This window comes from Endomicrobiales bacterium (assembly GCA_023228045.1).
Classification (GTDB): Bacteria; Elusimicrobiota; Endomicrobiia; order Endomicrobiales; family JALOBY01; genus JALOBY01.
In genome coordinates this window covers 1-51,151 of record JALOBY010000010.1, presented here as the reverse complement: position 1 = coordinate 51,151, position 51,151 = coordinate 1, and the positions used below count along the sequence as shown (strand labels likewise).

Annotated in this window: 48 protein-coding genes, 1 tRNA gene and 1 pseudogene; 8 read left to right on the top strand and 42 right to left on the bottom strand. The window is 38.4% G+C overall.

Features of this window, described 5'->3' with window-relative positions; genetic code table 11:
* Nucleotides 1-44: 44 nt before the first annotated feature.
* From M0Q46_03530 to trxA, 32 genes and pseudogenes are all read right to left on the bottom strand, one after another.
* On the bottom strand, nt 45-1,589 hold the full coding sequence (locus tag M0Q46_03530; protein MCK9582680.1) for a hypothetical protein: 1,545 nt from the start codon (nt 1,587-1,589) through the stop codon (nt 45-47).
* A gap of 200 nt (nt 1,590-1,789) precedes the next feature.
* Nucleotides 1,790-3,304, bottom strand: coding sequence for a PorV/PorQ family protein (locus tag M0Q46_03525; protein MCK9582679.1), 1,515 nt, complete (start codon nt 3,302-3,304; stop codon nt 1,790-1,792).
* 129 nt (nt 3,305-3,433) lie between these two features.
* Nucleotides 3,434-8,404, bottom strand: a complete 4,971-nt coding sequence (locus M0Q46_03520) for a hypothetical protein (protein ID MCK9582678.1) — start codon at nt 8,402-8,404, stop codon at nt 3,434-3,436.
* Between the two features lie 129 nt (nt 8,405-8,533).
* On the bottom strand, nt 8,534-9,907 hold the full coding sequence (locus M0Q46_03515) for a formylglycine-generating enzyme family protein (protein ID MCK9582677.1): 1,374 nt from the start codon (nt 9,905-9,907) through the stop codon (nt 8,534-8,536).
* Nucleotides 9,908-10,082: 175 nt separating this feature from the next.
* Nucleotides 10,083-12,101 (bottom strand): hypothetical protein, encoded by a 2,019-nt coding sequence (locus M0Q46_03510; protein MCK9582676.1) that lies wholly within the window; start codon nt 12,099-12,101, stop codon nt 10,083-10,085.
* Nucleotides 12,102-12,112: 11 nt separating this feature from the next.
* Nucleotides 12,113-13,060, bottom strand: coding sequence for an ROK family protein (locus M0Q46_03505; protein MCK9582675.1), 948 nt, complete (start codon nt 13,058-13,060; stop codon nt 12,113-12,115).
* Nucleotides 13,061-13,063: 3 nt separating this feature from the next.
* Nucleotides 13,064-14,347 (bottom strand): bifunctional folylpolyglutamate synthase/dihydrofolate synthase, encoded by a 1,284-nt coding sequence (locus tag M0Q46_03500; GenBank protein MCK9582674.1) that lies wholly within the window; start codon nt 14,345-14,347, stop codon nt 13,064-13,066.
* 3 nt (nt 14,348-14,350) lie between these two features.
* Nucleotides 14,351-15,151: an acetyl-CoA carboxylase, carboxyltransferase subunit beta gene (gene accD, locus M0Q46_03495; GenBank protein ID MCK9582673.1), complete on the bottom strand. Its 801-nt coding sequence runs from the start codon at nt 15,149-15,151 to the stop codon at nt 14,351-14,353.
* A gap of 15 nt (nt 15,152-15,166) precedes the next feature.
* A complete protein-coding gene (trpA, locus tag M0Q46_03490; GenBank protein ID MCK9582672.1) occupies nt 15,167-15,967 on the bottom strand; it encodes a tryptophan synthase subunit alpha in 801 nt (266 codons plus the stop codon).
* The gene (gene trpB / locus M0Q46_03485) at nt 15,964-17,121 is read right to left on the bottom strand and encodes a tryptophan synthase subunit beta (GenBank protein ID MCK9582671.1); all 1,158 of its coding nucleotides are present in this window, start codon (nt 17,119-17,121) and stop codon (nt 15,964-15,966) included. The genes trpA and trpB overlap by 4 nt, the downstream gene beginning before the upstream one ends.
* A complete protein-coding gene (locus tag M0Q46_03480; protein MCK9582670.1) occupies nt 17,118-18,089 on the bottom strand; it encodes a KpsF/GutQ family sugar-phosphate isomerase in 972 nt (323 codons plus the stop codon). The genes trpB and M0Q46_03480 overlap by 4 nt, the downstream gene beginning before the upstream one ends.
* Nucleotides 18,086-18,718, bottom strand: a complete 633-nt coding sequence (locus tag M0Q46_03475; GenBank protein MCK9582669.1) for a phosphoribosylanthranilate isomerase — start codon at nt 18,716-18,718, stop codon at nt 18,086-18,088. Before M0Q46_03475 ends, M0Q46_03480 begins: the two co-directional genes overlap by 4 nt.
* Complete coding sequence (gene trpC / locus M0Q46_03470; protein ID MCK9582668.1) at nt 18,711-19,499, bottom strand: indole-3-glycerol phosphate synthase TrpC; 789 nt, start codon at nt 19,497-19,499, stop codon at nt 18,711-18,713. The genes M0Q46_03475 and trpC overlap by 8 nt, the downstream gene beginning before the upstream one ends.
* The gene (gene trpD, locus M0Q46_03465; GenBank protein ID MCK9582667.1) at nt 19,486-20,505 is read right to left on the bottom strand and encodes an anthranilate phosphoribosyltransferase; all 1,020 of its coding nucleotides are present in this window, start codon (nt 20,503-20,505) and stop codon (nt 19,486-19,488) included. The genes trpC and trpD overlap by 14 nt, the downstream gene beginning before the upstream one ends.
* On the bottom strand, nt 20,502-21,071 hold the full coding sequence (locus tag M0Q46_03460; GenBank protein MCK9582666.1) for an aminodeoxychorismate/anthranilate synthase component II: 570 nt from the start codon (nt 21,069-21,071) through the stop codon (nt 20,502-20,504). Before M0Q46_03460 ends, trpD begins: the two co-directional genes overlap by 4 nt.
* Complete coding sequence (gene trpE / locus M0Q46_03455) at nt 21,068-22,561, bottom strand: anthranilate synthase component I (protein ID MCK9582665.1); 1,494 nt, start codon at nt 22,559-22,561, stop codon at nt 21,068-21,070. The genes M0Q46_03460 and trpE overlap by 4 nt, the downstream gene beginning before the upstream one ends.
* A complete protein-coding gene (gene hisI, locus M0Q46_03450; protein MCK9582664.1) occupies nt 22,561-22,947 on the bottom strand; it encodes a phosphoribosyl-AMP cyclohydrolase in 387 nt (128 codons plus the stop codon). The genes trpE and hisI overlap by 1 nt, the downstream gene beginning before the upstream one ends.
* A gap of 17 nt (nt 22,948-22,964) precedes the next feature.
* Nucleotides 22,965-23,726 (bottom strand): imidazole glycerol phosphate synthase subunit HisF, encoded by a 762-nt coding sequence (gene hisF, locus M0Q46_03445; GenBank protein ID MCK9582663.1) that lies wholly within the window; start codon nt 23,724-23,726, stop codon nt 22,965-22,967.
* Nucleotides 23,727-24,452, bottom strand: coding sequence for a 1-(5-phosphoribosyl)-5-[(5-phosphoribosylamino)methylideneamino]imidazole-4-carboxamide isomerase (hisA, locus tag M0Q46_03440; GenBank protein ID MCK9582662.1), 726 nt, complete (start codon nt 24,450-24,452; stop codon nt 23,727-23,729).
* The gene (gene hisH, locus M0Q46_03435) at nt 24,443-25,093 is read right to left on the bottom strand and encodes an imidazole glycerol phosphate synthase subunit HisH (protein ID MCK9582661.1); all 651 of its coding nucleotides are present in this window, start codon (nt 25,091-25,093) and stop codon (nt 24,443-24,445) included. The genes hisA and hisH overlap by 10 nt, the downstream gene beginning before the upstream one ends.
* Nucleotides 25,090-25,674, bottom strand: a complete 585-nt coding sequence (gene hisB / locus M0Q46_03430; GenBank protein ID MCK9582660.1) for an imidazoleglycerol-phosphate dehydratase HisB — start codon at nt 25,672-25,674, stop codon at nt 25,090-25,092. The genes hisH and hisB overlap by 4 nt, the downstream gene beginning before the upstream one ends.
* A 115-nt stretch (nt 25,675-25,789) precedes the next feature.
* Nucleotides 25,790-25,993, bottom strand: a complete 204-nt coding sequence (locus tag M0Q46_03425; GenBank protein ID MCK9582659.1) for a hypothetical protein — start codon at nt 25,991-25,993, stop codon at nt 25,790-25,792.
* Nucleotides 25,993-27,168 (bottom strand): histidinol dehydrogenase, encoded by a 1,176-nt coding sequence (gene hisD, locus M0Q46_03420; GenBank protein ID MCK9582658.1) that lies wholly within the window; start codon nt 27,166-27,168, stop codon nt 25,993-25,995. Before hisD ends, M0Q46_03425 begins: the two co-directional genes overlap by 1 nt.
* A 35-nt stretch (nt 27,169-27,203) precedes the next feature.
* Nucleotides 27,204-28,457 (bottom strand): UDP-N-acetylglucosamine 1-carboxyvinyltransferase, encoded by a 1,254-nt coding sequence (murA, locus tag M0Q46_03415; protein MCK9582657.1) that lies wholly within the window; start codon nt 28,455-28,457, stop codon nt 27,204-27,206.
* Nucleotides 28,450-29,340: a peptide chain release factor N(5)-glutamine methyltransferase gene (gene prmC / locus M0Q46_03410; GenBank protein MCK9582656.1), complete on the bottom strand. Its 891-nt coding sequence runs from the start codon at nt 29,338-29,340 to the stop codon at nt 28,450-28,452. The genes murA and prmC overlap by 8 nt, the downstream gene beginning before the upstream one ends.
* Nucleotides 29,327-30,394, bottom strand: coding sequence for a peptide chain release factor 1 (gene prfA, locus M0Q46_03405; GenBank protein MCK9582655.1), 1,068 nt, complete (start codon nt 30,392-30,394; stop codon nt 29,327-29,329). Before prfA ends, prmC begins: the two co-directional genes overlap by 14 nt.
* 254 nt (nt 30,395-30,648) lie before the next feature.
* A pseudogene (gene rpmE, locus M0Q46_03400) lies at nt 30,649-30,837 on the bottom strand (50S ribosomal protein L31).
* Between the two features lie 266 nt (nt 30,838-31,103).
* Nucleotides 31,104-32,375 carry a transcription termination factor Rho gene (gene rho, locus M0Q46_03395; protein MCK9582654.1) on the bottom strand — a complete coding sequence of 424 codons (1,272 nt, stop codon included), beginning with the start codon at nt 32,373-32,375 and terminating at the stop codon, nt 31,104-31,106.
* Nucleotides 32,376-32,629: 254 nt separating this feature from the next.
* Nucleotides 32,630-33,268, bottom strand: coding sequence for a dephospho-CoA kinase (gene coaE / locus M0Q46_03390; protein ID MCK9582653.1), 639 nt, complete (start codon nt 33,266-33,268; stop codon nt 32,630-32,632).
* Nucleotides 33,252-35,885 (bottom strand): DNA polymerase I, encoded by a 2,634-nt coding sequence (gene polA, locus M0Q46_03385; protein ID MCK9582652.1) that lies wholly within the window; start codon nt 35,883-35,885, stop codon nt 33,252-33,254. The genes coaE and polA overlap by 17 nt, the downstream gene beginning before the upstream one ends.
* 36 nt (nt 35,886-35,921) lie before the next feature.
* The gene (trxB, locus tag M0Q46_03380; GenBank protein ID MCK9582651.1) at nt 35,922-36,902 is read right to left on the bottom strand and encodes a thioredoxin-disulfide reductase; all 981 of its coding nucleotides are present in this window, start codon (nt 36,900-36,902) and stop codon (nt 35,922-35,924) included.
* Complete coding sequence (gene trxA, locus M0Q46_03375) at nt 36,889-37,209, bottom strand: thioredoxin (GenBank protein MCK9582650.1); 321 nt, start codon at nt 37,207-37,209, stop codon at nt 36,889-36,891. Before trxA ends, trxB begins: the two co-directional genes overlap by 14 nt.
* Nucleotides 37,210-37,399: 190 nt before the next feature.
* On the opposite strand from trxA, the gene M0Q46_03370 reads away from it, so the two are divergent.
* Nucleotides 37,400-38,032 (top strand): DedA family protein, encoded by a 633-nt coding sequence (locus M0Q46_03370; protein MCK9582649.1) that lies wholly within the window; start codon nt 37,400-37,402, stop codon nt 38,030-38,032.
* Nucleotides 38,033-38,046: 14 nt separating this feature from the next.
* Here the strand turns inward: M0Q46_03370 and M0Q46_03365 are convergent, their stop codons facing one another.
* The 3 genes from M0Q46_03365 to M0Q46_03355 all read right to left on the bottom strand — a co-directional run bounded on the left by M0Q46_03365 (nt 38,047) and on the right by M0Q46_03355 (nt 40,195).
* The gene (locus tag M0Q46_03365; GenBank protein ID MCK9582648.1) at nt 38,047-39,060 is read right to left on the bottom strand and encodes an AI-2E family transporter; all 1,014 of its coding nucleotides are present in this window, start codon (nt 39,058-39,060) and stop codon (nt 38,047-38,049) included.
* A gap of 48 nt (nt 39,061-39,108) precedes the next feature.
* A complete protein-coding gene (locus tag M0Q46_03360; GenBank protein ID MCK9582647.1) occupies nt 39,109-39,597 on the bottom strand; it encodes a cyclic nucleotide-binding domain-containing protein in 489 nt (162 codons plus the stop codon).
* 64 nt (nt 39,598-39,661) lie between these two features.
* Nucleotides 39,662-40,195, bottom strand: a complete 534-nt coding sequence (locus tag M0Q46_03355) for a hypothetical protein (GenBank protein MCK9582646.1) — start codon at nt 40,193-40,195, stop codon at nt 39,662-39,664.
* Between the two features lie 98 nt (nt 40,196-40,293).
* Here M0Q46_03355 and aroE point away from each other — a divergent pair, with 98 nt between their 5' ends.
* The 7 genes from aroE (at nt 40,294) to M0Q46_03320 (ending at nt 45,249) form a co-directional block, all read left to right on the top strand.
* On the top strand, nt 40,294-41,124 hold the full coding sequence (gene aroE, locus M0Q46_03350; GenBank protein MCK9582645.1) for a shikimate dehydrogenase: 831 nt from the start codon (nt 40,294-40,296) through the stop codon (nt 41,122-41,124).
* Nucleotides 41,121-41,855, top strand: coding sequence for a hypothetical protein (locus tag M0Q46_03345; protein MCK9582644.1), 735 nt, complete (start codon nt 41,121-41,123; stop codon nt 41,853-41,855). Before aroE ends, M0Q46_03345 begins: the two co-directional genes overlap by 4 nt.
* Nucleotides 41,848-42,537: a 2-C-methyl-D-erythritol 4-phosphate cytidylyltransferase gene (ispD, locus tag M0Q46_03340; protein MCK9582643.1), complete on the top strand. Its 690-nt coding sequence runs from the start codon at nt 41,848-41,850 to the stop codon at nt 42,535-42,537. The genes M0Q46_03345 and ispD overlap by 8 nt, the downstream gene beginning before the upstream one ends.
* Nucleotides 42,537-43,022, top strand: a complete 486-nt coding sequence (gene ispF, locus M0Q46_03335; protein MCK9582642.1) for a 2-C-methyl-D-erythritol 2,4-cyclodiphosphate synthase — start codon at nt 42,537-42,539, stop codon at nt 43,020-43,022. The genes ispD and ispF overlap by 1 nt, the downstream gene beginning before the upstream one ends.
* A gap of 1 nt (nt 43,023) precedes the next feature.
* Complete coding sequence (cysS, locus tag M0Q46_03330) at nt 43,024-44,412, top strand: cysteine--tRNA ligase (GenBank protein MCK9582641.1); 1,389 nt, start codon at nt 43,024-43,026, stop codon at nt 44,410-44,412.
* Nucleotides 44,405-45,127 (top strand): 23S rRNA (guanosine(2251)-2'-O)-methyltransferase RlmB, encoded by a 723-nt coding sequence (gene rlmB / locus M0Q46_03325; GenBank protein ID MCK9582640.1) that lies wholly within the window; start codon nt 44,405-44,407, stop codon nt 45,125-45,127. The genes cysS and rlmB overlap by 8 nt, the downstream gene beginning before the upstream one ends.
* Before the next feature lie 49 nt (nt 45,128-45,176).
* Nucleotides 45,177-45,249 (top strand) — tRNA-Thr (locus tag M0Q46_03320).
* A gap of 184 nt (nt 45,250-45,433) precedes the next feature.
* On the opposite strand, the gene nadA is transcribed toward M0Q46_03320, so the two are convergent.
* The 7 genes from nadA to M0Q46_03285 form a co-directional block, all read right to left on the bottom strand.
* Complete coding sequence (gene nadA / locus M0Q46_03315) at nt 45,434-46,342, bottom strand: quinolinate synthase NadA (protein ID MCK9582639.1); 909 nt, start codon at nt 46,340-46,342, stop codon at nt 45,434-45,436.
* Between the two features lie 49 nt (nt 46,343-46,391).
* Entirely contained in the window at nt 46,392-46,904 is a 513-nt protein-coding gene (locus M0Q46_03310) for a ferritin family protein (GenBank protein MCK9582638.1), read from the bottom strand.
* 38 nt (nt 46,905-46,942) lie between these two features.
* A complete protein-coding gene (gene metW / locus M0Q46_03305; protein ID MCK9582637.1) occupies nt 46,943-47,578 on the bottom strand; it encodes a methionine biosynthesis protein MetW in 636 nt (211 codons plus the stop codon).
* An 11-nt stretch (nt 47,579-47,589) separates the two neighbouring features.
* Nucleotides 47,590-48,735 carry a homoserine O-acetyltransferase gene (locus tag M0Q46_03300; GenBank protein MCK9582636.1) on the bottom strand — a complete coding sequence of 382 codons (1,146 nt, stop codon included), beginning with the start codon at nt 48,733-48,735 and terminating at the stop codon, nt 47,590-47,592.
* 60 nt (nt 48,736-48,795) lie between these two features.
* A complete protein-coding gene (locus tag M0Q46_03295) occupies nt 48,796-49,245 on the bottom strand; it encodes an Rrf2 family transcriptional regulator (protein ID MCK9582635.1) in 450 nt (149 codons plus the stop codon).
* Between the two features lie 36 nt (nt 49,246-49,281).
* Nucleotides 49,282-50,205 (bottom strand): cysteine synthase A, encoded by a 924-nt coding sequence (gene cysK, locus M0Q46_03290; protein ID MCK9582634.1) that lies wholly within the window; start codon nt 50,203-50,205, stop codon nt 49,282-49,284.
* 209 nt (nt 50,206-50,414) lie between these two features.
* Nucleotides 50,415-51,151, bottom strand: a 737-nt coding sequence (locus M0Q46_03285) for a PLP-dependent transferase (protein ID MCK9582633.1), incomplete at its 5' end; no start/stop codon positions are given.

Sequence of the window (51,151 nt, the reverse complement as noted above, 5' to 3'; positions counted from 1 at the left end):
AACTGCTACGATATGGCAATGGCATCCTATAAAGCAACGCTAAGCTAAACTATATATGCTTCAACCTTTTTCGGCTTCCTGTGGGTAATGTATCCATCTTTAATTAGTTGTCGTGCTGTTCTCACTATAATTTGACGGGCTTCCTGAATCTGTTTCTCGGGCATCTTCTGTGACAATGACATAGATTCGTTTAACATATCCTGCGCGCCCTTTGTCTTGTTCGCCAGGAGTTGTGCTATCAAGTTAGTGCTCGCACCATGTAATGCTATCGCCAGCTGTTCGTTTGAAACCTTGCTCAACAACGTTCTTATATCCGCGTCTTCAAGATATGCAATGCTCTCAAATACAAAAAGGTTTTGTCTTAATTCTTCTGCCATATCGGGGTTCTTTACCGCAATATCTGACAATATTCTCTCTCTATCCTGATCGTTCGCTGTATCCAGCATTTCCGTCACCACATCTGAGCCGCCAATAACATAGTTTATTTTGTTCTTTACCTGCTGTTCCCACTCTTTCACACTGTCGGGATCTGCATCAAACACCTGCGTTAGCAAATTCGTTACTTCTGCCCGTTTCGCGGGTTCAAGACTCGCTAATACATACGCTGAGTTCTGCGGCGTTAGAAATGACAATGTTATCGCTATCTTCTGTGGATCTTCATCTTTTAAAAGGTAAGACAATCTATCAATATTCGCCTCGTTCACAAAATCAAACTGATCTTGTCCATTACGCTCTATTGGCGATGTCGCACCACTTATCATTTTCCGTCCCTGCCCAGACCCTTCTGCAAGCTCTGAATTAAAGGACAGACGCCCTTCTTCCATCTGTTCATGCCTTATTTTTTCATCCATTCTTATGTGAAACGCTTCTGCTATTTTCGAGAAATCCTTCAAGAACATACGCCCCAATCCAAAAAACAACAGCAGTGCTATAAACACCAACAACGCTGTGGTGACAAACTTCGCCACATCTATCAGAATTTCTGGATTTTTAAGCTGCTCCACAATCCCGGGCGGAAGAGGAAATGGCATTTTCTGCACCATTATTGAGTCGCCCCGAGCCATGTCCATCTCTAACACCTCCGTTACTATGTTAGGGATCGTTGTCAGGTCTTTTTCCGCTACTTTTGCGTCTACGATTACCGTCACTTTTATCTTCTTCAGCATCGTCTGCGGCAATTCAAGCTGCTGCTCCGTCGTATTTTCGTATTTGCTCGCCCCCATAGCAGCACCCGCTTGTCCGCCTTTTGTGGGAATACCTGGGAGGATAAAATTATTCGTACCTGATTCATTCCACCCAACCAATTTATTGCCTTTTGGGGAGCTTATATTATATATCTCTTTCACTTTTTGCGTCTGTACGGTATCAAGAAGGTACACATTGACATATGTTATCACTTTCCCCTTGCCAACGATATTTTCCACCACATCGTTCACTCGTTTCGCATACAACTGCTCCAGTTTTAATTTATCGTCAACACTGTATCCCTGCGCTTTCGGGCATAATATAACAATGGCAAATAGAAATAACATTGCTGCTTTTACTGCTATTTTCCATGTCCTCTTTTTTACCACTGCTCTTTGTATCATTGTCTTGCCCTTCCCTTATTCATTTATTAATGATATTTGATGCCTTTTGTGGCTATCAATTCACCACTATATCAAGCTAAAAACGCTAATGTTATAAATAAAATAAGTAAAATTTACACTGCTTATTCTTTTCTTTTTGCGCACTTTATTTTATTATCAGTGTCGACACTTCTTTGCCTGCTTTAAACAATTTGGAACCTCTATTTCTCTCCTGCCTGTTGTATAAATTGCTGAAGCTCAGTGTTATTCGGGTCCAGCTCAAGTGCTCTTCGCCACTCTATTATAGCTTTATCTTTTATGCCTACTGCATAATAGGTTGAGCCAAGGCGCATATGGGCAATAACATTGTCAGGTTCAAGTCTCAACACTTCTTGGCACTCTTTGGCCGCCAGATCGTATTTTCCGTCCTGAAAATAACTTATTGCGCGATGCAATTTCATCGCCACCTTCGTATCAGGTGAAAGATCCTCATCTGTTATCACTGCCCCTTCTTTCTTAAGTATCGCTTCTATAGCTTTGTATGTCTGATTGTCCGAGTTTATACTTATCGCCTGCTGAATATTTAACAACGCCTCTGTCAGCATATTGTTCATATAATCATACACTGCCTTGCACTCGTAATCTGCCGCTTTATTCTCGCTTTCTGATAGCTTAGAAGGTACATCGTTTAGCTCTGCCTGTTCCATTAAGGCTTTCATATTCTGGGATCTCTTGCTTGCGACTGGTTTGTCTTCAAAGCTCAGTACACTCTCATAGATACTTAATGCTTTATTAAACTTTCCATTTGATACCTGCTGATCGCCATGGAGCACTGCGTCAGCAATAATCTTTTCCCTCTCGTAAGTAATGTCTTTCCCAAATTTGAAAGTAAACGAAATGCGGTGCGACAATCCTAAATCCACACTATGTGCTAAGGCGTAATCAAGCCGGTAATTGTTCTTAAAAATATATCCTATACCGGTGCTCATCTCTTCGTAGTTCAGCCCTAAACGCAAAAACAGAGGATTTAATGATACTTCAAAACCACTGTACCACCGATCAGGAAACTGATAGTCAAAGGACGCAGTCAGCTTATCATTGAAAAACTTCTGCGCGTAACCAACCCTCAGATTCAACGGCAATTGATCATCGGTATTACTTGAAAAACCGAAGATATTGCCTACCTTCAACGCAAATGACTTTCTCGGATCAGGAAAGTATGTCGCTCCCAAATCAAGGCTCATTAAGGAACTTGAATACACACCCACATTACGAGTGAGGTAGTTAAAAGCAGTACCCACTGAGAACGAACGCGACAGGAACTGGCCGTAACCTAACTTTATTGCTGTATCGGAAACACTAAAGTTACCAGTAGGAATGTTATTCTCATCAGTCCCGACAAAACCGTCGTTACCTACTTTTATCAGGTTTACACCGAATGCTTTCCTAAAAGGAGTCGGATAGACATAGCTTAACGAGTCGTATCCTGTCCCTTCCCACAGCATATTGTGTGACATAGATATTTCCTGGCTGTTAAGCCGCGGCATGTTTGCAGGGTTCCAGTAAGAAGCTGATGAATCGTCCGCCGCTGCTGTAAAAGCCTTCCCCATTCCCAGAGCTCTTCCACCCATACCCCATTCAAATATCTCTCCGGGCTTGCCGCCAAGCGAATAGGCGGGAAGCTGAAGAAATATTAATAGAAACATAGATAATGATAACAACTTTTTAATGTTCATAATTTTATTCTTGCAATAGCAAAACTTGCTTTGCCATTATTTGGTTTTTGCGTCTTTCACGACAACGACGGCAGAGCAAGCTCTGCGACTACAACTTCAACATCATTTGGTTTTGCGTAATGTCAAAAATTAATGCACCACGCCAATTTTCACAACTACCTTATTGCCCGCGCAGTTTAAGTCAGAAGTCAGAATAGCAATGTAGCCGCCCATACTGACTTTGTCACCGTTTTTGTCAGTACTATCCCAGACAGCATCGTTGCTGCCCATCATTCCGCCGTTTGCTCCGCTTGAGTAATTCAGCTCATTGACAAAGTGACCGTACAAGTCATAAATTTTTATTTTTACATTAGAATCACTGTTAAGCGTATAGTTTATCGTAACCTTAGCATTCTTTGAATTAAAGGGATTAGGATATGCGGAGACCGCAGAGAAAACATCGCTGGAAACCATGCCCACAACTAGTCGGACAGGCGCAGTAAACTCCGACCATATATTAGCACCATTGAGTGCGCGTACACGGTAGAAATAGGTTCCATCCGACAGTCCGGTAAGCACATAACTTGTTTGCTGGTTCACCCCCGCTGCCTTCTTAGCTCCTGACTGGGAAGGTGCGGCCACCATAAGCGTAGAAACCGTTGTCCAAACAGGAGAAGTACCTACGCGTTGCTGCAGTTCATACCCAATTACTCCGGAGACGCCTGCCTGTGCCGCAGGCCATTGCACCATATAGGTTGTTCCATCTTTACTTATTGAAGGAGTACCGTTAAGTGTTGGTGATGAAAGGTCAACGGTTATACCAGTGTTTATGCCTATGTCACTCCAAAGATTGAAATTGCTTTTTGTTTTTACGGATATATAGTAAGTCGTCCCATCGTTCAGCGACAAGCCCTGTGCCAGTATTGTCTGATTGGTACCATTTGAAGTCCAGTTTTTTGCGTCCACTCCGCCGGGCGTTGATCCAATTGCATATTGACTGTCTGCAATCGTGCCACCAATCACTTGCGATTGCCAGGCTGCATTCATCTCCTGGAAATGGCTGGTAAAAGCGCTATCTGCGGTAACGATTGGCTTAGTGGGCGTCCTGATATCACGAACTATCGGCAAAGACGACGATAACGGCAGGTTTTGCGAAGATACAAAATCAGGGGCTGCCACCGAGAAACTGTTTGCATCTTTCAACTGTACTCCCAGTGATGCCCCTACAACCGCACCGGTATCAATGTCACAACTGATAATATAATACTGCGTTGTAGGGGTCAGTAACTGCGGCACAATATTAATTGTAGCGTCTCCTCCCAGAAAGGCCGCAGAGCCGAGAGACGAATTATCTTGAGCATCTATAATGCCATTATTATTCGTGTCACAATATATATTTACCGCTTTGACATTTAACTCATTTAATGTTCCCAGTTTTGTAACTTTAATAGTGCTCAAAACCGCGCTGTCATGATCAACACACAATCCAACTTTAAGCATGGATTCATTTACCCCACCCTGGTCTACTGTATCGCCGGCAAGATTCGTTGCGCCGGAAACCAGCAATGTGTCGGGCTGGTCACTTATCACGGGCTGCGTGCAAGACCACGGAAAGTTTGCTGGATCTATAATGTTAGGAGAGCCTACAATTACACTTGTCTGATCCGTCGCCCTGATTCCTATCATTGCCCCTACCGTTGCCGTCTGGCTGATATCTACCGCAATAAGATATTTCTTCGGCGTATTTGTTATGTGCTCAGGGGTAATCATCGGGATAGTCACCTGGCCGTTTGAGAAGGTTCTTTGGGCGCTTATCAACACAGTGGTGGTATCAACGCCTGGCCCATTGAACGAGCCGTCAGGGTTTACAACGCGGTATATTTTAATCGCGGAAATATCGGTATCGCTCCCGCCCATCGCCGTTGTCAACGACAATGTCAATGCCGACCATAGCACATCTAAATTATCTGAATTTAATGTCAATACTTCAAGTACTTTATTGGTATCCGTCTGCATCACAGACTCCAGCCCGGAATTCGTGGGAACTACTGTTACCGTATTAACTTCCGCATCAATAGCGGTTAATCCTGAATTTATCGGGAACCCCGATGAGCTTACCGTGTTTGGAAAATCAACTATGATACACCCCTCACTTGCAAGGTTACATCCAAATGTAGCGTTCTGAGTCGCGTTGTCATCAATATTCACCACAACAAAATATGTCTGCGGCGTTGTTGTCAATGTTTGCGGGGATGTTAAAGTAATATTTGCCGTTTTAAGCGCAAATTTATCGTCCGTTGTGTTAAGCAGCTCATCTTGAGCAGCATTGAACACACCACTTGATATTGAGTCCTTGTAAATTAGAATTCTACTAATATCACTGTTCTGGGCAGTACCAGACAGATTCAACCGTATACTCTGCCATACCGCCCAGTAGTTGTTTGAATTCATCACAAGCTTCATTACAGGCACAAGAGTCGCCCCTTGTTTTACTGACGCAGTGGATAAACTTGTCCCGCTTACGCTTATCACCACCGACGGCGGGTTAACTATTGTAGGCGAAGAGATGAACAACAACCCACCCAACACCGAGTTTGGCAAGTTCACCGTGAAAAAGTTCGTCTGTAACTGCATTTTGATAGAATTGGTCGGCATAGCGGTAGAGCTCACCGAAACCACTGCAAAATATGTACGTGTACTCGGAGTAATTGACTCTGGACTATTCAATGTAATATTCGCCGAGGTTTCACTAAAAATGTCAACTCCCGAACTTATAAGCGAGTCACTTCCATCATAATACCCGTTTGCATTCGCATCCCTAAATATCTTCACTGCAGTAATATCGCTGTCAGACAGAGTACCTGCGTTAGAGATTTGCACATTGCTCCAGAACACTGTTTTCATCGTGCTCCAAATATTCATTTTAACAATGCTTACATTTTGCACACCCTGGTTTACCGCGGCAGGACCGACAGCGGTTAGCTGTATCATCATCGTATCAGGATAAGCCCTAATAGTTGTATTCCCATGTATAGGGAAGTTCACTGGCGAAATATAATTCGGAGAAGAAACAGTCAAATAACTGGTAGTTCCCACGCTCAATGTTATACCCGCTACCTCGGCATTTGGATTAATATCCACTGTAACGTAATATGTCTGCGGCGTTCCCTGAATTATCGTCTGCGGTTGTGACAAAAGCACAGTAGCTTTTCCGTTTGAAAAGACATCGCTTCCCCCGCTGATTAGCGTACCATCGTTTGTAAATATCTTTATTGCGGAAATATCGCTATCAATCGCAGTGCCAAGCTGGTCAATTTTTATTCTGCTCCACACTATAGAGTTCTGGTTGGCCGTCAAGGTAAATTTTAACATTGTCACTGCGGCTGATCCCTGATACACCTCAGCAGGCGCAACACTGAACGGAGTAACCGTCAACATATTAATCATCGGGTTGATAGTTATGGTGCTGGTGTGGATAGGGAAATGCGTTGAAGATACAGAATTTAGCCCATCTACTGTAAAGAAATTTGATTCCGTGCATTCCATCCCGAATGTTACGCCCGTATGTGATGCCGGAGCTATGTCTGCCACAAGGAAATAGGTCTGCGGTGTTATCGTCTCGCTTTCGTTCATATTCAATAATACTGAACCGCTGGCAAAGGTGTCTGATGCTATCAGTACATCACTACTTGCATCATATAAATTGTCGCCGTCGTCGCGCCACATCGCAATAGATTTTATATCTCCAGAAAAACAGGTTGACTCAGCTGATTTGTTTATCTTGACACTTTTCAGTGTTACCGGCCCGAAATCGGTCGCTATCAATAACTTTTCCATCACTATATCGCTCTGCCCCTGATACACCGGCGGCAGGCTTGGAGTAAGATCAGTTGGCGTTATTGTCAAAATACGCGGCACGGAAAAGATCGTTGATGTAGAACTGACCGCCGGAATATTGTTTGTGCCCATCGGCAAACCTGACGCTATAGTAAAATAGTTGGCGCCTGCTATCTGTGCTCCGGCAGTATTACCCTCCACCGCACTTATGGGAACATCATAGGTTACATAATACATTTTCGTTGTACTGCTACTCACCGTTTGAGGCGTCACGCTGATCATTGCCTTGCTGCCGGGATTGCTCCCGATGAAGGCCGCAGAACCTATCATTACATCCTGCGGAGAGCCGTTAAACACACCGTTGCCATTATCAAGATATATCTTGGCATAGTTTATATCATCGTTCGTGCTTGTCCCAAGACGGTCCACCCGCACCTTATTCCATGTGGATGTCCCCGACGATGCTTTCATATCAAACCGTAGCATCGCCACATCGTTCTGCCCCTGCATCAGGTTCGCACTCCATCCAAGGTCAGTAACACCGGAAATATATGTACCATTGAACTGTATCGAGGGGCTAACTCCGGTAACCGATGGAGACACCGAATCTGTCGCGGTTAAATTAACTTTCTCTACTACAGCATCGTTAACTGTAAATGAATATACACCATTGTCACCCGAAACAAATGTATGAGATGAGGAGGGCATGGTCATACTACCTGTAGATGTAAAAACAGCAGTGCCGGTATAATTCGTTGCGATATTATTATACTGGTCACAGGCAGTTACATTTATTCCTTCAGCAACTAACACCGCGGCGGCGGCGTTGGGATTTACCGTGAAGTGATTTGTGGCGTTAGGAGAGATTGCTATCGCTGAAGGAAATGATACCCAACTGTAGCCAGAGATGGGCGTATTTACCGCAATGATACTGTTTCCGGCAACATAATCTGTATAATGTATATTGTTGCTTTGACTTTGACCTTGACTAATGTAGACGTCAGTCGGTTGGAATAAATAGTTGGACGAAGTTGAGCCAAGATTGATGGTTAAAGTTGCGGGGGCGAGTAAAGGATTGCCATCGCCATCAAAAAGTTGCACTACCATATTACTGGAACTCACACCCGCAGTAAGAGTATCGGGTACATTTATGAAGGCAAGATAGGGATTTTTCGCAGTGAAGGCACACACATCCCATCCGTCGCCCGGACCGCCGTCGTACGGCGCCGTCGCAAAAGAATTAACGGCCAGTAAAAGCAATGATAGAAAAACCAGTTTTTTCATAGTCGTTTTCACATTTGTTATTTACATCGTTGTCTTTTATCTATGTCGTGTACTATAATTACTAATATTGCTTCGCAGCCATTTTATGTCTTTCACGGCAACAGCGTAAAAATGTAAAAGCGCAAAAAGCTACGGTGTCCTCGCGGGACGAAACCCGACACTGGCGCCGCGACTCTCGTCCGCCCAGCCCGCGTTTGCGCGGTCTGACACTCGCATACGCGTGGGAGCATCGTCCCAAGCACCGCCACGAAGCCCGGCAGATGCGTATGATGGCCAAACAGGGACATCAGGGACGGTTGTTGTACCGTTGCCATTTGTAGGTGTTCCTATGCTTTGACAATTAATTATGTGTTCCCATACGTTGCCGCCTAAATCCGCTATTCCGTAAGGACTGGCGCCTGTTTGCGCTACTGTTCGAACTTGGGGCGCGCCGCTTATGTTTAATCCGCTTAAATAGTGTCCAACGGAGGTGGGGCCGTTACTTCCCGAGAACTGATCGCAGTTGGCATAATATAACCAACACTTCTCGGTGCCTCCACTCTTTGTGTCCACGAAGTTTACGCTTAGAGGATCGGTATTGCCCCAAAGGTAGATATTTGCATTGTTACGCCCTCTTCCTGCTCGCTCAAACTCCATTTCTGTCATCGGCCTAAGTCCGGACCAGCTGGCATACGCTGTGGCATCACTCCAACTAAGCCAATTACATCCCAGTGTATCTCTCTCACTTGCTATATAGTACCGGTCGCCTATTGGGCGCGAATTGTCCATTTGTACATAGTATCCGTATAAATTATATCGGACTGAATCATAATATGTCGTACCTGTTGTTCCATAGGGGTCAACCGCATTCAAAAAATCTACATACTGTTTCTGGCTTATTTCGTACTTGGCAAGATAAAACGCTCTGTATCCGTTGGGCCAGTCATTGGCACAGCCAGCGGGCACATCAGTGATTGATCCTACTGTCACCTGACTGCCACCTCCAAAATTATTGGTTGTGCTGTCTGCTATTGACCCAGCGTTATATAAAAATGTGCCGGTAGAAATATAAACCATCTCAATTCCCATGACTTTGAATTTAACACCACTGGAAGGGAAAGTGCCAATACCATCAGCCACAAAATTCCATTGCACTTTCACATAGTTGCTTTTCCATAAACTGTTGCTGCCATTTGAAAAAAGGAAAACACCCTTGTTGTCGGAAACACTCTGTATCGTAGTTGATGCACCGTCACCGGCGCTTGTGCCAGTAATAGTGCAATGGTTCCATGGACCTGAATCGCCATTGAGTGAGTATTTGACGAATATCCAGGCGCAGTCTTTCACCGGGTCGTTACTGTATATATATGTGTTCGTAGAAAAAGTATTTTCCTGAGAAACAGTAAAGGAAATCTCTGTAGAGCCAGCGTAAAAGTTAGAAACATTTCCGCTTGAAATCTTAAGATTATTGGCGGAAAGAGACGATGCCGTAAATAACAGTAGGATTATGAGTAGTTTTTTCATGATTTTTAGTGCCTAATTTTGATTGCGCTTAAAGTTCACGGCAACGCCGGTTTTTGTATTTTTTGTAAAGCGTGAATCTTTCTATTTACTTTGTTGTTGGAGTATAGTAAATATTTATAATAATTTCAACAGAATGTACAATCTCTTAACATATTGGACTTTTTTTGGTTAAGGTTTAGCGTTGCCAAGGATGTGTGTCTAAGTAGGCTTCTTTGTTAAATTGTGTCTGACGCACTTTGCCCGATACTTTTAGGTCCAAGTAAACAAAAAATTCCTCGGAAGTGGTATGTTTTTTGTATGTTAAACGCATATCCCAGCAATGCAAGTCGCGGTATAGTTGTACCGACTGATCACTTAACGCAACGTTTGAAAGGTAGTTATAACTGTACGCTCTTGCAGAATAGTCCAACTTCCACTTTGGACCTATCCATGTTCCAAAACCAAAGTTAAACCCAAGCTGGTCTGGATAAGCATTTTGATAAAACAAACCAAAGTTTGCGTATTTTACACTTGGGTCACCAATGTTAAATAAACCCTGAAGAAGCTTTACATCTATTGGAGCAATTGTTGTTTCTTCACGAAGATACAAATTATAAAAATTTGACGGAAACCATGTAATCTCGCTAACTACTGGAGTGAACCGATCAGTCCAAGTGTAAAATGGGCTTAAGCGAAATGTGCGAGCATCAAATGAAGTAGAATTACGGAGCGTTAAACGACGAGCAGGATACATTGTATTTGTATAGGAAATTAGATTTGATTCTATCCCGAAATCATTCGCGTTTTCATCTATAGCCGTGGAGTTTTGAATTGAGCGAAGCTTAAAGCTGTGAATTAAGTTCCAATCTACCCAAGAAGCAAGGCGATAACGAAGGTTTTCTGAAGTATAATAATGAGTTACAAATATATCTTCATCATCTGTTTTTGAAGTAGCATCTTGCCAATTTTGTGTTATTCCTATTCTTGGCGTTAGAGTTAATTTCCGATTAATTTTAAAATCTTTATAAATTGCTGCATCAAAAGAACCGCTTATCAGGTAAAAATCATCTGCTTTTGTGTATTGATTTTGTATAGCGCCGTTTAGCACGGTATAAAAAGGCATTTTACCTTTTACCGGATAGAGAGAATATGACAGCGACGGAGCAGTAATAATTGTTGGAGCATAATTCATCTTTGTTTGGTCGAAAGAATCGGAGCGGGCGACAAGAACCCTAAAGTTACCTGCGCTGTCTTGGCGGGTCAATGACAAATTAGAGTCAATATTACTGTTTATACTTTGCCAATTATCCAAAAAATACTGGCTATTAAAGCTTCTATCACTATAATAGTTTAACTGGGATTGCCCAGTCCAAAGCGGGCTTAATTTTTGCCAGTGTGTTGCTCTTGCGCTAAGGCGCTCTATATCGGTAGTTTGCTCGTAAATATGGTAAAGATACAACGAACCGTTCATTTTATTAGGAACATTATAAGTTAACTGACCACCCTTACCTGTGCCGCGCCTTGAATAATAATCAAGGTACAAATTTGAGTAAATATAATCACTTATTGGATAGCCATAAATTGCTCTTAAAAAAAACCCATCGGAGTTGTTGTAGCCCGGCTCAACATAAATTGTATGACGGTGTTTCCCAAGCCCAAATGGCACTAATGGAAAGTAAAATATAGGTATATTTTTCACCCTGTAAACAGCATTATAAATTAGAATATTTTTTTTAAGCGTGCCGTCAACACTTGTGGCACTTATGGTAAAGTCAGGATCGTCTTTATTGCAAGTTGTAAACTCACAATCGGTAAGTGAAAATTTATCTGCGCCTTTACGAGTAAAGTTTTGCGCCAAAAAATAAAACGGATCAAAATAACCAAAAGCCCCTTGCAATGAACCGGTTGAAGTTAATGTGTTGTATTCGGCCAAATCGGCAAAAACAACACTGCCACTATCGTAAAGAACCACATCGCCTACTGCTTTTGCAGTGTTGCTTGCAAAAAACAGTTCAATTTGATTGGCACTTATATTTTTGCCTTGCCACTCAATGGATGCAGATGTTTTAAGGAGAGCATACTTATTTTCAGAATCGTAAAATAAGTAATCGGCTTTTACTTTTGCTGGCGAAGAATGCGCATTTGAAGTGAAAATAAAAAAAAGACCTAATAGGCAAATAAAAACACTTAAAATATTTTTAACTTTATTACTCATCTATTTCCCATTTATTTATTTTGCTGTGTTGCAAGTAGAGCGGCGCCCACAACCCCTAGTTTTTGCGTGTACTTTGATATTATTATTTTGCATGTTTTTACCGGCGCTTTAAATGCCCTTTTCTTAACAGTTTCCTTTACCGGGTTTAAAATATAATTGCCCGCCTTGCTTAACCCGCCGGCAAGCACCACCATATCGGGGTTTATTGTATTTATAAGGCCAGCAAGCATTATTCCAAGTTTTTCGCCGTAGCTTTTCCAATAATCTATTGCAAGTTGGTCGCCAGAATTGGCGGCAAGCGTTATTATTTTAGGTGTTACACTACTAAAATCACCCTCAACAAGTTTACTTACGGTTTTATTATTATTTTTTCGCGCCAGCTCTGAAAACTCACTGCTAATGTATGGCGCCCCAAGGTATCTTTCAACACAGCCATGGTTGCCACAATTGCACAAGTGTCCACCCGGGTAGAGTGTAATGTGACCAATTTCACCGGCAGAACCGGTTGCGCCGGTAAAAAGTTTACCATCCAAAATAAAACCACCGCCAATACCTGTGCCGAGTGTAACACAGATAAGGTTGTTTACCTTACCTTTCGTTTCAAGACAGTAAGCACCGAGCGCGGCCGTGTTAGCATCGTTATCTATATAAACTGGGATATTTAGGTATTTTTTAAATTCTTTTGCCAAATGCATATTTTTCCACTTAAGGTTTGGAGAAAAGCGCACAAGCGCGTGTTTTTGATCTACATCGCCGGCAACACCAATACCCGCTGCAAGCACTTTATAACCACTCTTTATTTCGTTAAAATGAGCTATTATTTCTTTAACAACATTTTTATAATCTGACGGGTTTAAATTTGGGAATGAACTTTGGGCAACCACCAAACCCTTTTGAGTTGTGATGGCGAGTTTAACTCCTGTACCACCGAGATCTACACCTAAAAAATACTTAACCATCTTTTACTCCTTAGAAGTTTTTAATTTAAAATATTTGAAACAATCAGCAACTAAATAAAGTGAGCCCGTAACTACTATTACTTTGGAATCTTTTAAAATGCTCATTGCAGTTTTGAGTGTCGTTGCGGTAAAAATATTTTCTTTTGGCAAATGTTTTTGCCACTGCAAAGACAATTTATTTAAATCTAAACTTCTTGCGTTTTTGGCTCGCACAAGCACAACCTTATCGCAAAATACCGCCGCCTGCTTAATTATTTTATAAAAATCTTTATCAGCCATTACACCAAAAAGTAAAGCTGGCTTTGGCTTTGAGTAAGGCGTTATTTTAAGCATATCTGCAAAGCACTTCATAGCCTGCGGGTTATGCGCTCCATCAAAAATAAATGTCTTTTTATTTATTTCGCGCACATCAAAGCGGGCGGGCCATGTAACTGTTTTTGCACCAGCAAGCATAGCCGAACTCTTAACACTTAGCTCTTTTTGTGCCTCTATTGCACCCAAAGCGCAGGAACAATTTTTTGCCTGATATGTGCCAATTAGGTTAGTGACAACCTTAAATTTTCTTTCAACTCCGTTATAAAAAAACTCTGCAGACGCATTGCTGCCAAGAAAATTTTGAGTATAGTTTTTATAGCAAAAATCTTTTCCAAAAGCATAAAGTGTGGCATTGTTAGTTTTACACACAGCATATATAACTTTTAAAGCCGCCGGATTTTGCGTACCGCAAATAACAGGAACACTGTTTTTAATTATACCTGCTTTTTCATAAGCAATTTTCTTTATAGTGTTACCAAGTACTCCTTTATGTTCTAATGCAATCTCAGTAATGACACAAGCGAGCGGAGAATTTATAACATTGGTAGCATCAAAACGACCGCCAAGGCCAGTTTCAATTACAGCCACATCAACTTTATTATTTCTAAAATGCAAAAAAGCCAAAGCAGTTATAAATTCAAAAAATGTTAACTTTAAACTTTTCGCAAGGCGCAGGTTCTTGCGCGTTAGTTTTTCAAGCTCTGATGCTGTAATTGGAATGCCGTTTATATTTATTCTTTCCGATATATTAATCAAATGTGGTGATGTGTAAAGAGCTGTTTTATAACCTGAGTTTACCAATATATTCGCAATGACAGCCGCTGTTGAGCCCTTGCCGTTTGTACCTGCAATATGGAAACTTTTAAAAGTATTTTGCGGATTGTCTGCACGCTCTAAAAAGTTCTGAATTCTTTGCAGTCCAGGCTGCATTTTTGTGTACTCAGTTTTTTGCCAAGTATCAAGAATTCGCATAAATTATTTTTCAAAAAACTCTAAAATACTTACAAGTGTTGCTTTTAAATTTTTCCTTTCAGCTATTATATCAACCATTCCATGTTCCATTAAAAATTCTGAAAGTTGAAACCCATCTGGCAATTTTTGTCTGATGGTTTGCTCAATTACGCGAGGCCCTGCAAAACAAATTAGTGCTTTTGGCTCCGCAATTATTATATCGCCGAGCATTGCGAAAGATGCCGTAACACCACCTGTAGTTGGATCTGTAAGAATTGAAATATATGGAAGCTTTTTTTCGCTAAGCGTTGCCAGCGCTGCACTGGTTTTTGCCATTTGCATTAGTGAGATAATACCCTCTTGCATTCTTGCACCACCAGAAGCAGAAACTATTATAAGAGGAATTTTTTTCTTAATACAAACCTCTGCTGCCCGCGCAATTTTTTCCCCTACAACAGAGCCCATAGAACCGCCCATAAAATCAAAATTCATAACCGCAAGCACCACTTTGTGAGTGCCAATTGTGCCTTGCCCATAAACAATCGCCTCTGAGCCCTGCGCGCTTTGAGCTTTTTTAGCATAGTTTGGGAATTTTAGCGGGTCAGACGGTTTTAAATCGCTATCCAACTCTTTAAAAGATTTTTTATCACACAGCAAATCAATGCGTTCTTGCGGTGTTAGACGAAAATAGGCACCACACTTTGGACATACCTTTAAGTTTTCATCAAGTTCTTTTTGAAAAATAATCTGTTCACATTTTTTACATTTTGTCCAAAGCCCTGCTGGTATTTCTGTTTTAGTGGTTTGTGAGAATGTTCTTTTCATTTTTACCTCTGAAAGCTACTTAATGGCTTTCTTTATATTTTTTATTAAATTGCAAACACTATTAAGCCAAGTACTTTTGGGATACTTTTCTTTAATTATGTTTATTAAAGCTGATCCTACAATTACACCATCACAAAATGGAGCAAGCGCTTTTGCCGCTTTTGCGGAGCCAACCCCAAAACCTACATAACGAGCTTTATTTAAAATGGCGGCTTTTGTTTTTTTAAGATAGTCTGTAATATCAATTGAAAAGCCTTTCCTTGCTCCCGTTACCCCTGAAACAGAAACAACATAAACAAAACCAGTTGTTTTATTGGCAATTGCACTCATTCTTTTTGCTGGTGTGTTTGGGGCAACAAGCATTGACTGTGCAAGATTGTATTTTTTTAGAATTCCTTCCACGGCTTTATTTTCTTCTGGCACAATATCTGCAATTATAACTCCATCAACCCCCGCGGCAGAAATTGATGCAAAACTTTTTTTGGCCCCACCTGCTACAAAAGTATTCATGTATCCCATAAAAACTATTGGCACCTGAGTTTTAGCACGCGCTTTTTTTACAACTAAAAGTGCTTTTGCCAATGTTGCCCCATTTTTAAGCGCGTATTCTGAGGCATATTGAATTGTAGGGCCGTCGGCAACCGGGTCTGAAAATGGTATGCCAATTTCTATAATATCTGCGCCACAGTTAACTGATGCCAAAATTAACTTTTCTGTAGCATCCATATTTGGATATCCAGCTGTAAAAAAAACTATCAATGCCTTTTCTTTTGTTTGCTTTTGTTTTTCTATAAACTGTGCAAGACGGTTTTTCATTTATTTCTCCCAAGGACCGCAAGCACAGAATCAACATCTTTATCGCCACGACCTGAAAGGCAAACAACTATTATTTTATCTTTTGAAAGTTTTGGGGCAAGTTTTGGCAGATATGCAAACGCATGAGATGATTCAAGTGCTGGAATAATACCTTCATAAATTGCCAGCATTTTAAAGGCATTCAGTGCTTCAAAATCCGTTATTGGAAAGTATTGCGCTCTCCCGCTTTCCTTAAGGTAACTGTGCTCTGGACCAACCCCAGGATAATCTAATCCAGCAGAAATTGAGTGAGTACCAAGTATCTGGCCATATTTATCCTGTAAAACATATGTTTTCATTCCATGTAAATAGCCAACACTCCCTTTTGATAATGTTGCAGCCCCTGCGGCTTCTAAACCAATAAGTTTTACATTTTTATCTTTTATGAAATTATAAAATATTCCCATTGAGTTGCTTCCACCACCAACACAAGCAATCACATAATCCGGTAATTTTCCTTCAACTGCAAGAATTTGTTGTTTGGTCTCTTTTCCAATAATACTTTGGAAAGTGCGCACCATTAATGGATATGGATATGGACCCATTACTGAACCAATAACATAAAATGTGTTTGCAATATTTGTAACCCAGTCACGCATTGCCTCATTAATGGCATCTTTTAATGTTTTTGTGCCAGAAGTAACCGGAATTACCTTTGCCCCTAAAAGCTCCATTCTATAAACATTTAATGCCTGTCGCCGTATATCTTCTTCACCCATATAAACCACACACTCAAGGCCAAATATTGCAGCAGCTGTAGCCGTTGCAACACCATGCTGGCCTGCGCCGGTTTCTGCAATAACTCTTTTTTTACCTAACCTTTTTGCAAGCAAAACCTGCCCAAGTGTATTATTTATTTTATGTGAACCAGTATGGCAAAGATCTTCTCTTTTAATATATATTTTTGCACCGCCATACATTTGTGTAAGGCGCTTAGCAAAATAAAGCGGGGTTTGCCTGCCTGCATAGTTTTTAAGATACGAATTTAATTCTATTTTGAATGAACTATCTTTTAACGCGCTTTTTAGCGCACATTCTAACTCGGCAAGCGGAGCCATAAGTGTTTCAGGAACAAACTGTCCGCCAAATGAGCCAAAGTACTCTTTTTTGTTCATACAATGCCCTCTGAAAGCAGGTCTCTTTCATCTAATATACCAACCGGTTTGCCATTCTTATCTACTACAGGTATATTGTCAAATTTATGCGCTTTAAGTATTCTGGCCGCATCAACAGCAAGCATTTGTGGCGATATTGTTAATGGCTTTTTCGTCATAAACAAAGATATTTTTTTTGAAAGCAGTTGCTGGTCTTTTTGCAGGTTTCTGCGTAAATCGCCATCAGTGAAAAAACCAGCAAGCTTACCTTTTGCATCAACAATATTTGCAGCACCTACACGGGTTTTTGTCATAACAAAAAGAGCATCTTCAACTGTGCTTTGCGCTTTAACAAGTGGGTTATTTGCACCTTTATGCATTAAATCTGCAACCTTAAGAGTGAGTTTTTTGCCAATTCCGCCAAGCGGGTGAAACTTTGCCATGTTTTCAACTTTGAAGCCCTTCAACTTAGAAACACAAATGGCAATGGCATCGCCTAATGCAAGCATTGCTGTTGTAGATGATGTTGGAGCAATGTTTAAATGACAGGCCTCTTTTTTTACGCAGGAGTTTATTATAATATCGGCACTTTTCCACACCTGCGCTTTTGGCTTACCGGTCATAGCAACTATTTTTATGCCAAAACTTTTAATTATAGGTAAAACTTTTTTTATCTCATCGCTTTCCCCCGTATATGAAAGCATTAGCACCGCGTCTTGAGAGCTAAGCGTGCCTATATCGCCATGCAAACACTCAGCCGGATGTAAAAAAACCGACGGAGTGCCAAGGGAAGACATTGTTGCCACAATTTTTTTTGCAATAAGCCCAGATTTTCCAACACCCATAACAACAAGTTTTCCGGATACACCAAAAATTAAGCTAACAGCTTTTACAAACTCATTATCTATATGTTTAATTTGCTGCTTTAATGCGTCTGACTCTATTTTAATAACATTTTTCGCACTTAGAATTATTGCTTTAGTGTTCACTTTAGGCTCCTTACAGCTTTAACAAAAAGCTTCATTTTTTCAAAATCCTTTCTGCTTGGCAATCGTTCAACTCCAGACGCTACATCAACAGCAAACGGATGAACTTTTTCTATTGCTTGGGCCACATTTTCCGGCGTTAACCCGCCTGCGAGAAAAAAAGGTTTGCCAAATTCCTTCGCACCAAGTGCCAAATCCCAATTAAAGACTTCACCGGTTCCACCGGCAACACCTTCACTAAATGAATCGAAAAGAAAATAATCCGAACACTCTAAATATTTTTTTGCGTTATCAACTGTTTCTTTGGAGTTTACCCTAAAGGCTTTTATTACTTTCACACCTAATGCTTTTAGCTCTAAGCAATAATCTTGGTTTTCGGACCCGTGCAACTGTATAATTTCAAAACCAACTTTTTTTATTATTTTTTTTATATCAACCATTGGCTCATCCACAAACACTCCGACAGCAGTTGTAAATGGAGGCAAGGCATCAAATATTTTGCTTGCGTTTTGCAAAGAAACCTTGCGCGGGCTTTCCTTACAAAAATTGAGCCCAATGTAATCTGCCCCAAGCATTGAGGCAAGGCCGGCATCTTCACTATTTGTAATTCCGCATATTTTAATTTTAAGCAACTTTTTCCCCTAGAAGCTCTTTTAATTTATTACACGGGTTTTGGCTTTTAATTATAGTTTCACCTATAAGAAAAGCATTTACACCTGCAGAAATAAAACTGTTTATTTCATCAAAAGTTTTAATGCCGCTTTCTATAACAGTAATTTTGTTTTTTGGCATAACACTAAGCATTTTAAAACCTGTGTTTAAATCAACTTTAAGTGTTTCTAAACTGCGGTTATTTATGCCAATTATATTTGCACCGCATTCGCATGCAAGTTCCAATTCCGGTATTGTATGCACTTCAACAAGACACTCAAGCGAAATTTTTGAGGCAAAAGAAATTAAATTGAGAATTTCAGATTTATTTAATGCGGCAACTATTAAAAGCACTGTGTCCGCTCCGGCAAGTTTTGCCTCAACTAATTGATACTCATCTACAATAAAATCTTTTCTTAAAATTGGAACTGATGAATTTTGTTTTGCTATTTTAATATCGTCTAAACTACCTAAAAAATACTTTTCTTCTGTTAATACCGATATTGCCGCAGCACCACAGGACGAATATTCACGCGCAATTTTAGCTGGAACATAGTTTGAACACAAAATGCCGGCTAGCGGGCTTGCCTTTTTCATTTCAGCAATTATTCTAACACCCTCTTTAGAAAGTGATTTACCAAAACTGCCAAATTGCAGCTTAATTTCTTCTAATTGCGCAAAGAGTATTTTAAAAGGCACATTTTTTTTTGCCTCTATCAAAGAGCTTTTTTTGTACTTAATTACAGTTTCAAGAAAGTTCATTAGTAAGTTTCACAAGAGCTTCTAATTTTGCCTTTGCAGCGCCAGATTTTATGGCCTCAAAAGCAAGTTTTATACCATCAGAGATACTTGATAAATTTTTAGCAACATAGATACCAGCTCCTGCATTTATAACAACAGCATCAAGACAGGCATTTTTTTGGCCGTTTAAAACAGAGTTTGCAATTTTAGCGTTTACTTTTGCATCTCCGCCAACAAGCTCTTTTATTGAATGTTTTATCATACCGAAATCTTCGGGTTCTATTTCATACTTCTTTATTAATCCATCTGTAAGTTCACAAACAGAAGTTTTTGAAGTTACGGTTATTTCATCTAAACCATCTTTGCCGCATACCACAAGCGCTCTTTTTAAACCAAGATTGCGCAAAACACCAGTTATTTTTTCAAGTAAGCCCTCATTATATAAACCAACAAGCTGCGTATTTGCTATTGCTGGGTTTGTAAGCGGCCCTAACAGATTGAAAACCGTTCTTATGCCTATTTGCTTCCTTGGAGCAGCAGCGTACCTCATTGCAGGGTGAAAAGATGGCGCGAACATAAAACCAATTCCTATTTTTTCAATACATTTTTTAACTGAGTCGGCCGAAATATCTATTTTTACTCCAAGCTCCTGCAATATATCCGCACTGCCACATAAACTTGAAACAGAACGATTTCCATGTTTTGCAACCACCACTCCAGCCGCGCTTGCAGTAATTGCCGCGATTGTAGAAATATTAAAAGTATGCGCCCCGTCACCACCTGTGCCGCAAGTGTCCAACATAGTATCGTTTATATTAGGTGATATCTTTAGAGAAAACTGCCTCATTGCCTTTGAAAAACCTGTTATCTCATCAATTGTCTCTCCCTTCATACGCAAGGCAGTAATAAAGGCCGCTATCTGAGCTTCTGTAGCGTTACCTGACATTATTTGTGACATAACAGCAAATGCTTCGTCTTGTGTTAAGTTTGTAACAGCAACAATTTTTGCTAAGGCACTTTTAATCATTGAATGCCTTTTACAAAATTTTTAAGCAACTTTTTCCCTTCTTTGGTAAGAATTGATTCCGGGTGAAACTGTACCCCGTCCACCTGCATTTTTTTATGTCTTAAAGCCATTATCTCACCTTGACTAGTTTGCGCGCTAATTATAAGTTCACTGGGAAGAGATTTTTTTTCAACAATTAACGAATGGTATCTGGTTGCTTCAAATGGGTTTGGAAGGCTTTTAAAAATACCTTTAGAGTCGTGATGTATCTGAGAAGTTTTACCATGCATAAGGTTTTTTGCGCGAACAACTTTGCCGCCAAAGGCCTCACCAATACATTGATGACCTAAACAAACCCCAAGAATTGGAACCTTACCTGCAAAATATTTAATGACATCCAAAGATATACCGGCCTCAGATGGATTGCCTGGGCCCGGCGATATAAGTATTTTTGCCGGTTTTAGTTTTACAATTTCTTCAATTGAAATTTTGTCATTTCTGTAAACTAAAACTGTTTTCTCCCACGCATAAAGATACTGAACAATGTTGTATGTAAATGAATCGTAGTTATCTATTACCAAAATCATCGTATACCTTCTTCCGCTTTTTCTATTGCAACAATAAGCGCTCTGGCTTTGCGTTGTGACTCCAGGAACTCATTTTCCGGTATAGAATCTGCAACAATACCAGCTCCTGCCTGCACCATAGCAACTGAGTTTTTAACAACGACTGTACGAATTGTTATTGCCATATCCATATTACCGGAAAATGAAAAATAACCTATTGCGCCGGCATATGGCCCGCGGGCAGTCGGCTCAAGATCGTCAATAATTTGCATTGCACGCACCTTTGGCGCACCAGAAACTGTACCAGCAGGGAAACAAGCGTTAAAAAGATCAAAACTATCTAAACCCTCTTTCAACTGACCACTTACACTAGAAACTATATGCATTACATGAGAATACTTTTCTATTGTCATCAATGCGCCAACATTTACACTTGAACTCTTACATACTCTGCCAAGGTCATTTCTCCCTAAGTCAACAAGCATAATATGCTCTGCTCTCTCTTTGGGGTCACTAAGCAATTTTGCTGCAAGCATATTTTCTTCTTCCTCATTTTTACCGCGAATAGTTGTGCCCGCAATTGGACGAATTTCGCAAAGCGCGCCATCTTTTCTTACAAGTATTTCCGGCGAAGAACCAATAATTTCAAAGTCATTTAACTTTAAGTAATACATATATGGTGATGGATTAACAAGACGCAAAGCGCGATAAATATCAAACGGCTTTGCGCTTATTTGTTTTGAAAACCTTTGAGAAAGCACAACCTGAATTATATCGCCATTTTTTATATGTTCCTTCGCTTTCTTTACATTATCTTCAAACTGGGCTTTTGTAAGGTTTGATTTAACTTTACTATTTTTAACGCCTATATTTTTTTGTTCTGCTTGTGCCTTAAGCGGTAGTTTTAAAAGGGCAATAAGCTGCTCAATATCTTCAAGCGCGCTATCATAAACTTCTTTAACTTTTTTTGTAGAATCAATACTCGCGCAGGCAACAATTTTAACGCTATGGGTTAAATGGTCAAAAATAACCATCTTATCTGTTATAAGAAAAACACTATCTGGAAGGTTTAAATCATCATTTGGCTTGTTTGGCAACTCCTCTATAAAGCGCACCATATCGTAAGACGCATAACCTACCGCCCCACCCCAAAAAATAGGCAGTCCACTAATTTGCGCCGATTTGTAATTAGCCATAACTTCTTTTAACTTCTCCATCGGCCTTGTGCAAGGCACATAGTTTGGCTTACTGCCTGGTTTGTAAAGCGCAAAAGAAGCACCTTTGCTTTCAAAAATTAGTTTTGGTGAGCATGAAATAAAAGAATATCTGCCCCAACGCTCCCCACCCTCTACACTTTCTAATAAGTAGGCATACTTTTCGTTGCCGGAAAGTTTTAAAAAAGCAGAAACAGGTGTTTCAAGATCGGCAAATATTTCCGCATACACAGGAACTATATTGCTGGTTTTAGAAAGCTTTTGAAACTCAGTAAAATTTGGGAAGTATTGCTTCATTATTTTTTATATACTTTTTTTGGATCAAATATTTTTTTACCAACAGTTTTTGTTTTTCCGCCCTGTACTACTTTTGTGAAAAAACATGATCTATACCCAGTGTGGCAAGCCGCACCACCAATCTGGTCTACCTTTATTAAAATACAATCACCATCACAATCATAAAACATTTCTTTTACTTTTTGAATATTGCCCGACTCTTCGCCCTTAAGCCAATATTTCTGGCGGGAACGGCTCCAAAAGGTTGCTTTATTTGTTTTGACTGTACGCTTAATAGATTCAGCATTCATATAAGCGACCATCAAAACTTTTCCATCCTTGTAATCTTGCACAACCGTAGGTATCAGGCCATTTGCGTCAAATTTTAAATTCTTAATAAAGTTCATCTTTCCTCTTTTTTATTCTACTTTATCCTTACAACACAACCAGCGGCAGCAAGATGTTTTTTTACCTGCATAATTGAAAGTTCCCTGAAATGAAAAAGTGATGCCGCAAGCACAGCAGAAGCACCCGACTTACACGCTTTAAGAAAATGCTCACTATTTCCGGCACCACCAGAAGCAATAACCGGTATGCTAACAGCATTACTAACAGCACTAAGGAGCTTATTATCGTAACCATTTTTTGTACCGTCACGGTCCATACTTGTAAGCAATATCTCGCCAGCGCCTAACCTTTGCATCTTTTTTGCCCATTGCAAAACATCAAGCTTTGTTTTATTTCTTCCGCCGTGAGTATAAACGGTCCAGCCGCCACGAATGTTTCGTTTGGCATCTATTGCGACAACAATACACTGACTGCCAAAAGCTTTACTTGCTAAACGCACAAGCTCGGGGTTATGCACGGCAGCTGTATTTATAGAAACTTTGTCAGCACCTGCGTTAAGCAATGCGCGAATATCTTCAACTTTTCTTACGCCACCACCAACTGTTAGCGGTATAAAAACCTGCTCTGCTGTTTTTCTAACTACTTCTAGCATTATTGGTCTATTGTCTGAAGATGCTGTTATATCAAGAAAAATAAGTTCATCGGCCCCTTCCTTATTGTAACGTTTTGCAACTTCAACAGGGTCGCCGGCATCTTTTAGATTTAAAAACTTTGTACCCTTAACAACGCGCCCGGCGTTAACATCCAAACATGGAATAATTCTCAGCGAAAGCGCCATTTATTTCTCCGCAAGCAAAATAGCTTGCTTAAGATCAAACTTATTTTCATACAAGGCTTTCCCAACTATTGCACCAACTATACCAAAACCCTCAACAGCTTTAATTTTTTTAATATCTTCAATTGAGCTAACACCACCAGAGGCAATTACACGCAATCTGCTTTGCACTGCAATACTCACTGTCTGTTCAATATTTGGGCCTATAAGCATGCCGTCTTTTGATATATCCGTAAAAATAATTTCCAATATTCCAATATTTTTCAACTTCTTACCAAGCTCTATAGCGTCTGTTGTAGTAGTTTCCTTCCAACCTTTAACCGATACTTTGCCATCTTTCACATCTATGCCAATAATTATCTTCCCAAAATGTTTTGTTGCAGCATCTCGCACAAAATCAATATTCTCACAAACCGCCGTACCAATTATTGCATAATCAATCCCTGCAGAAAAAACATTTTCAAGCGTAGAATTATCTCTAATTCCACCGCCAAGTTCTATTTGCCCTTTAAACACTTTTCTTATAGAGCTTATAACAGACAAGTTTTTAGGTTCACCACTGCGGGCGCCATCAAGGTCAACAACATGCAATCTTTTTGCGCCAGCTTCTTGCCATTTAAGCGCAATTTCCGATGGGTTATTTGAATAAACACTGACTTGATTGTAATCGCCTTTTAACAGTCGTACACATTTGCCATCAAGCAAATCTATTGCTGGTATTATAAGCACTTTTTTACCTTATCAACAAAATTTGCGAGCAACTTTAAACCATTAGCGCCGCTTTTTTCAGGGTGGAATTGGCTTGCCCAGTAATTATCTTTTGCAATTGCGGAGCAAAAATCTATACCGTATGAAGTTTTTGCCGCAACCACATCGTAGGCTTTAGGAGCGCAATAGTATGAATGCACAAAATAAAAATATGAGTTATTTTTTATACCCTTAAACATCTCTTTGCTAAATTTATTTTCTTTATTTATGCTGACGGTGTTCCAGCCCATATGCGGCATTTTTAATTTACTATTTTTAAAATTAAAAGCTTTTACATTGCCATGAATTATTGAAAGGCCTTTCCCGCTTCCTTCTTGGCTGTGGTCAAATAATAACTGAAATCCAAGACAAAGCCCTAAAAATGGTTTTGAAGAACTTATACAATCATGAAGGCAAGACAGTAGCCCAGTTTTTTTTAAATTCACTAATGCAGCGTTAAAAGCTCCGACTCCAGGAAAAACAACGCCATTAGAAGCAAGCAACACCTTAGGATTGGAAGAAACCACTACTTTGGCACCAACCAACTCAATGGCTTTTGCCACACTTCTTAGGTTTCCCATACCGTAATCAACTACGGCAATGACTGGTTTTACATTTTTCACAATTTACCTTTTGTAGAAGGCACTTTACCATTTTTGTTTCGAGCGCAGGCAATGCTTAAAGCTTTTGCAAAACCTTTGAAAATAGCTTCAGCTATATGGTGATTGTTACCACCCTTTTTAAGTTCAATATGCAAAGTGATTTTCGCATTTACCACAAAAGCATAGAAGAACTCTTTTATTAAAGAATAGTCAAACTCGCTTTTAAAATCTTTTTTAAATTTCACATCGTACTGTAAATATGCCCTACCTGATATATCAAGCGCAACATACGATAACGCCTCATCCATAGGCAAAAGGAAGTTGCCATAACGGTTAATGCCTTTTTTGTCTTGTATCGCTTTTGCAAATGCCAAGCCCATTGTAATTCCCAGATCCTCGCATAAGTGATGAGCATCTATGTGGGTATCACCTTTTGCGCGCACATTTAAACCAAAACCACTGTGGTGCGCAAAAAGTGTGAGCATATGATCTAAGAAAGGAATTGTAGTTTCAATTTTTGAAACTTTTGCTTTATCTAAGTTTAGCTCAATAAAAACATCTGTTTCTTTTGTTTTGCGATCAATTTTTGATTTTCTTTCCATTCTTAATACTCCTGGCATAATATTCTTTATGCCTGATTACACAGATTAATTCTTTAGTCTTTTTATCTGACAGCTTTTGTTTCTAAATCCGAAATCTTATAGGATGTCTTTTAATTTAATGGCAAATATCGCCAGTTTCAAAACCACACTGTGCATCTCCATTTTCGTAGAACTTAAGGTTTCTTTCAAGTTTATCTATAATTGCAATCTCTTCTAATGAAAAAGCATGGTTAGACCTGCCTTTAGTATCAAAAGAAAGTGATTCATAAATTAACATTAACATTATTTCTATTTCTTTTCTTGATAGCTCTATTTTCATTATTTCCCTCTTAAAAGCGCGGAATTCGCATGTTCTACAAGCCCTTCTGCCTTAGCAATTTCAGCAACTAACGGCGCACTTTTTTTCGCAGATTTTATTGAATAATTAGAAAAACTGCTTCTCTTTAAAAATGTTAACACACTAAGACCGCTTGAAAATTTTGCGCAAGCGCCTGTTGGCAATACATGAGACGGCCCCGCAAAATAATCTCCAAAAACAGTTGGGGTGGAAGAACCAACAAAAACAGCACCGGCATTTTTAACCTGAGCAAAAATTTTGTTTGGTTTTTTAGTCATTATTTCAAGGTGTTCTGGGGCAATGTTGTTTATTAACTTGGCAAAATCGCAATCTTTTGCGTAAATAAACTCTGTTTGCCTGGAAATATTACTTGTCAGCTGTTTTTTAACTAAAGAAATAATGTTTTTTGAATCTGAAATTAAGTATGCCTTTGCCTGTGGGTCATGCTCGGCCTGAGCACAAATATCCGCAACTATAAAATCTACATTTGATTTTTCATCTGCAACAATCACAACTTCGCTTGGTCCTGCAAGAGAATCAATACCGACTTTACCAAATAACTGCCTTTTTGCTTCGTTGACAAACATATTACCAGGGCCTGCTATGAAATCTACCTTTGCAATAGTTTTTGTTCCAATAGCCAAAGCTGCAATAGCCGCAGGGCCACCAACTTTATAAATAGTATTTATTTTGCAAAGCTTTGCCGCATAAAGTAACGCAGGGGTTATACTTTTTGCAGGAGTGGCAATTACAATGTTACTAACACCCGCAATACGCGCGGGAACCGCAGACATAATAACTGTTGATGGGTAAGAAAACCTTCCACCAGGTACATAAAGCCCCACACTCTCTATTGGTGTAAAGAATTGCCCGCAAAGCACACCATCAGAATGCATTGACCAACGCCTTTTAATAAATGAATTTTCGGCTTTGTGAAAGTTATAAACATTTTTATACGCACTGTCCAAAGCTTTTTTTAACCCTGCGTCAATGCCCTTATCAGATGACAATATTACCTTTTGGTCAACCAATATAGTGTTTTGAGTAAGTTTTATGCCATCGTACTTAAGAGTCATTGACATAAGAGCTCTGTCACCATATTTGGCAACATAATTAATAATTTCTGCCACATAAGCTGATATATTTTTATTTTTCATAGTTGTTAGATTATACTATAAATGTTATTAACGGCTCAAACGGAAACACGCTTAATGTTTGCCCCGAGTTTCCTTAACTTTACTTCTAATTTTTCATAACCACGGTCTAAATGATAAATTCTATTGACTTCTGTTTTGCCCTGTGCCACTAAACCGGCAAGCACAAGTGCCGCCCCTGCGCGCAAATCTGACACCATAACAGGCGCGCCAGAAAGCTTTTTTACACCGCTAACTAAAACCTTATTACCTTCTATTTTAATGTTTGCTCCAAGGCGCTGAAGCTCAACAGCATGCAAAAACCTGTTCTCAAAAACCATCTCCGTAATATCTGCCTTGCCATTGGCAACACTAAGTAAAGCCATCCATTGTGCCTGTACATCGGTGGGAAATGCCGGATATACCCCTGTTTTTATCGATACAGCTTTTAGTAAATTTGTCGCCTTTACACGCAGACCATCTTTCACATTTTCAAACTTAACCCCAACTTTTTTAAGCTTTTCTATAATTGAGCGCATATGCCCTATATGAGCTTCTTTTAATATAACATCACCACCCGTAATTGCAGAGGCAATCATATAAGTGGCACATTCAATTCTATCTGCTATCACACGATGTTTAAGGCATGAAAGTTTTTTGACACCCTGTATTTTTATAATGCTGCTGCCAGCTCCGGTTATTTTTGCTCCCATTTTATTGAGTGCATTTGCCAAATCAACAATTTCCGGCTCGCGGGCTGGATTTTTTATAACAGTATGCCCTTTAGCTAAAACGCTTGCAAGCAAAATATTTTCTGTTGCCCCAACACTTGGAAAACGAAAATTTATAACAGAACCTACAAGTTTTGAGCAATTCATTAAAACATAACCGCCGCTCAATTTTATTTTTGCCCCAAGGGATTTAAAAGCAGACAAATGAATATCTATAGGCCTTGCCCCTATGGCACACCCGCCGGGTAGTGAAACATTTACTTTGCCAAGCCTGGCAAGCAATGGCCCCATAACCAAAATGCTTGCACGCATTTTACGCACAAGGTCATAAGGAGCATCATGTTTTAGTTTTGATGAGTTTTCTACATAAACTATGCTGCCGCGTTTTTCCACTTTCTTCCCCAAATACTCCAATAGAAATAATGTGGTTCTAATATCGGCAAGGTTGGGAACATTTTCAATTACACAAGCTTCATCGGTTAGCAATGTTGCAATTAAAATTGGCAATGCTGAGTTCTTTGAGCCGGATATAGTTATACTGCCTGTTAACCTTTTGCCTCCAAAGATAATAATTTTATCCATTTAGTCTCCCGATGAATACGCGTTTGAGTCCAGCGTAATCATTTATTACTTTTATTTTTTTATAACCATAATCATCTGCAAGAGCCACTATTTCTTTACTTTTTGTGGCGCTTAACTCAAATATAATAAGTCCATTTGTGCACAGGTACTCTCTTGCATCAGAAAATATTCTTCTGTAATAGATTGTAGCATCTTCACCTGCTAAAAGGGCATTTTTAGGTTCATATAAGAGTTCCGGAGCAAGCGCTGAAAACTCTTCTTGGCTTATGTATGGCGGGTTTGATATTACAACATCCACTTTCTTTTTTATTTGTTCAAACTCTAAAGCATTAAAAAGGTTCCCAGAGCGTGTTACGACCTTCCCAAGAACCCCATGATTTGCGGCATTTTTATTTGCAACTAAAAGTGCCTCTTTGCTTATATCGCAGGCATAAATAGTTTTTAAATTTGTTAGTTTTGCAAGTGAAATTGCAATGTTACCAGAACCTGTGCACATATCTATAGCGATTTGTAAATTATTGTTTTTTATCTCTTCTGAGGCCGCCTCTACAACAATTTCAGTTTCGCTGCGGGGTATTAAAGTTTCTTTAGTTACAAAAAGATTTAAACCCATAAACTCACTATTGCCTAAAATGTATGCAATAGGTTCTTTATTCTTCCTTCTTTCTATTATAATCTTAAAATGTTCAAGATCTGAGCGTGAAACAATTTCAAAGGCATTTAATGAAAGCTCCATTCTCTTGCATTTTACAACACTGCTAAGCAATAGTTCTGCATCTATGCGAGCACTCTCTATACCATTTTTTAAAAAATAACCTTGTGTCCAATCAAGCAGGCGCGCAATTGTCCAACTATCTAAAACTGTTTTATTATTTGTTGTCATTTAGTTGAGCTTCTTGGTCGGCTTTTATTAATTTTTCAATAATATCATCAAGCTCACCTTCAAGAACTTCTTTTAAATTATACAGGCTTAAATTAATTCTATGGTCTGTAATTCTATTTTGTGGGTAATTATAAGTACGAATTTTTTCAGACCTGTCTCCGCTGCCTACCTGCTGGCGACGATCTTTCATTACTGCTTGTTCTTGCGCAAGCATTTTTGCTTCAAGTAATTTAGAACGCAAAACCTTCATTGCTTTAGCTCGGTTTTTTATTTGGCTGCGTTCATCTTGGCAAGAAACAACAATATTGGTTGGAATATGTGTTATTCTTATTGCAGAATCGGTTTTATTTATATGCTGGCCGCCGGCGCCTGAAGCACGGTAAGTATCAATGCGTAAATCTTCAGTTTTTATTTCTATATCAACCTCATCTGCTTCTGGTAAAACTGCAACTGTAATTGCTGATGTATGAACCCTGCCAGAGGATTCTGTTTCCGGAACTCGTTGAACCCTATGTGTGCCGCGTTCAAATTTTAAATAACTCCAAACTTTAGCACCCGATATTCCAAATACAACTTCTTTAAAACCACCAAGCCCCGTTGGGTTGCTATCCATTATTTCAATTTTCCATTTTTTCATTTCCGCATAGCGGCAGTACATTCTAAAAAGCTCTCCTACGAAAAGTGCTGACTCTTCCCCGCCGGTTCCAGCCCTAATTTCAACAATCACATTTTTGTCGGCATTCGGATCTATTGGCAACAAAGCAATTTTAAGCTCAGATTCAATATTTTTAAGTTTATCTATAAGAGCGGGATGCTCCGCATCTGCCAATGCCTTCATTTCATCATCTGATGAATTTTTTAGCTCGTTAAGACCAGCTATTTCTTTTTTAACTTCAGCATAAGCATTTGAAAGTTCAATTATTGATACTAACCTTGAATGCTCCATGGAGTACTGCCTTAAAAGTTCTGGTTTATTGGCAACTTCAACGGAACTTAGCAGACTGCCAAGTTCATCATAACGTTTTTTTAATGCATCAAGTTTTTTTTCTAACATAACTAATTACCTCTAAAACCCATTGTAAAATTTGGGTCAAATACAATAAAAAAGGCAGAGTTGTTTTAATAACTCTGCCTTGAATTTCTAAATGTGCCTAACTACTTCGCTTTTGCGGCTGGGGCTGCTTCTTTTTTTACCACAACTTTCTTCTTTCTTGAACCTAGCGTAAAAACTTTACCCTTAGGAACTTTTTGCACTCTTTTCTTTGTTTCATCTACTTTTTTCACAACTGTTTTCCCATCTGTTTTCGCAAAACGCTTTTGGAAGCGCTCAACACGGCCGGCACTGTCAAGAAGTTTTTGCTTACCAGTGAAAAATGGATGGCAATTAGAGCAAATTTCAAGGCGAATGACTGGCTTTGTGGAACGGGTTTTAAAAGTGTAACCACAAGCACAGGTTACGATTGAATCAACATATTCTGGGTGTATTCCTTCGCGCATTACAAGCTCCTATATCGCGTCTCACCTGTCGGTGGACTTAGTATTCACTTCGTTCATACTTGGTTTGGCTAATATGATTTCGCCAAACCACTCTACAAGGGAAAACCCATGGTTTTCCCATTACATCGTCGCTTGTCCCGCCAACAGCGGGACTACGCTAAACCCTTTCCTAAGTTGTAAGAAAACATTTATGTCACACCCCGCCTTTGCGGCGTGGCTTTTTACTGGCAAATTATTGCAAAAAACGACTAGATTGTCAATAAAAACTAACCATGCTTAACTGCGGCAAAACTTGACTCTTCCATAGTTTTAATGAAATCTTTATTTGATTTTGTGGCCATCATTCTTTCTAAAACAAAATTCATGGCATCTACTGCGCTGTTTGGAAGTATTTTACGCAGAACCCATATTTTATTTAACTCATTTTCAGAAAGTAACAATTCCTCTTTTCTGGTTCCTGAGCGGGTAATATCCATTGCAGGGAAAGTACGCCTTTCCGCAAGTTTTCTATCAAGGTAAACTTCGCTATTGCCTGTGCCTTTGAACTCTTCAAAAATAACATCATCCATTCTACTGCCAGTTTCAATTAATGAAGTTGCGATAATTGTTAAACTACCGCCCTCTTCAATGTTTCTTGCCGCGCCAAAAAACCGTTTTGGCCTCTGCAGGGCATTTGAATCTAAACCACCAGAAAGCACCCTGCCGCTTGAAGGCATTGTGGTATTGTATGCTCTTGCAAGGCGTGTTACCGAGTCAAGAAGAATAACAACATCTCTCGCATGCTCAACTAATCTTTTTGCCTTTTCAATAACCATTTCAGCTACCTGGATATGCCTTTCAGCCGGTTCGTCAAAAGTTGAAGATATAACCTCTCCTTTAACAGAGCGCTGCATATCGGTAACCTCTTCAGGCCTTTCATCTATGAGTAAAACCATAAGCACAATTTCAGGATGGTTTTGTGTTATTGCGTTTGCAATTTTTTGAATAAGAACGGTTTTGCCGGTCTTTGGAGCAGCATTAATGAGCATTCTTTGCCCCATACCAATTGGCGCAATAAGGTCTAAAATCCTTGTTGACATTTCATCTTTTGTGGTTTCAAGAATAATTCTTCTGTTTGGATAAAGCGGGGTAAGGTTATCAAAGAGTGAGCGCTCACGAATATTTTCTAAGTCCTGACCGTTTACAGATTTTACTTGCAAAAGAGCAAAAAACCTCTCCTGCTCTTTTGGAGGGCGCACATAACCGGCAACTGTGTCACCTTTGCGCAAAGCAAACTTTTTTATTTGTGAAGGAGAAACATATATATCATCTGGACCTGGAAGATAATTGTAATTTGGTGAGCGCAAAAAACCAAACCCATCTGGAAGAATTTCAAGAACTCCCTCATCGTAAACCAAATTATTTTCTTTTGTTTGGGCTTCAAGAATTTTTGCGATTAGCTCTTGTTTTCTAAGCCCTGTAACAGTTTCAATTTTAAGATCTTTCGCGATTGTTGCAAGTTCGCTCATCGTGCGTTTAGACAAAACGCTAACATCCAAGGATTTCTCCATTAAAGCCTCCAGCTTTTTTTTGAGTTTTTAAGGTTTAGGTTCACAGGTAGATTTTGTTTTGCGGTTTTAACCCGGATTTCGCAGTTTTATACATTAAATATTTTTTTGATTTTTTGAACTGATAATGTTTCAAAGATGTTAAGATTATTTTTAGAAGAAACAACTTGAAAAGTTAACTGCGCACTGATTATACAAAATTTATTTTTTTTGTCAAATTAAAATAACATATTTACAAATTATTACTACTTAGCATATCTATTAAGCAAGAGCTTTGTTATATTTTTTACTTGGTTTTCTAAATAAGAAAGGCTCTCATTATTTAAAATTATAAAGTCGGCGAGTTTGCATTTTTCTTTTAAAGGCATTTGCACCCTACGAAGCTTATTGAACACACTGATGGACATTTTGTTTGACTCACAAATACGCTCAATGCGCTTAATTAACTTTGAACTAACAACAACAGTAAAATCAACCTTCTTATTAAGCCCACTCTCAAAAAGTAACGGAGCGTCAACAACTATTAGTTTTGCGCCACTTTTTATAAACTTTTTAATTATTTTTGAAATTTGAGATAGTATCAAAGGATGTGTAATATTATTTAGAGCATTAAGGTCTTTTTTATTTCTTGCCACTCTTTTCAAAAGAATTTCCCTGTTAATTGACCTATCTTTATTTAATACTTCTACCCCCAAATATTTAATGACTTTTTTGTAACCTTCCCCAGACACATCTAAAATTTCTTTTGCAATCAAATCTGCATCAATTAACTTTGCGCCATTTTTTACAAAATATTTTGCGGCAGTGCTTTTTCCACAGGCAAGACCACCGCTAAGGCCCAAAACTATATTCTTTGAAAATTGTTTTTTATTGTTGCAGTTCACCCCAGTTACCTCCTTTTTTTATCTCTACCACTACTGGCACGCAAAGTTTAACGGCATTTTCCATCTCTTGTTTAATTAATACCTCTAACTCTGCAGAATGTTTTTTTGGAACTTCAAATAGTAGGTCGTCGTGAACCTGCACAAGCATTTTTGCACCGATTCTACTTTCTTTTAGTTTTTTATAAATATTTACCATTGCTACTTTAATTATATCTGATGAAGTTCCCTGCACCGGCGTATTAATAGCAATACGCTGTGCGAACGCCCTTATCTGGCCATTTTTAGAATTGATTTCTGGAATGTAACGCTTTCTTCCAAGCAGTGTTTTTACAAAACCGTTTACCTTTGCCTGCGCGATTATTTTTTCTTGCCACAAACGCACACCTGGGTAACGGTTGAAGTACTCTTCAATAAATATTTTCGCTTGCGATGCCGGCATACCTAATTGTTTTGACAAACCAAATGGAGATATTCCATATACAACACCAAAGTTTATTGTTTTTGCCGCACTGCGTTCTTTCTGCGTTACTTCAAGTTCTGATTTATTAAAAATACGCGCGGCGGTAGCTGTATGTATATCAACACCATTTCTAAATGCCTCTAATAGCCCTTTATCTTCTGACAGATGAGCAAGAGCACGCAAATCTATTTGTGAGTAATCTGAAGATACAAAAATAAAATCATCCTCAGGTATAAATGCTTTGCGTATTTCGTTACCAAGTTTGCTACGCACCGGTATATTTTGCAAGTTTGGGTTTATGCAAGAGAGTCGCCCGGTTGCTGTACCAGTTTGTAAAAAATTTGCCCGTATGCGGCAATTGCTATCTGTGCACAAAGCACTTAATACATCCACATAAGTTGATTTTAATTTGGCTATTTCCCTGTACTCTAAAATTTTATTTGGAATTTCATGCATTGAAGCAAGTTCTAAAAGAACCTCTTCGTTGGTTTGATATGAGCCTGTTTTTGTTTTTTTTGACTGTGGTAACATTAGCTTGTCAAAGAGTATGTGCGAAACCTGTTTTGGAGAATTAAGGTTAAACTCCTCTCCTGCTAAAGCGTAAACTTCTTTTTCTATTCTGGAAATTTCGGCAGTAAAAATAACTGAAAGTTTGCTTAAGTGTTCCCTATCTACACGCAGGCCGGTTTCTTCCATTTGAGCAAGCACTTCAATTAATGGCATTTCAACATTATAAAAAAGCTTGTCTGATGTGTTTATGATTAGCTGTTGCTGCAAAATACTGTAAAGACCCACAACTGCTTTTAAATTTACACATAAATTATTTTGCGCAGATTTATTCTCTATTTCGGTTTCATTTTTTTCAAGTTTAACTTTTAAATACTGTTGAGCAATTGCATCAAGAGTATAAGTGGAATTTGATGGGTTAATACAATAAGCCCCAAGCCCTATATCAAATATATTTATTGGTATAGATAATGAATGTTCAATAAATACTTTAAAAAGTTTTTTAAGGTCATAGCCGACAAATAAAACATCACTGCTTTTCAACAATTCAGAAAACACTTCCTTAAAATCGTGGTGGCTAAATAACTCATTTGAAATATGCCAATAAGTATTTGAATCTGATAGTGCAACACCGTTAAGAATATCCAAATTTATAAAAACTGTTTTATTAGAACACATTGAGCATATACTTTCTTTAAACAGATCTAAACTTGAAATATCTTTACAATCACAAGTTAACCGAGAAAATGCCTCTTCTGGTTCTTCTTGCAAAGCTGTTATTTTATTTAATTGTGTATTATTTTTTTGCGGATATATCTCATTTAAAAATTTTGTAAATTCATATTTACGCAAAAATTCTTTTAGTACCTCTTGGTTCGGCTCACTCATTTTGCACTCACTCCAGGGCATGCAAATATCTGGAATTTCTTTTAATGTGAAAAGTTCTTTACTTAAATATGCCATATCTTTTTGCGTTGAAACTAAATCTTTTACTCTTCCTTCAAGCTCATTTACTCTTTTGAATAATTCCTCAATGGAACCAAATGTAGAAATTAGCTTAAGGGCGGTTTTTTCACCAACACCCCTTACACCAGGAATGTTATCTGAAGAATCACCCATTAATGCAAAATAATCTTTAAGCTTTTCTGGAGGCAAACCAAAGCGATCATTAACCTTTTGCGCATCGTACATTATATGTTTCATATCATCTAAAACTTTTATTTTTTCATTTACCAATTGCAGGGCATCTTTGTCACTTGTTACTATTACAACATCAACTCCTTGTTTACTGGCGCACAAAGCAAGGGTTGCTATTAAATCATCGGCCTCGTATCCTTCTTTCTCTACTACTGGAAAATTCAATGCCGCAGCAGCCTCACGCGCTATAGGCATTTGAGTTATTAGCTCAGGGTCAAGCTCTTTTCTATGGGCTTTATAAGCCGGAAATGCTGTGTGTCTAAAATTTTTGGATGGATGGTCAAAACAGATAGCCACATAATCTGGCTTTGCGTTGTGTATTGTTTTTATTAGCATACGCATAAAGCCGTAAACGGCATTTACCGCAACACCATTGCTTGTGTTTAGCGGCGGCAGAGCATGATATGCTCTATGTATGTAAGAATTGCCGTCAACTATGTAGAATTTTGGCATAAGGTTCGCTTTCAAAAGTTTTTTTATTTAGGATGGTTATTTTACGGCGAGATACTGATTTTTTATGTGCTCAACATATTCCTGTGCGCTGTGCGCGGCAATTGCACCGTCACTTGCCGCAGTAATAATCTGCCTGAGCGTTTTCTTACGAGCATCACCACAGGCAAAAATGCCATTACTTGAGGTGTTCATTGTACTATCTGAGATAATATGACCTATAGTGTCTAACTCAATTACACCTTTTAGGTATTCGGTTGCAGGCGCAAAACCAATAAATATAAAAATACCATCGGCATTAAGCACACTATTTTGGCCTGTTATTGTATTTTTTAAAACAATTCTTTCAACTTTTTCATTTCCCTCTATGCGCTCAATTATAGAGTTTACAACAAATTTAATTTTTGCATCTGCTTTTGCACGCTCTTGTAAAATAGGCATTGCCCTGAAAGTGTCACGACGGTGAACAATGGTTACAGTTTTTGCAAAACGAGTTAAAAATATGGCTTCTTGAAATGCAGAGTTCCCGCCACCAGCAACAACTATATCTTTGTCTTTAAAAAATGCACCATCGCAAGTTGCACAATAAGAAACCCCTTTACCACGAAACTCTTCTTCACCCGGAACACCCAAGCTTTTGTATTCCGCGCCTGTTGCAATTATTATGGCTATGGCGTCGTACTCTTTTTCTGTAGTTTTTACAATTTTATAAATACCGGTATCTTTTACTTTTATAAACTCTTCATAAACAATTTCTGTGCCAAACTTTCTTGCCTGTTGCTCCATTTTTTGTGCAAGCTCAAATCCACTTATTCCATCTGGCATGCTCGGATAATTTTCTATCCAATCAGTTAAAGCGGCATTACCGCCACAACCCATTTTTTCAATAAGCAATGTTTTCATACGGGCACGAGAAGCATAAATACCGGCAGTAAGACCAGCTGGACCGCCGCCAATAATTATAATATCGTAAATATTTTCAGGAAGATGTGGCGATATAGGCATATTAAAGCAAACCATCTAATATTTTTTTAAGCTCCGTCTTTGGCTTAAAACCAACAATTTTCTGCACTGGCAGGCCACCTTTAAAGAAAATTATCGTTGGGATAGATGCTATCTGATACTTTGTTGAAGTATTCATATTATTGTCGGTATTTACTTTACCAACTTTTATTTTAGAGGCATATTCATTTGCCAGCTCCTCAATTACAGGAGCAATCATTTTACAAGGTCCGCACCATGGAGCCCAAAAATCTACAAGAACCGGGATATTTGACTTTATCACTTCAGTATCAAAGTTCAAATCGGTTAATTCAATACCTGACATCGCGCCCTCCATTTAAATATTATTTTTCGGAAAGATTTTTTATTGCTCGGTAATTTTATAAAAGTTACACACCCAAGTCAATTTATTTTCAATTTTATATTTACTAAACCAAATTTCAATTATTAATCTTAAAGATTTATATAAATAAACTTTGCTTTTTAGAGAAAAATCATTTAAAATTCACGAACTTATGCATCATATAGTTGAATTTCTTACACTTTTAATAGTTAAAATCATTGAGGCAAGCGGGTATTTCGGTGTTTTTACGCTTATGACTTTTGAATCGGCTTTAATTCCAATTCCATCTGAAATTACTATGACCTTCAGCGGTTTTTTGGCATCAGAGGGCAAGATGAGCCTGTTTACTCTTTGCTTAGTTGGCGGGTTTGCAAACCTTATTGGCTCATTGCTTGCTTACTGGCTTGGCTTTTGGGGGCAAGAACACTTTGTTAGAACACTTATTAAAAAGTATGGCAAGTTTATTCTTGTAAGTGAGGATGAGTTTGACAAGTCAATGAAATGGTTTAAAAAATATGGAGAAAGTATTGCTTTTTTTTCACGACTGATGCCAATTGTAAGAACTTTTATTTCCCTTCCCTGCGGAATAGCAAAAATGAATTTGTGGAAGTTTTCATATCTTACACTTATAGGCGCTATTATCTGGTCTTTTATACTTGCCAACATTGGCTTTATACTTGGAAGCAACTGGAGCAAGCTTGAAGTTTATTACAGAAAATACGAATTGCTTATAGGAACGCTATTGATTGGTCTCGTTATTTACTTTATTTGGCATAAAATTAAAAAGATTAAAGGATGCAGGTAATTGAATTAAATAAATTAAAGAAGCATTTTCTGACAATCTGAACTAATGGCCGGCTTTCTAAATAAAACAATAAACACTACCTTTATCATACCGGCAAAAGGAACAGCAAAAAGTATTCCTAGAAAACCAAATAGTTGAGCACCTGCCATTACGGAAAATATTATTGCAACAGGGCTTAACTTAACACCCTGGCCAATAACAATTGGCTGAATAATATGATTGTCAAGATACTGAACTACAATAAACATTAAAATAACCTTTAGGACTATTGCAAAATTTTGATATTCCATAAAACCCACTACAACCGCGGGTATTGTGCCAGCAACCGGGCCCAAATATGGAATCACATTAAATATTCCGGCAACAGATCCAATTAACAAAGCGTAGTTTATACCCAAAAGTAATAAACCAATTGTAGATAAAATTCCAACAAATAGCACCTCAATTAATTGACCTCTTATATACCTGCCGAGCATCTCATCTATCTCATAAAGCAGGCCTAACCCGCGCTCGGCATATTTAGTTGGTAAATACCTAAGCATACTATCAAATAGTCCGCCAGAAACTAAAAGCATAAAAAAAGTAAGCATTGGTATTAACACAAAAAGTGAAAAAATAGAAAAAAACCGGAGCAGGTAACTTGGCAAATGACTCTTTTGTTCATAAATAAATGTATTTATTCTTTGTTCAACATCATCAACAAACTTTGCTTTTTGAGCAAATGGCAATTTGTTTTCCACTTCTCGTTCAAGGTTATAAAATGAGTTTTTAATTTTTTGTGAGTACTCTGGCATTTTGTTTTTAAGCGATGTTCCTTGTCTAACAACAGCTGGAAAAATAAAATATACAGTTGCACTAAAAACAACAAGGAATACACTAAACAATATTAAAACAGCCACTTGTCTTTTAAATCCCAGTGCTTGTAACTTTGATATTATTGGCGAGAGGAAATATGCAAGTAAACCAGCTAACAAAAATGGTAATAAAATACCTTTTAGTAAAAATATAACGACACCTACTGCTGTCATCAAGAAACCAACAATGAAAAGTGATCTCAAGGAAATATTTTGCACTTATTAATCCTTTTTAAAACTTTTGTCTAATTTGTCTAAGCAGTTTCTTAACTTTGCGGATATGGACAATGCCAGATTTTTAAAAAGTGTTAAACCTGCTTTTGGATACTGCTCAATAAATGAGTCATATTTAACTTTATAAATTAAATAAAGTTCTGTATCGGTATCGCAAACTATAGTTGCGGTTCTTGGTAGTTCTTCAAGCATAGCAACCTCGCCAAAAGATTCCCCAACACTATAAGATGAAATTTTTTGAGCGTTTTTAGTTACAGATACTCCGCCAGATTTTACAATGTAAAGAACACGCCCCACTTGCCCCTGTTCAAAAACTGTTTCTCCTGAAAAATAGGTTTTTTTATGCGCGACACTAACAAGTTTACCAAGGCTCTTTATAGAAAGCCCCTTAAACAAAGCTATTGTGCTAAAAAAGTTTACATTTTCCTTAAACTCTTTATCCATAAAAACTTTTGAAAAAATATCTAATAGGTTCATAATCTCTCCGCTATTTTGTGCCTTACAAAGTTTGACTGCTTTGCTTATTATAACATAATTGAGGTTAAACTTCTATATTACTGTTTATTTTATTAATTTCTCTTAACGCTGGTCTGTGAAATAATTTTCTTGTCCACAACCTAAAACCATCAATATAATCGAACACTGCAGGAACAACAACTAGCGACAAAAATGTTGAGCCTATCAAACCGCCGATTATAGCTATACCCATACCACGGCGGAATTTACCAACTTCAGATAAACCAAGAGCAATTGGCGCGCTTATAAAATAAATAAGATTCATTCCAACAATATTTATCATAAGATGTTCAGGGTTAACATCCCTAATTTCTTTTTTAACAATACAGTGCCTGATATAGCTTAACATTGCCTTGCTCATTCCTTCGTTTTCTCCAATGGATTTTACTAATATCTCCCTTAAAATAAGTGGGCCATTAACAAGAGCCTCTAATAGTATTTTTGTAAAATTTTGATTTTTTGCAAAAGCCATCATATGATTTGTTGCAAAACCTTTTATAACATCAACGCAGTTAGCTGAATTTTTAAAGTTAATTCCATGGCAAATAAATGACTTCATTTTGCAAACAATAGCCCTTAAAACCTCTGCCTTCAAATTTGATTTTTACTCGTATTTATGCTAAATTTTCAATGTAAATTTACTATTGGAGCAAACACTTGAAAGTTACTACGCAAGCAAAAATTACAGGAATTTTTGGATACCCAATTGGTCATACACTCTCGCCTTATATGCACAATGCGGCATATAAGGCACTTGGGCTAAATTATGCTTACTACCCGTTTGAAGTTGCTCCTAGTGCACTTAAAGATGCAATTAAATCAATTAAAGAACTTAATATATGTGCGATAAACATAACCGTACCTCACAAAGAAATGGCAATGAAGTTTGTAGATAAGATTGACAAAACAGCAAAAAAAATCGGCAGCATAAATACGATAATTAACAAAAATGGAATTCTTTGCGGCTACAATACCGACGCTCCAGGTTTTATAGAAGACCTTAAAGTTAATGGTTTTATACCAAAAGGTAAAACAGCTTTGCTTTTAGGCGCAGGTGGCGTTGGCAAGGCAATTGCTGCCGCATTAGAGTTAAACGGAATAAAAAGAATTTATCTTTTAGAAATAGATACCAATAAGGCCTCATCTTTGGTAAAAAAGGTAAAGAACTGTAAAATAATTACACAAAATGATTTTAAAAAAATAAAAGAAGAGCTTAACCTATGCGTAAATGCAACACCTATTGGTATGCATAAAGGTGACCCATCTGTTTTGCCAAAAGATATGTTTACAAAAAAATGTTTTTATTACGATGTAATATATAATAGAGAAACCGAGTTTATTAAGCTTGCAAAAGCGGCAAAAGCGATCTCAAGCGGCGGGCTTGGAATGCTTTTAATGCAGGGTGTAAAGGGCTTTGAACTTTGGACCGGTAAAAAAGCCCCTGTTGAAGTTATGAGAAAAGCACTCATTGAGGCAATGAAGAAATGAACTTTATAGTAAAAGTTATTATAATTATTGCCGTTGGTGCAATTTACTACGCACTTTCAAACAATATCCCTAACTCACTTGTATCTTCACTAATAGTTGCACTTATATTTATTGCAAAAGTTTCAACAAAAGCAAAAAAGAAATCGCTATATTTATTAGACCTAAACGCTATTTTAGATGGCAGAGTGCTTGAGCTTGCATCTTATAAATTTATTGACGGTAAAATTTTAATTTCAAAACAATTTGTTGATGACTTAAAAAGTAAACTCACATCAACGAACCAAACCGAGAAAAATACTGCAAAAAGAGGAATACGTGTAATTGATGAGCTTAAGAAAAACAAAAACCTTCAAATTGAAATAAAATCATTTCCCCTTTCAAATTTAAAAACTATTGAAGGACTTGTACACAGTGCACAAATTAACCACTGCACACTAATTACTACTGACTTTCAAACACAAAAACTTGCTATAACAAAAAGCGTAGAAGTTTTAAACCTAACAGACCTTTCAAAAGCACTCAGACCAATTTACCTGCCTGGAGAAGAAATAAAAATTTTTATTGCAAAAGAAGGTCGTGAAAGAAACCAAGGGCTTGGCTACTTTGACGATGGCACGGTTGTTGTGGTTGAAGAAGCAAAAAAACTTGTTGGAAAACGGATTGATGCGACTGTTAGCTCTATATACCAAACCCAAAGCGGAAAAATGATTTTTGCAAAATCAAATGAGTAAAACTAACAAAAATTTTAATATCGCAATAATTGTCGCAGGTGGCAAAGGCCTGCGTCTTGGAGGCAAAACTCCAAAACAATTCCTATCTCTTGGTAATAAAGCTGTTTTTTTATGGAGTGTAATTGCATTTAATAAAACCAATTTGTTTGGGCAGTTAATTGTTGTTGCGCCAACAAGCTACCATAAAAAATACTCCAAACTTTCAAAAAAATACAATTTCACATTTGCTCTATCAGGTGATGAACGCATAAATTCAGTAATGTCTGGATTGCAAAAGCTTAAGTCCAGTGTAAAATTTGTAACAATCCACGACGCCGCAAGGCCTTTTGTTAGCACAAAACTTATTTGTGCCATACAAATTGCAGCACAAAAAAATGGTGCGGCAATTGCCGCAATACCCGCGCAAGACACAGTTAAATACTCAAAAGACGGTTTTAGGGTAAGTAAAACCTTATCTCGCGCAAACATCTGGCTTGCCCAAACACCTCAGACATTTAAACGCGAACTAATTGAAAACGCATATAAGAAAAACAAAAACTTTGAAATAACCGACGACGCAAGCGCGGTTGAATCTATTGGTATTAAACCGGTTCTAATCCTCGGAGAAAAAAACAACTTTAAAATTACAACAAAAGAAGATATGCTACTTGCAAAAATAATTGCGGCAAAAAGGATTATTTAATGTTCGCAGGAATTGGCTACGACGCGCACAGGTTCAAAAAAAATAGAAAGCTTATTTTAGGCGGGCATTTAATAAGCAAAACTAATGGCTTAGATGGGCATAGCGATGCCGATGTGCTTGTGCACGCTATTATGGATGCCATATTAGGTGCTGCCGGACTAAGCGATATAGGCCATTACTTTCCAAACACAAACAAAAAGTACAAAGGAGCTTCCAGCATTGAACTGCTATTGGAAGTAAACAAAATTCTTAAAAAAGAAAAATTTACTGTAAATAATGTTGACTCCACCCTTATTTGTGAAGCGCCAAAAATATCCCCATATATTAAAAAAATGAAAGAAAATATTGCAAAAGCCCTTAATTTAAAAGTAAATAAGGTTGGGCTTAAAGCAACAACAAATGAAAAAATGGGCTTTGTAGGTCGTAAAGAAGGCATTGCGGCAATTGCAATTGCAACAATAATAGCTGTGAACTCAAAAAAATAATATGACCATAACCATCCACAATACTTTATCTGGCAAAAAAGAAGAGTTTGTCCCTATTAAAAAAGGCCATATAAGCATTTATGTTTGCGGCGTTACACCATATGATAAATGCCACCTTGGGCACGCACGCGCCTATGTGGTTTTTGACACAATTCGCAGGCACCTAATGCAAAGCGGATACACATTAAAGTATGTGCAAAACTTTACCGATATTGACGATAAAATAATTAAGCGCGCTATTGATACAAAACTAAGCGCGATAGAAGTTGCAAACGCAAACATTGTGGATTATTTTAAACAAATGGATAAACTAAACATTTTAAGGGCTGATGAGTATCCTCGTGTTTCCGAGAAAATACCTCAAATAATTGAGTTTGTTTCAAAGCTAATTGAAAAGGGCTATGCCTACGAAAAAAACGGCGATGTTTACTTTTCAGTGCGCAAGTTTGACGGTTATGGAAAGCTTTCTAAAAGATCTCTTGATGATATTAAGTCAGGCGCAAGAGTAAGCATTGATGAAGAAAAAAATGACCCGCTTGATTTTGCGCTATGGAAAAGAAAAAAAGAAAATGAACCAGCTGACTGCTCATGGCAAAGCCCGTGGGGCAAAGGCAGACCGGGCTGGCATATTGAGTGTTCAGTAATGTCGGCTCAATCGCTTGGTGACCAAATTGACATTCACGGCGGCGGACAAGATTTAATTTTCCCGCACCACGAAAATGAAATTGCCCAAAGCGAAGCCGCAACAGGAAAGCAGTTTGTAAAATACTGGATGCATAATGGTTTTGTTACGATTAACAAAGAAAAAATGTCAAAATCGCTTGGCAATTTTTTTACACTGGAAGACATTTTTGCAAAGTTTGAGCCTCGCGCGGTGCGCTATTTTCTATTAAGCCAACACTACCGCTCTCCTATAGATTTTTCAGATGATAAAATTACACAGGCACAAACTGCCCTCAAAGGAATAGACGAGCTATGCGAAAAAATAATGCAAACTACAACTTTGGCACAAGCTACCCCGATTAAAGAATATGTTGATGATTTTAACAATGCAATGAACGATGACTTTAGCACCGAAAAGGCAATTGCGGTAATTCATAAACTTAAAAACGAAGCACTTTTACCAAGCATGCAAAGCAATAAGAAATGGCTTTCTAATGCTTACGCAACATTAAAGCTTCTATTACAAGATCGCCTTGGAATAAACTTAAATTCAAACTCTTCTATCCCACAAGAAGTGTTAAAATTATCCGAAGCAAGGCAGGAAGCGCGCAACCAAAAACGCTGGGCTGACTCCGATAACTTAAGAAAACAAATAGAAGACCTTGGTTATAAAGTTGAAGATAAATCGGGCGGCACAGTTGTGCTGTATAAAAAAACTAATGGATAAAATATTTGGCAGAAACCCAGTTAAAGAAGCTCTTGCGTCGGACTCTGTTGTTGTAAACAAAGTTATTATTTCTAAAACAGCACATGGCAGTATAATTGAAGAAATAATCAAACTTGCTAAAAACAAAAAAGTCCCATTGCACTTTGTCGTATCCGAAGCGGCCGATGTAGATGGTGTTGAAAACTCACAAGGGGTTTTGGCAGAAATTGCGCCATTGCAATATATTGAACTTGAAGAAGCGGCGCAAAAAGCAATGGAAGCAAAAAATGGCATTCTTGTGGTTTTAGACGAAATTGAAGACCCGCACAACCTTGGGGCAATAATACGCAATGCCGCCGCGTTTGAAGCAAGCGCTGTAATAATACCTAAGTGGCGTGGTGCCGGCATAACTGATGTTGTTGTAAAGGCATCGGCAGGCACAACTGCGCTAATACCTGTAGCAAGGGTTTCAAACAGTGCAGAGGCACTAAGAAAATTAAAAGATTTGGGTTTTTATATAATTGGGGCAGAAGCAGGTGAACAAGCACTTGAGAAAACATTTTTATCTTTCCCGCTTGTGCTTGTAATTGGAAGCGAGGGTTATGGCGTTAGAAAAATTATGAAAGATAACTGCGATGCACTTGTATCTATAACACATTCGCCAAAAGTTTCATCGCTTAATGCTTCTTGTGCCGCGGCAGTTTTACTACACTCTATAAGAACAAAAACGGCATAAATTGATTTAATTGGCTTGTTTGTGGTAAAATATTTCACAAGGTAATTGTGCCGATGTAGCTCAGCTGGTAGAGCAATGGTTTTGTAAACCATAGGTCGGAGGTTCAAGTCCTCTCGTCGGCTTATAACAAAAACTAAACCACTTACACTTTAATTAGCGTAAGTGGTTTTTCTTTATAATTGAAATAAGGCTTGTATAAATGGTGTCATACCGAATCCCGACGATGGCTGGATGAGGTATCTTGTTTTTAATTTGCACTTTTAAGAAAGATCTCTCGTCGCTTCGCTCCTCGAGATGACAAAAAATCTATTTTTCAATATATTGCAACATTTTATCTAACGACTTTTTTGCCGCACTGCTCACTTCGGGGTCTACACTAACGATTGTTTTCATTTCTTCTAAAGCAAAAAGAACTTTCTCAAGCGAGTTTTTACGCATATTAGGGCATATTGCGCCATCATAAAGCGGATAAAACTTTTTATTCGGATTTTCTTTACTTAAACGGTGTAGAATATTTGTTTCTGTTCCAATAATAAATTCTATATCAGCACTGGAATTTACAAACTCACAAATTCCAGTTGTAGAAAGCACTTGGTCTGCAAGTTCAACAACAGACGGCAAACACTCTGGGTGCACAAGCACTTTCGCATTCGGGTAAGCTTTCTTTTGCGCTAAAATATGCTCTGGTTGAAACTTCACATGTGTTGGGCAATAACCATTCCAAAGAAGCATTTTTTTACCGGTTATTTTCTGAGTATAATGTCCAAGATTTTTATCTGGAACAAAAATTATTTCATCTGACAACATTGAGTTAACAATTGTTTTAGCGTTTGATGATGTACAGCAAACATCGCTTAACGCTTTAATTTCGGCACTTGTGTTTACATAACAGACAACTTTAGCCCCTGGGTGCTGCGCTTTAACTTCTATCAGCTCTTTTGGGCTAATCATATTTGCCATTGGGCAACCGGCAGTTCCATCGGGTATTAACACTGTTTTATTTGGTGCAAGTATCGCGGCGGTTTCTGCCATAAAATGTACGCCGCAAAATACAATAACATCGGCACTTGTTTGTGCCGCTTTGCGGCTTAAATCTAACGAATCACCAAGGAAATCTGCAATTTCTTGCACATCTATTGGCTGGTAATTATGAGCGATAATTACAGCGTTGCGTTCTTTTTTTAGTTTTAGAATTTTCTCTTTTATTGTTTGCATATAAAATCTAGGGTTGGTTTAATAATTCATAAGGTACTAATCTTTCAGATTACAAGGACATCCAGTTCCAAACATGGCTTTCATCTTCCTGCAACCAATCAGATGGTTTTGTAAGGTAGCGGTAAACATTGGTTATTGCTTCAAGGTGAGATGCCTCTTCACTTCTTAACGCATCAAAAAACTGCCTTTGGGCACTATTGGTAGAATTTTCAAAAAGATTAACATAGATATTATACCCAATTTTCTCCATTTCCATTGCTTTTTGATAACCCACGAGATTTGGGACATCTTTTTTAAAATCTATTTTTTTATTTTGTTTAAAAAAAACTTTCAATTCATTTTCAAACTTATCATTCATATTAAATTTAACCTCGGCAATTTCGCCGCCGCCCTTAATTGTTTCATAAATAGTGTCTATCATTCTTGCATGCTCAATTTCTTTTTGGGCGAGCGAATAAAATAGTTCTTTTGCCAATTTGTTTTTTGTTTTACCGGCAAGTTCAAGGTAAAGTTTTGCACCTTTTGCCTCAAAATTTAGAGCAAACTTTAATGCCTTTTTCATAACATATCCTCTTTTTATAATTCAAAACATAACAACTATTATTTGTCACTACTACTTTTAAATGCCGTGTATTTTTGCGGGTCTGGCTCTAAAACAAATATCGCGTCTATAGCAAATAAATTTGGCAGAAAAAACACCTGTTTGTTATCTGTAATAAAACTCTCTTTTAGCACGCATATACCCTTTTCTTTACAAAAATCCTTAAAATCCGCAATGCTTAAAAAGCGTAAGTTGGGCGTATCGTGCCAACGGTATGGCAGCGCTTTTGTTACAGGGGTTTTGCCACGGAAAAACAGCATAGTTCTTGCCCTTATGCTGGCAAAATTCGGAAAACCAATTATAACTTTTTTGCCAACCCTAAAGGCCTCATCTAAAACAAACTGCACCCTTTTTACCTGTTGCAAACTTTGGTTGAAGACAACATAGTCCATAGATTTATCCGGATAACCTTTTAACCCCTCATCTATGTCACCATGAAAAACGCTTAAACCTTTTTCAACGCATTTATAAATTGCTTCTTCACTTAGCTCAATACCCTGCACTTTAGTAGCCTTATTTTGGACAAGATAATGCATCAAATCGCCCTCACCGCAACCAAGGTCTAAAACGCTTGAGTTTGGCTCTATAAAGCCAGCTATTATTTTATAGTCTAATCTGAGTTCTTTTGTTTTCATAAATATTGGGATTATCGGCTCCAGTGGGGTTTTAGTGTATTTGATAATGCAACAAAACTTAGAAAATCGCGTATCAATTTGCTCTGGTCATCAATTTCAACCAAAAAAGAGTCATGCCCATATGAAGAATCTATTTCACAATAGGTTACATTTGCCTGTCGTGCGCTTAAATACTGCACAATTTCTTTTGACTGGTATGGCGGATAAAGCCAATCTGATGTAAATGATATCACTAAAAAACGCGTATCTATTTTTTTACCTAAGGGTAAAAGTTTATTGCCGGAAACATCAAAATAATCCATTGCCTTTGTTATGTAAAGGTATGAGTTTGCGTCAAACCTTTTAACAAATGTATCACCGCGATAACGCAAATACCCCTCAATCTCAAAGTCGTTCTTAAAACTAAAACTATAATTTTCATCTTTTAGTTTTCGCGAAAATTTTTCCTGCATTGATTTATCGCTCATATAGGTAATATGGCCTATCATTCTTGCTACGGCAAGGCCCCGTTCCGGAGGAGTCCCTTCATAATAATAGCCGTTGTTCCAAGCAACATCACCCATTACCGACTGACGGCCAACCTCATTAAATGCTATTTGCTGCGGCGAGTGCTTCATTGTAGTTGCAATTGGTATTGAAGACGCTACAAATTCCGGGTACAATGCCACCCACTGCAATGCCTGCATACCGCCCATAGAGCCACCTGCGACACTCAAAAGTTTTTTTATACCAAATGAATCTATTACTTTCTTTTGCGCGTTTACCATATCTGCTATGGTTATTATCGGAAAAGTAAGGCCGAATGGCTTATTTGTAGCAGGGTCAATAGATGATGGCCCGCTACTGCCCATACAACCGCCAATAATATTTGTACAAATTACAAAGTATTTATTTGTGTCAAATGCCTTTTGTGGACCTATCATTGCATCCCACCAACCTGGCTTTTCATCGCCTTTGTGAAAACCAGCGGCGTGAGCATCTCCTGAAAAAGCATGCAAAATAAGTATGGCATTATCTTTTTTTTGCGACAGAGTCCCGTAAGTTTCATAGGCAATGGTTATTTGGCCAAGTTTCTGCCCGGACTCTAAAAGCAGTTCGTTTGGCGGCTTTGCAAATTGGAAATATTTTGTTTCTACAAATCCTACGGAGTTTGTCATCTTTTCTCTCTTTTATATCTATTTTGTAGTAGAATTATACCATATTTTACCACTATGCCATTAAATAGAGTAATCATCCTGCACTCCAGGGCTTATTTCTCTTGCTTTCTTAACCATATCGGCAAATGTAGTATTATCTACAACTTCATTTATTCTGTTTTTCACCTCAAGCCAAACATCTCTGAAAACACAAACTTTTTCAAAAGTGCACTTTGTGCCTGCCGTTGTGCTTACACAACTTATCGGCGATGTCGGGCCTTCCATAAGCCGCACAATCTCTCCCAAAGTTATTTTTTTGGGTGCTTTTGCAAGGCCTATGCCGCCTTTTGAACCTCGCTGTGTTATTAAATAACCCGCGCTGCGCAACTGGCTTACAATTTGCTCTAAATATTTAAGAGGAATATCTTGGCGTTTTGCAATATCTTTAATTTGACTTAGGCCTTTGTTGTATGAAACAGAAAGGTCAAGTATTGTTTTTAAAGCGTAATCACCCTTAAATGATATTTTCATTTTTCCCCTAAAATTTTGTTGCAGTTTATAAATAATTTATTGAAAAAGCCATGTTGAAAGATACCGTTCACCGGTGTCTGGTAAAAGCACCACTATGTTTTTACCTTTGTTTTCTTCCCTTTTTGCAATTTCAAGTGCCGCCCACAATGCCGCGCCAGAGGAAATACCGCTCAAAATGCCTTCTTCTTTTGCTAAACGCTTGGCAATTATCCCTGCATCTTCATGCGATACCTGAATTATTTCATCAAATATTTTTGTATTAAGCACCCCTGGTACAAAACCAGCACCAATTCCCTGTATTTTGTGCGGGCCTGCTTTGCCGCCTGAAAGTACTGGCGAATCTTTTGGCTCAACAGCAATTATTTTAACGCTTGGTTTTTTTGCCTTTAAAACTTCACCAACTCCCGTTATTGTACCGCCGGTACCAATACCTGAAACAAAAATATCCACATTACCATCTGTATCATTCCAAATTTCCTGAGCAGTGGTTTTGCGGTGAATTTCTGGGTTTGCCGGGTTATTAAATTGCTGTGGTAAAAAACTATTTGGTGTGTTTTTAGCAATTTCTTCGGCCTTTTCTATCGCGCCACGCATACCTTTTGCGCCTTCTGTTAAAACAAGCTCTGCGCCAAAAATACTTAGAAGCTGGCGACGCTCTATGCTCATTGTTTCTGGCATTGTTAAAATTAATTTGTAACCTTTTGCAGCACTGACAAACGCAAGAGAAATACCAGTGTTGCCACTTGTCGGCTCTACAATTACTGATCCCTTTTTAAGCAGACCTTTTTTTTCGGCATATTCAATCATAGCAACACCAATGCGGTCTTTTACACTTGAAAGTGGGTTAAACGATTCAAGTTTTGCAAGCACCGTGGCACTTGTGCCCTGACTCATTCGGTTAATGCGTACAAGCGGTGTATTGCCTATAGTTTTTGTTATATCGTTATAAATTTTTGACATTTTATTGCTCCTTATTTCGCGTTCCACCTAGGCGGAACTTAGTATTTGCTTCGTTTCATACTTGGTTTGGCTAATATGATTTCGCCAAACCGCTAACAATGTAAAACCTTAGGTTTTCCCGTTTCGTCGGGAGTTTACCCTGAACTTGCCGAAGGGCTCAAGTACCCTAACTCTCGCTGAACCCTTTCCTAAGTTGTAAAAGAACATTTTTATGCTTTGGCCAATGCCTGTTCAATATCGGCGATAATATCACTAATATGTTCTATTCCTATTGATAAGCGAATAAAATCCTGTGTTACACCTGTTGAAACCTGCTCCTCTGGTGAAAGCTGAGAGTGGGTTGTTGATGCAGGATGTATAGCCAATGATTTCGCGTCACCAATATTAGCAAGATGTGAAAACAGCTCCAAAGATTCAATAAACTTCTTTCCTGAAGTGATTCCTCCTTTTATTCCAAAACCAACTATAGCTCCAGCTCCGTGTTTTAAGTATTTATCTGCATTTTTTTTCTCAGGGCTGGAACTCAAACCAGGGTAATTTACCCAGCTTACTTTTGGATGTTTCTCAAGATACTGAGCAACTGCCAACGCGTTTTCACAATGCCTCGGATACCTTAAATGTAGTGTTTCTACACCCTGAAGCAGAAGGAACGCATTGAACGGAGATATTGCAGGCCCCAAATCCCTTAGAAGATTTACTCTTGCTTTAACTATGTAGGCAATATTGCCAATTGGTTTAAGCGCTTCAACGAACTTTAAACCATGATAGCTTTGGTCCGGGTCTGTTATAAGAGGAAATTTTCCATTAGTCCAATCAAACTTTCCGGAATCAACTATAACACCGCCTAAAGATGTACCATGCCCTCCCAAAAACTTCGTGGCAGAGTAAACAACAATATCTACACCATGCTCTATTGGTCGCAGCGTGTATGGAGATGATGTGTTAT

Excerpts from the sequence above, each read along its gene's own strand:
- M0Q46_03530 (MCK9582680.1), bottom strand. The coding sequence starts at position 1,589 with ATGATACAAAGAGCAGTGGTAAAAAAGAGGACATGGAAAATAGCAGTA.
- M0Q46_03525 (MCK9582679.1), bottom strand. The coding sequence starts at position 3,304 with ATGAACATTAAAAAGTTGTTATCATTATCTATGTTTCTATTAATATTT.
- M0Q46_03520 (MCK9582678.1), bottom strand. The coding sequence starts at position 8,404 with ATGAAAAAACTGGTTTTTCTATCATTGCTTTTACTGGCCGTTAATTCT.
- M0Q46_03515 (MCK9582677.1), bottom strand. The coding sequence starts at position 9,907 with ATGAAAAAACTACTCATAATCCTACTGTTATTTACGGCATCGTCTCTT.
- M0Q46_03510 (MCK9582676.1), bottom strand. The coding sequence starts at position 12,101 with ATGAGTAATAAAGTTAAAAATATTTTAAGTGTTTTTATTTGCCTATTA.
- M0Q46_03505 (MCK9582675.1), bottom strand. The coding sequence starts at position 13,060 with ATGGTTAAGTATTTTTTAGGTGTAGATCTCGGTGGTACAGGAGTTAAA.
- M0Q46_03500 (MCK9582674.1), bottom strand. The coding sequence starts at position 14,347 with ATGCGAATTCTTGATACTTGGCAAAAAACTGAGTACACAAAAATGCAG.
- accD (MCK9582673.1), bottom strand. The coding sequence starts at position 15,151 with ATGAAAAGAACATTCTCACAAACCACTAAAACAGAAATACCAGCAGGG.
- trpA (MCK9582672.1), bottom strand. The coding sequence starts at position 15,967 with ATGAAAAACCGTCTTGCACAGTTTATAGAAAAACAAAAGCAAACAAAA.
- trpB (MCK9582671.1), bottom strand. The coding sequence starts at position 17,121 with ATGAACAAAAAAGAGTACTTTGGCTCATTTGGCGGACAGTTTGTTCCT.
- trpC (MCK9582668.1), bottom strand. The coding sequence starts at position 19,499 with ATGAACTTTCTTGAAACTGTAATTAAGTACAAAAAAAGCTCTTTGATA.
- trpD (MCK9582667.1), bottom strand. The coding sequence starts at position 20,505 with ATGATTAAAAGTGCCTTAGCAAAAATTGTTGCTGTTACAAACTTAACA.
- M0Q46_03460 (MCK9582666.1), bottom strand. The coding sequence starts at position 21,071 with ATGATTTTGGTAATAGATAACTACGATTCATTTACATACAACATTGTT.
- trpE (MCK9582665.1), bottom strand. The coding sequence starts at position 22,561 with ATGAAGCAATACTTCCCAAATTTTACTGAGTTTCAAAAGCTTTCTAAA.
- hisI (MCK9582664.1), bottom strand. The coding sequence starts at position 22,947 with ATGAACTTTATTAAGAATTTAAAATTTGACGCAAATGGCCTGATACCT.
- hisF (MCK9582663.1), bottom strand. The coding sequence starts at position 23,726 with ATGGCGCTTTCGCTGAGAATTATTCCATGTTTGGATGTTAACGCCGGG.
- hisB (MCK9582660.1), bottom strand. The coding sequence starts at position 25,674 with ATGGAAAGAAAATCAAAAATTGATCGCAAAACAAAAGAAACAGATGTT.
- M0Q46_03425 (MCK9582659.1), bottom strand. The coding sequence starts at position 25,993 with ATGAAAATAGAGCTATCAAGAAAAGAAATAGAAATAATGTTAATGTTA.
- hisD (MCK9582658.1), bottom strand. The coding sequence starts at position 27,168 with ATGAAAAATAAAAATATATCAGCTTATGTGGCAGAAATTATTAATTAT.
- murA (MCK9582657.1), bottom strand. The coding sequence starts at position 28,457 with ATGGATAAAATTATTATCTTTGGAGGCAAAAGGTTAACAGGCAGTATA.
- prmC (MCK9582656.1), bottom strand. The coding sequence starts at position 29,340 with ATGACAACAAATAATAAAACAGTTTTAGATAGTTGGACAATTGCGCGC.
- prfA (MCK9582655.1), bottom strand. The coding sequence starts at position 30,394 with ATGTTAGAAAAAAAACTTGATGCATTAAAAAAACGTTATGATGAACTT.
- polA (MCK9582652.1), bottom strand. The coding sequence starts at position 35,885 with ATGCCAAAATTCTACATAGTTGACGGCAATTCTTACATACATAGAGCA.
- trxB (MCK9582651.1), bottom strand. The coding sequence starts at position 36,902 with ATGGTTTGCTTTAATATGCCTATATCGCCACATCTTCCTGAAAATATT.
- trxA (MCK9582650.1), bottom strand. The coding sequence starts at position 37,209 with ATGTCAGGTATTGAATTAACCGATTTGAACTTTGATACTGAAGTGATA.
- M0Q46_03370 (MCK9582649.1), top strand. The coding sequence starts at position 37,400 with ATGCATCATATAGTTGAATTTCTTACACTTTTAATAGTTAAAATCATT.
- M0Q46_03365 (MCK9582648.1), bottom strand. The coding sequence starts at position 39,060 with ATGACAGCAGTAGGTGTCGTTATATTTTTACTAAAAGGTATTTTATTA.
- M0Q46_03360 (MCK9582647.1), bottom strand. The coding sequence starts at position 39,597 with ATGAACCTATTAGATATTTTTTCAAAAGTTTTTATGGATAAAGAGTTT.
- M0Q46_03355 (MCK9582646.1), bottom strand. The coding sequence starts at position 40,195 with ATGAAGTCATTTATTTGCCATGGAATTAACTTTAAAAATTCAGCTAAC.
- M0Q46_03345 (MCK9582644.1), top strand. The coding sequence starts at position 41,121 with ATGAACTTTATAGTAAAAGTTATTATAATTATTGCCGTTGGTGCAATT.
- ispD (MCK9582643.1), top strand. The coding sequence starts at position 41,848 with ATGAGTAAAACTAACAAAAATTTTAATATCGCAATAATTGTCGCAGGT.
- ispF (MCK9582642.1), top strand. The coding sequence starts at position 42,537 with ATGTTCGCAGGAATTGGCTACGACGCGCACAGGTTCAAAAAAAATAGA.
- cysS (MCK9582641.1), top strand. The coding sequence starts at position 43,024 with ATGACCATAACCATCCACAATACTTTATCTGGCAAAAAAGAAGAGTTT.
- rlmB (MCK9582640.1), top strand. The coding sequence starts at position 44,405 with ATGGATAAAATATTTGGCAGAAACCCAGTTAAAGAAGCTCTTGCGTCG.
- nadA (MCK9582639.1), bottom strand. The coding sequence starts at position 46,342 with ATGCAAACAATAAAAGAGAAAATTCTAAAACTAAAAAAAGAACGCAAC.
- M0Q46_03310 (MCK9582638.1), bottom strand. The coding sequence starts at position 46,904 with ATGAAAAAGGCATTAAAGTTTGCTCTAAATTTTGAGGCAAAAGGTGCA.
- metW (MCK9582637.1), bottom strand. The coding sequence starts at position 47,578 with ATGAAAACAAAAGAACTCAGATTAGACTATAAAATAATAGCTGGCTTT.
- M0Q46_03300 (MCK9582636.1), bottom strand. The coding sequence starts at position 48,735 with ATGACAAACTCCGTAGGATTTGTAGAAACAAAATATTTCCAATTTGCA.
- M0Q46_03295 (MCK9582635.1), bottom strand. The coding sequence starts at position 49,245 with ATGAAAATATCATTTAAGGGTGATTACGCTTTAAAAACAATACTTGAC.
- cysK (MCK9582634.1), bottom strand. The coding sequence starts at position 50,205 with ATGTCAAAAATTTATAACGATATAACAAAAACTATAGGCAATACACCG.